Origin of the sequence: Chitinophaga rupis (assembly GCF_900109685.1) — a bacterium.
Lineage (GTDB): Bacteria > Bacteroidota > Bacteroidia > Chitinophagales > Chitinophagaceae > Chitinophaga > Chitinophaga rupis.
The window spans coordinates 115,343-157,841 of record NZ_FOBB01000004.1; the positions used below are offsets into that span (position 1 = coordinate 115,343).

At 47.6% G+C, this 42,499-nt stretch carries 34 protein-coding genes (1 of these 34 only partly in view); 21 read left to right on the forward strand and 13 right to left on the reverse strand.

Translation table 11 applies throughout. From position 1 onward, the window contains the following. The 6 genes from BMZ54_RS17320 to BMZ54_RS17345 form a co-directional block, all read right to left on the reverse strand. Positions 1–1,817: the 5' portion of an efflux RND transporter permease subunit gene (locus BMZ54_RS17320; RefSeq protein WP_089914510.1), read on the reverse strand. 1,348 nt of this gene lie to the left of the window's left edge; 1,817 of the gene's 3,165 nt are visible here — the first part of the coding sequence; the start codon lies at positions 1,815–1,817; its stop codon lies off the left edge, out of view. 75 nt (positions 1,818–1,892) lie between these two features. Next, positions 1,893–3,074 carry an efflux RND transporter periplasmic adaptor subunit gene (locus BMZ54_RS17325; protein ID WP_143081043.1) on the reverse strand — a complete coding sequence of 394 codons (1,182 nt, stop codon included), beginning with the start codon at positions 3,072–3,074 and terminating at the stop codon, positions 1,893–1,895. Between the two features lie 329 nt (positions 3,075–3,403). After that, positions 3,404–4,282 carry a helix-turn-helix domain-containing protein gene (locus BMZ54_RS17330; RefSeq protein WP_089914514.1) on the reverse strand — a complete coding sequence of 293 codons (879 nt, stop codon included), beginning with the start codon at positions 4,280–4,282 and terminating at the stop codon, positions 3,404–3,406. A gap of 198 nt (positions 4,283–4,480) precedes the next feature. Continuing rightward, positions 4,481–4,912 (reverse strand): MarR family winged helix-turn-helix transcriptional regulator, encoded by a 432-nt coding sequence (locus BMZ54_RS17335; RefSeq protein ID WP_162277581.1) that lies wholly within the window; start codon positions 4,910–4,912, stop codon positions 4,481–4,483. A 447-nt stretch (positions 4,913–5,359) separates the two neighbouring features. Then, complete coding sequence (locus BMZ54_RS17340) at positions 5,360–7,735, reverse strand: ABC transporter permease (RefSeq protein WP_089914520.1); 2,376 nt, start codon at positions 7,733–7,735, stop codon at positions 5,360–5,362. A 205-nt stretch (positions 7,736–7,940) separates the two neighbouring features. Further along, on the reverse strand, positions 7,941–10,049 hold the full coding sequence (locus BMZ54_RS17345) for an endonuclease MutS2 (protein WP_089914523.1): 2,109 nt from the start codon (positions 10,047–10,049) through the stop codon (positions 7,941–7,943). A 155-nt stretch (positions 10,050–10,204) separates the two neighbouring features. On the opposite strand from BMZ54_RS17345, the gene msrA reads away from it, so the two are divergent. Both msrA and BMZ54_RS17355 read left to right on the forward strand, forming a co-directional pair. After that, on the forward strand, positions 10,205–10,855 hold the full coding sequence (gene msrA / locus BMZ54_RS17350) for a peptide-methionine (S)-S-oxide reductase MsrA (protein WP_089914526.1): 651 nt from the start codon (positions 10,205–10,207) through the stop codon (positions 10,853–10,855). Between the two features lie 214 nt (positions 10,856–11,069). After that, positions 11,070–11,378 carry a hypothetical protein gene (locus tag BMZ54_RS17355; RefSeq protein WP_089914529.1) on the forward strand — a complete coding sequence of 103 codons (309 nt, stop codon included), beginning with the start codon at positions 11,070–11,072 and terminating at the stop codon, positions 11,376–11,378. Here the strand turns inward: BMZ54_RS17355 and ygiD are convergent. Next, positions 11,375–12,256 (reverse strand): 4,5-DOPA-extradiol-dioxygenase, encoded by an 882-nt coding sequence (gene ygiD / locus BMZ54_RS17360; RefSeq protein ID WP_238386605.1) that lies wholly within the window; start codon positions 12,254–12,256, stop codon positions 11,375–11,377. The genes BMZ54_RS17355 and ygiD overlap by 4 nt on opposite strands. 89 nt (positions 12,257–12,345) lie before the next feature. After that, the gene (locus BMZ54_RS17365; RefSeq protein WP_089914532.1) at positions 12,346–14,781 is read right to left on the reverse strand and encodes an ABC transporter permease; all 2,436 of its coding nucleotides are present in this window, start codon (positions 14,779–14,781) and stop codon (positions 12,346–12,348) included. A 174-nt stretch (positions 14,782–14,955) separates the two neighbouring features. On the opposite strand from BMZ54_RS17365, the gene BMZ54_RS17370 reads away from it, so the two are divergent. The 3 genes from BMZ54_RS17370 to ligD all read left to right on the forward strand — a co-directional run bounded on the left by BMZ54_RS17370 (position 14,956) and on the right by ligD (position 19,751). Then, positions 14,956–16,014 (forward strand): saccharopine dehydrogenase family protein, encoded by a 1,059-nt coding sequence (locus tag BMZ54_RS17370; RefSeq protein ID WP_089914534.1) that lies wholly within the window; start codon positions 14,956–14,958, stop codon positions 16,012–16,014. Positions 16,015–16,428: 414 nt separating this feature from the next. Beyond that, positions 16,429–17,529, forward strand: coding sequence for a Gfo/Idh/MocA family protein (locus tag BMZ54_RS17375; protein WP_089914536.1), 1,101 nt, complete (start codon positions 16,429–16,431; stop codon positions 17,527–17,529). 107 nt (positions 17,530–17,636) lie between these two features. Continuing rightward, the gene (gene ligD, locus BMZ54_RS17385; RefSeq protein ID WP_238386606.1) at positions 17,637–19,751 is read left to right on the forward strand and encodes a DNA ligase D; all 2,115 of its coding nucleotides are present in this window, start codon (positions 17,637–17,639) and stop codon (positions 19,749–19,751) included. Positions 19,752–19,754: 3 nt separating this feature from the next. Here the strand turns inward: ligD and BMZ54_RS17390 are convergent, their stop codons facing one another. Further along, the gene (locus BMZ54_RS17390) at positions 19,755–19,985 is read right to left on the reverse strand and encodes a hypothetical protein (RefSeq protein WP_089914545.1); all 231 of its coding nucleotides are present in this window, start codon (positions 19,983–19,985) and stop codon (positions 19,755–19,757) included. Between the two features lie 202 nt (positions 19,986–20,187). Here BMZ54_RS17390 and BMZ54_RS17395 point away from each other — a divergent pair, with 202 nt between their 5' ends. The 4 genes from BMZ54_RS17395 (at position 20,188) to BMZ54_RS17410 (ending at position 23,639) form a co-directional block, all read left to right on the forward strand. Beyond that, positions 20,188–20,592 carry a hypothetical protein gene (locus BMZ54_RS17395; RefSeq protein WP_143081044.1) on the forward strand — a complete coding sequence of 135 codons (405 nt, stop codon included), beginning with the start codon at positions 20,188–20,190 and terminating at the stop codon, positions 20,590–20,592. Between the two features lie 151 nt (positions 20,593–20,743). Beyond that, positions 20,744–21,286, forward strand: coding sequence for a P-loop NTPase family protein (locus BMZ54_RS17400; protein ID WP_089914552.1), 543 nt, complete (start codon positions 20,744–20,746; stop codon positions 21,284–21,286). 37 nt (positions 21,287–21,323) lie between these two features. Continuing rightward, positions 21,324–22,304, forward strand: a complete 981-nt coding sequence (locus BMZ54_RS17405) for an SDR family oxidoreductase (RefSeq protein WP_089914555.1) — start codon at positions 21,324–21,326, stop codon at positions 22,302–22,304. 12 nt (positions 22,305–22,316) lie between these two features. Continuing rightward, positions 22,317–23,639: a M23 family metallopeptidase gene (locus BMZ54_RS17410; RefSeq protein ID WP_089914559.1), complete on the forward strand. Its 1,323-nt coding sequence runs from the start codon at positions 22,317–22,319 to the stop codon at positions 23,637–23,639. A 13-nt stretch (positions 23,640–23,652) separates the two neighbouring features. Here BMZ54_RS17410 and BMZ54_RS17415 read toward each other — a convergent pair whose 3' ends face one another. Continuing rightward, positions 23,653–25,659, reverse strand: a complete 2,007-nt coding sequence (locus tag BMZ54_RS17415) for an FAD-dependent oxidoreductase (RefSeq protein ID WP_089914562.1) — start codon at positions 25,657–25,659, stop codon at positions 23,653–23,655. A 150-nt stretch (positions 25,660–25,809) separates the two neighbouring features. After that, the gene (locus tag BMZ54_RS17420; protein WP_089914566.1) at positions 25,810–26,337 is read right to left on the reverse strand and encodes a DinB family protein; all 528 of its coding nucleotides are present in this window, start codon (positions 26,335–26,337) and stop codon (positions 25,810–25,812) included. A 330-nt stretch (positions 26,338–26,667) separates the two neighbouring features. On the opposite strand from BMZ54_RS17420, the gene BMZ54_RS17425 reads away from it, so the two are divergent. The 7 genes from BMZ54_RS17425 (at position 26,668) to BMZ54_RS17455 (ending at position 37,039) form a co-directional block, all read left to right on the forward strand. Continuing rightward, entirely contained in the window at positions 26,668–27,597 is a 930-nt protein-coding gene (locus tag BMZ54_RS17425; RefSeq protein WP_089914569.1) for a hypothetical protein, read from the forward strand. After that, positions 27,587–29,140 (forward strand): vanadium-dependent haloperoxidase, encoded by a 1,554-nt coding sequence (locus BMZ54_RS17430; RefSeq protein WP_089914572.1) that lies wholly within the window; start codon positions 27,587–27,589, stop codon positions 29,138–29,140. Before BMZ54_RS17425 ends, BMZ54_RS17430 begins: the two co-directional genes overlap by 11 nt. A 176-nt stretch (positions 29,141–29,316) precedes the next feature. Beyond that, a complete protein-coding gene (locus BMZ54_RS17435; protein ID WP_089914575.1) occupies positions 29,317–30,213 on the forward strand; it encodes a helix-turn-helix domain-containing protein in 897 nt (298 codons plus the stop codon). Between the two features lie 89 nt (positions 30,214–30,302). Continuing rightward, entirely contained in the window at positions 30,303–31,004 is a 702-nt protein-coding gene (locus BMZ54_RS17440; protein WP_089914577.1) for an SDR family NAD(P)-dependent oxidoreductase, read from the forward strand. 100 nt (positions 31,005–31,104) lie between these two features. Next, entirely contained in the window at positions 31,105–32,256 is a 1,152-nt protein-coding gene (locus BMZ54_RS17445; RefSeq protein ID WP_089914580.1) for an efflux RND transporter periplasmic adaptor subunit, read from the forward strand. 101 nt (positions 32,257–32,357) lie between these two features. Continuing rightward, on the forward strand, positions 32,358–35,546 hold the full coding sequence (locus tag BMZ54_RS17450) for an efflux RND transporter permease subunit (protein WP_089914583.1): 3,189 nt from the start codon (positions 32,358–32,360) through the stop codon (positions 35,544–35,546). A gap of 65 nt (positions 35,547–35,611) precedes the next feature. Beyond that, a complete protein-coding gene (locus BMZ54_RS17455; protein WP_089914586.1) occupies positions 35,612–37,039 on the forward strand; it encodes an efflux transporter outer membrane subunit in 1,428 nt (475 codons plus the stop codon). 88 nt (positions 37,040–37,127) lie between these two features. On the opposite strand, the gene BMZ54_RS17460 is transcribed toward BMZ54_RS17455, so the two are convergent. Then, entirely contained in the window at positions 37,128–37,856 is a 729-nt protein-coding gene (locus tag BMZ54_RS17460) for a hypothetical protein (RefSeq protein ID WP_143081045.1), read from the reverse strand. Between the two features lie 373 nt (positions 37,857–38,229). Between BMZ54_RS17460 and BMZ54_RS17465 the strand changes: the two genes are divergently transcribed. Next, entirely contained in the window at positions 38,230–38,883 is a 654-nt protein-coding gene (locus tag BMZ54_RS17465; protein ID WP_202909278.1) for a tetratricopeptide repeat protein, read from the forward strand. 89 nt (positions 38,884–38,972) lie between these two features. After that, on the forward strand, positions 38,973–39,416 hold the full coding sequence (locus BMZ54_RS17470; RefSeq protein WP_089914594.1) for a hypothetical protein: 444 nt from the start codon (positions 38,973–38,975) through the stop codon (positions 39,414–39,416). On the opposite strand, the gene BMZ54_RS17475 is transcribed toward BMZ54_RS17470, so the two are convergent. After that, on the reverse strand, positions 39,382–39,888 hold the full coding sequence (locus BMZ54_RS17475) for a hypothetical protein (protein WP_143081046.1): 507 nt from the start codon (positions 39,886–39,888) through the stop codon (positions 39,382–39,384). The genes BMZ54_RS17470 and BMZ54_RS17475 overlap by 35 nt on opposite strands. 119 nt (positions 39,889–40,007) lie before the next feature. Here BMZ54_RS17475 and BMZ54_RS17480 point away from each other — a divergent pair, with 119 nt between their 5' ends. The 3 genes from BMZ54_RS17480 to BMZ54_RS17490 all read left to right on the forward strand — a co-directional run bounded on the left by BMZ54_RS17480 (position 40,008) and on the right by BMZ54_RS17490 (position 42,300). After that, positions 40,008–40,418 (forward strand): SMI1/KNR4 family protein, encoded by a 411-nt coding sequence (locus BMZ54_RS17480; RefSeq protein ID WP_089914600.1) that lies wholly within the window; start codon positions 40,008–40,010, stop codon positions 40,416–40,418. 189 nt (positions 40,419–40,607) lie between these two features. Next, positions 40,608–41,417, forward strand: coding sequence for an endonuclease/exonuclease/phosphatase family protein (locus BMZ54_RS17485; protein WP_089914602.1), 810 nt, complete (start codon positions 40,608–40,610; stop codon positions 41,415–41,417). A gap of 244 nt (positions 41,418–41,661) precedes the next feature. Continuing rightward, on the forward strand, positions 41,662–42,300 hold the full coding sequence (locus BMZ54_RS17490; protein WP_143081047.1) for a hypothetical protein: 639 nt from the start codon (positions 41,662–41,664) through the stop codon (positions 42,298–42,300). The last annotated feature ends 199 nt before the right edge of the window (positions 42,301–42,499 follow it).

Here is a 42,499-nt window from a genome sequence, read left to right on the forward strand (position 1 = left end):
CGTACTGCCGGGTTTTGACGAAGCATCTGGTCCAACGTTTCTGTAGACTTATGCGTTCTGTCCATTGAGCTGCCCGGAGGCGTATTTAAAGCATATAATACAAAGCTCTGGTCTTCCGTAGGAATAAATCCTGTAGGTGCTCTGCGGGCCAGTATAAAGGCGCCGAGCGTTATAATAACCAGGAGGGTTATGGCAATCCATTTACGGCGGATCAGAAAGCCGATGCCCTTGATATACCGGTGTGTCATTGAGTTAAACCCGGCGTTAAAGGCATTAAAGAACCGGCTTCCAAAGCCAGTTTTCTTGCCATGCTCACCTTCTCCGGTCTTTAAGAACAATGCACACAAAGCGGGGCTCAGGGTCAAAGCGTTGATAGCCGAGATCATGATCGCAATGGCCAGTGTAAAGGCAAACTGCCGGTAGAATACACCTGCAGGGCCCTGCATGAAACCAACAGGTATGAACACCGCCATCATTACAAGGGTAATAGATATGATAGCGCCGGATATTTCATCCATTGATTTCAAGGTAGCCTTTCTTGCCGGCCAGTGTGTTTGCTCCATTTTGGCATGCACGGCTTCCACCACCACGATCGCATCATCCACCACAATACCAATGGCCAGCACCAGAGCGAACAGGGTAAGCAGGTTAATACTAAACCCAAACAGCTGCAGGAAGAAGAACGTACCTATAATGGCCACCGGCACTGCTATGGCGGGGATCAGGGTAGAACGGAAATCCTGCAGGAACACAAACACTACCAGGAACACCAGGATAAATGCGATCACAAGCGTTTCACGCACCTGGTCAATAGAGGCATCCAGGAAATCCTTGGCGTTGTACATAACTTCCGTTTTCACGCCCTTGGGCAGTGAAGCGCTGAACGGTACCAGCAGCTTCTCTATCTGGTCAATGATCTCGCTGGCGTTAGAGCCGGCTGTTTGAATGATCGCAAAGCCTGCAGCGGGTTTTCCGTCCAGCAGGTTGTTAGCGCCGTAATTCAGCGAACCGAATTCTATACGCGCCAGATCTTTCAGGCGAAGCATGGATCCATCACTGTTCGCCTTTATCACAATATTCTCATAGTCCTCGTTCAGGTTCAGCTTTCCTTTGTATTTTAATACAAATTCAAAGGTTTCCTTGCTGCTTTCACCCAAACGGCCCGGAGCCGATTCTATGTTCTGATCCCTGATCGCGTTCAATACATCCTGCGGAGAAAGATTATTCGCTGCAAGACGATCGGGTTTTAACCATACACGCATGGAGTAATCCTTGGCGCCAAAGATCTGCGCCTGTGCTACACCCGGTACACGCTGGATCTGGGGGATAAGATTGATCTTGATATAGTTTTGCAGGAACTTTTCATCGTACTCTTTGGGATCTTCACTATACAAACCCATGAACATGATGAAACCGTTCTGCACTTTTTGTGTGCTGAGGCCTGCTGTTACTACTTCCGTAGGTAACTGGCTGGTGGCTTTGGATACCCGGTTCTGCACGTTTACAGCAGCAATATCGGGATTGGTTCCCTGTTTGAAAAAGACCGTTAACACCATACTACCGTCGTTACTGGAGTTGGAGGTCATGTAGGTCATATTCTCCACCCCGTTCACTGCTTCCTCTATCGGGTTAGCCACAGAGCGGGCCACTACTTCGGCGTTGGCGCCGGGGTAGGAAGCCGTAACCGTTACGCTGGGCGGGGCGATATCGGGAAACAAGGTAACAGGCAGGGCAAAATAAGAGATAATGCCCAGCAATAGTAGAATTATGGACACTACCGTAGAAAGTACCGGCCTTAATATGAATCTTCTTAACATGATAAGTTCACTTTTTGATTGTAAGTAAAATCGATTTTTGCATGGTATACTTTACATTAAAGTATAGCCTGCCACTTACAACGGTTTTGACTTGAGCACACTATCTGCTGATACCGGCTGAGGCGTAATTACTGCGCCATCCTTTAAAGTACCGGTTCCGGATATAACTATTTTCTCACCTGCTTTCAGCCCGTCGCTTACAAAATAGTAGTTGGCTGTTTTTCCGGCAATGGTAATAGGCTTGCTCGCTACTTTATTGCTATCGGCCACGGTGTATACAAACACTTTGTCCTGTATTTCAAAGGTGGCTTCCTGCGGTATAGTAATGGCAGCAGGAACTTCCTGTGTTAATCTTACTTTACCTGTGTTACCGGTACGCAAGATGCCTGCGGCATTGGGAAACGTGGCACGGAAACTAATAGCGCCGGTGGTTTTATTGAACTGGCCTTCTATGGTTTCTATTTTCCCTTTTTCGGTAAATGAAGTATTGTCTGCCAGGATCAGCTCTACAGGGGGCGCTTGCTTTAATTTCTCTTCAATCGTCTTACCTGGAAAGTTGTTTTTAAATGCAATGAAATCGGGCTCACTCATAGAGAAGTAGGCGTAAATTTCACGTACGTCGGAAAGCACGGTGAGTGGCTGTGCATCATTGTTGCCTACAAGGGCGCCTATTTTATAAGGTATCCGGCCAATGTAACCGCTTACCGGTGCATTCACCAGGGTATAGCCTACATTGATACGGGCGCTGCCTACTGCTGCTTTAGCCTGGGCTACAGCTGCTTTTGCCGCTTCATAATTTGCTTTGGCTGTTTTCAGCTGCACGTCAGAAACAACGTTGTTGGCCACCAGTGGAGCCAGGCGGTCCATTTCAACCTGCGCCCTATCCATATTGGCCTGGGCTGCAAGTACATTTGAATTTGCGCTGTTCAGCTGCTCGGCATATACCTGCGGATTTATTTTAAACAAAGGCTGGCCTGCTTTTACATAGGCGCCTTCATCTACAAATATTTTTTCCAGATAACCAGATACCTGCGGGCGCACATCTACATTCACCTTTCCTTCCAGCGAAGCGGGAAATTCCAGGTAAGTAGTAGCCGGCGCTGATGTAATTGCCATAACCGGCAATTGAGGAGGCGGTGGCGGCGGTGGAGCTGCCTGGTTTGAAGCACAGCTATATAATACTACAGCCAGCATCAGAATGCCGGAGAGGTAGGCGAGTGGCTTGCGTGTGATCATTTTTTTCAATAATAGTTCCATTTGTTATAGTGTTATATATTGTAAAGACGTTCGAATTCCAGTAAACGGGACAAAAAAAGCCTGTTTTACTTTTCAGCAATTAAAAGGTTGTTTGTTTTAGTGACAGCTTCGGGTAGTAGTTTTAACAGAATTGGCCAGCAGTAAGCTCTGACATGGTTTCACCCGCCGGCGTATCCTTATACGGATCAGCAAGTTGTTTTGTTACTGTTGTTAAAAAATAATTTAACAAAACAGGGCGGCGGGTATGTTTACGATCATTTTCATATGCTTATAAAATCAATACAAAAGTAATACAAGGCTTTAGGTTTCCTGCTTAACAAATCGCGGTATTAATTGTACTTTTCCCGGATACTCCGCTGAAACATAACCGGTGTTTGCCCGGTGTGTTTTTTAAAGAAACGGTTAAAGTACGCATCATCCTCAAAGTTAAGCTGCCAGGCTATTTCCTTAACAGAATGATCTCCCCAGAACAGCAGGCGTTTGGCTTCCATGATACGTTTTTCATCTATGACCTGTTTAGCGGTTCTGCCCACCGCAGCTTTTACGGTATCGTTCAGGTGCCCCGGCGTAACGAACATCATATCTGCATAATTGGCTACCTGGGTTTTATCCCGGAAGTGCTGGTCAGACAGCTCATTGAACTGGCGTACCATGCGGCTTTGAGCCGTATCCAGCTGCATGTAGGCCACGTTGTGCTGCGGCAGCCGGCCGCAAGCCATGATCAAAGCATTCAGCAGGTTACGGATAATGCTGTCCCGCATAGGTCGCATGCTGCTGTATTCCCGGAGGATAAGACCTGCAAAGTTCATGAGCTCCTGCATCTGGGCTGCCTTTACTGGAATGGCCCGCTTATCAAAGATGCACGCCCAGCAGTTGAGCATACCCTGGCATTCCGCCATCAGGAATTCTTTATCAAAGTGGATATATACGGATTCACAGATGGAGTCCTCACTTCCATGTTGATGTACCTGGTCTGGCGCCAGCAGGATGACTGCCGGTGCGGCAACGGTATACTTTTCAAAATCTATGTACTGGGTCATTTGCCCGGATAACAGCAACGTAATAGTGAAACCTGCATGCCGGTGCGGATGTACCGCCCCTCCTGCGGGCATGTTCAGCGAACGGCCAATAGTAAACCCCGGCATTTCGGATGCTCCAGGCATTTGCGCGCTGATATCATACACGGGTATTAACACATTGTTCTTCATCAGAAAGGCGTTTTTTCAGATCAAATGCCGGTGGAGGATATAAAGGCAACGCTATGATTACTACAGTTACAGTACAACAAGTTCCATCACATAACTTCTGCCAACAAATTTAAAATATCCTTCCAGCAATTTTCTAAATAATTACAATTAATTCTTCAAGACAATTATACAAGATAAGTATTTAGCCAGCTAACCATATTATGACAAGTTGCTCAATACCTGCATCAATAACCGCTTTAATAACATCCGCTCTTCCGTGGTCAGGTTATCCACGGTTTCCCTTTCCAGCACCTCCCACATTTTCTGTTCCACTGTCTCCACGGCAGCTACCCCTTTTTCCGTAAGATACACTCTTACAGCACGTTGGTCGAATGAACAGCGCTCCTTTTTGAGGAATCCGTTCTTTTCCAGCCGCTCTACCGTACGGGTTACCGTAACGGCAGACACGCACATGCCGCAGGTAAGCTCATTAAGGGTAATGCCCTGCTGCTGGTAGATCTGCTGCAACAACAGCTCCTGCCCTGCATGCAGGTTTAGGGACGACAGCAGCTCATTAGCCCTGTTACGGTGCGCTTTACCGATCCTTGAGATCAGGTAACTCACAGTTTCTGACACCGGTATCTTATTCATGGGGCCAAAAGTAAAAATAATTAGCCAGCTAAACAAGTGGGGGTGATATAGATATCTTTTATAGGGTATAGAGGGGCGACGGCGGAGCCGTCCATGGTCCATAGCCGATGGTCCATTGCCTACTGCATATTGTAAGTGTCCGTGGTTGGTACAGGTTGCTGGTTGACGGCTGACGGCTGCCGCCATCAGCGTCTACGGTCCACTACCTACCGTGAGCCGTCGGTTGATCACGGTCCATGGCGTACTACGCCTGTAAGGACTGCGGGTTTATAATAATAAGCATTTCCCTTTACAGGGTGGTACAAGGGGATATTAATTCAGTGTTATATTATATGTGGCCATTGAAATACAGCGATACGTACCAGGCTGTGGTCCGTGGAATAACCACCATACGCAGTAGGCAGTGGACTATGGACTGTGGTCCGTGGTTGGTTGAGTAGGCGGTGCCTACTCAACCTTCAAACTCTTCACCGGATCGGCCAGAGCCGCCTTAACAGATTGAAAGCTGACGGTAATTAAAGTAATGGTGAGCGCCAGCAGGGCGGCAATAATAAATACCCATGGCCCTATGGTAATACGGTACTCGTATTTTTCCAGCCAGCCCTGTAAAAAGTACAGCGCCACCGGCGTGGCAATACAGCAGCTAATACCTACCAGCCATATAAAGTCCTTGGATAATAACAGCCATACCTGGGTTACAGAAGCGCCCAGCACTTTACGTACCCCTATTTCCTTGGTTCGCTGTTCTGCCATATAAGCAGCCAGCCCAAACAATCCCAGGCAGGAGATCACAATAGCCAGCACTGCCAGGATGCCGGACAGCTTGCCCATAAGCATCTCCTGCTGGAACATATTGTTGTACTGTTCATTGGCAAAATCATATTTATAGGGAAAAGCAGGACTGTACTTGTTAAATATCTTAGTGAGCTGGTCCACAGCGGTATGGGGATTTACACCGGCGGCCAGCCGGTACATCATATAATCGTTAGGCGTACTGCTGGGCATAAACATAGTAGGATCTGCCGCTGTAAAGGGCGACGCCATTAAAGCATCCTTTACCACGCCAATAATCCTGCGCTTTTTATCATTAAAGGTGATCAGCTGGTTCAGGGGCGCGGTTAAGCGCAGCCTTTTTACCGCGGCCTCATTTAGCAGCACATCCAGCGAATCAGAAGGATAATAACCGGTAAAATCCCGCCCGCTTTTCAGCTGCATGCCCATGGTCTTAAAATAGTCGGCAGCTACTTCTATCATGCCCATTTCTACCGTCTCCCCGGCATTTTTACCCGGCCAGCTGTCCAGGTCAGAGTGCCACCCTATCCAGGTAGCCGGGCTGGAGGCGCTGGTAACCGATTGCACGACCCTGCTTCTCAGCAGCTCATCCTTCAATGCTGTATAATTTAGCGACAGGTCTTCATTTACATTCGTGACCATCAGCTGGTCCACCTCGTAACCTGCCGGCCGGTCTTTGGCATATTGTACCTGCCGGTATACCACAATAGTGCTGATAATAAGCGCCACAGAACAGCTGAACTGCACTATTACCAGTACTTTCCGGGAAAACACCGCAGACCTGCCGGACTGCACCCCCCCTTTTAATGTTTTAACGGTGTTAAAGGAAGAAAGGTGAAAAGCCGGGCGGCTGGCAGCCAGCAAGCCAATTAATATCCCGCCCCCGGTTACCAGCAACCAGAAAATAAAGCTGCTGTAAGGTATGCGGATGGTGCTGGCGGTTAATGCATTAAAAGCGGGTAATGCCAGCAGTACTAACAGCAACGCCAATACGAATGCAAAAAAAGTAAGCAGGAAAGATTCTGTAAGGAACTGCAGGATGAGGGCATTTCTATGTGAGCCAATAGCTTTGCGGATGCCTACTTCCTTTCCCCTTTTGGCGGAGCGTGCCGTGGTAAGGTTTATAAAGTTGATACAGGCTATCAGTAATACCAAACCTCCGATAACACTGAAAATGCGCACATATTCAATGAAACCGCCGGCTACTTTCCCGTTCTTATACTTGCTGTATAAATGCTGGTCCTGGAAAGGCGTCAGGATCACATCGGAGTTCCTGGCATTAGGATTATCCTCGCTTTTTTCAATGTCTTTTATTTTGGCGGCCACCTTTGCCAGGTTTACACCGGGCCGCAGCTTTACAAACTGCTGAAAGCTGTTTTCCGTAAAGTTACCGGTACGCGCAGCCTTTACATAATCCAGGGTTTGCTCATAATAGCTGAAAGGCACCACGTATTTAAACTGAAAGGTGCTATTGGCCGGCAGGTCTTTGAGAATGCCGGTCACCTTCAGATCATGCTGGTTATCTATGCGCACTATTTTGCCTACGGCATTTTGATTGCCGAATAATGCTTTGGCGGTAGATTCTGTGAGCACGATGGAAAAAGGATCTTTCAACACGCCGTTAGCCGTACCTTCCAGCAGGGGGAATTTAAATATTTTCAGGAAGTCGCTGCCGGCTACGGCGCCCCGCAGGTACATCTTCTGCTCCCCGGCCATTAGCCCATGAGGGCCCATCCAGTCTGTTTCTGACAGGTATTCAATTTCAGGGATAGTATTGCGGAGCACATCGGCCAGCTTCAGGGAAGTAGTGTTGAAGGTAAGTATGTCGCCATTGCTGTTAAAATTGCGCTGTACCTGGTAAATGCGCTCATGGTCGGGCAGAAATTTATCGTAAGTGTATTCTTTATATACCCATAATGCTATCAGCAGTGTAACGGCCATGCCCATGGCCAGGCCCAGGATATTAATTGCACTGTACCCCTTATTATTGACCAGCTGCCGCCACGCAATTTTAAGATAGTTGGAGATCATGGGTAGATTGTTTTATCCGGGCAGGACGCTAAGAAGGTGCCAGATAACAAGGTGTTTAAGAATCAGTTGGTTAGATATTTGAGTCCCGAGCCAACTGTCCGGTTTTGATACAGGGGATGTCCGTTTATAAAATAAGCTATTAGCTGCTAGCTATTGGCTGTTAGCCTGGCTAAATGCTAATAGCTAATAGCTAACAGCTCATAAATCATGCTTCTTCCTTTGCCTTTTCCTTCACCACCACCAGGTCCGACATTTTTACGTTCATGGGTAAATTGCCGATCTTCACGATCACCCGCTTGTCGCGGATCTCCAGCACCTTACCTACCTGGTTATTGGTAATGATCTTTACCTGGTCGCCTACCTTACACTGCCCGCCTATTTCCTGGAACCTGTCATTGATCTTTTTCTCCTGTTTTTCGTTGATCTGTTTTTCGCGTTTGCGGAACAGCAGGGCCTCTGCCTGTTTCAGCACTTTCTGCTTATCATCGGTACGCTTCCACTCCACTACTATCTGCTTCATTTTGCGTTCCATATCTTTCAGGTACTGCAGCTCATCTTCGCGGATCTTATTCTGCAGCTTTAACACGGCCTGCTCCTGCTTCTGGCGTTCTTTGTCGGACAGGATCTCGTATTCCTTTTTCAGGCGTTCGTTCTCCTTGAGCAGCTTTTGCAGGTCTTTTTCTTTTTGCTCTACTTTTTGCAGGTCCTGCTCTGCTTTGTTCAGCAGCTTGTCCAGGCGGAAGTGGCCTTCATCCACCAGCTTGCGGGCGCGGTTTATGAGCCCGGGATCCAGGCCTATACGCTGCGCAATGGAAAAGGTGTAGGAGCTGCCGGGCTTACCCACCATCAGCTTGTACATGGGCAGCAGGTTTTGCTCGTCAAACCCCATGGCGCCGTTAATAATGCCCTTTACCTTGTTGGCCATTATTTTCAGGTTCAGGTAGTGTGTGGTTACAATACCAAAGGAGTGCTTGCGCGCCAGCTCTTCCATGATCACTTCCGCAAAAGCCCCGCCCAGGTTGGGATCAGAGCCGCTGCCCAGTTCATCTATAAAAAACAGCGTTTTGCCGTTAGCGTTCTCCATGAAGTACTTCATGTTCTTCAGGTGGGAGCTGTAGGTGCTCAGCTCAAATTCCAGCGACTGTGTATCGCCGATGTGGATCATGAGCTGCCGGAAAATACCCAGCTGTGAGGTGGGGTGCACCGGCACCAGCAAACCCGCCTGCAGCATGAGCTGTATAAGGCCTACTGTTTTCAGCGTTACTGTTTTACCACCGGCGTTAGGGCCGCTGATCACCAGTATGTGCTGATCCTTATCCAGGGTAACGTTAATGGGTATGGTAGGCTTGCTGTTCTTACGGTTGTATAATAACAGCAGCGGGTGGTACGCATCTACCAGGTGCACCTGCGAGTGGGCGGTGATCATGGGAAAGTTACCATCCATATCCAGCGCCAGGCGGGCTTTGGCACGTATAAAATCGTACAGGCCCAGTATATCGTGGTAATTGGTGAGCAAAGGTGCATACTGGCTTAAGGCAGCGGTGAGGTTGCGCAATATGCGGTATACTTCCTTCTCCTCTTCCCTTTCCAGGGAAAACACCTCGTTATTGATCTCAATGGTTTCTTCCGGCTCAATGAAGGAGGTTTTGCGGGTATCGGATTCCCCATGCAAAATGCCTTTTACCATGCGTTTGTGCTCTGCAAAAACAGCCACCACGCGGCGGGTGTTCAGGAAAGCTTCTTCAATATCTGCCAGGTAGCCCTGTTTGTTCAGCTTTTGCAGAATGCGGTCAAACACGCGGCGCAGCTCCGTACGTTTACGGAATAACGACATGCGGATCTTGGCCAGTTCCGGGGTGGCGTTATCGCGCACCTGCCCGGCCTCATCCAGCACCTCATCTATCAGCGCCGTTATCTTTTTCTCATAATGGGTGTGGGCAATTACTTCGTACATACCAGCGTACTGGATCCGGCGGTCGTGGTCAAAAAAGCGGAAAATACCGTGCATGATCTCTGCCAGCTTGCGGATCTGCATCAGCTGCTCTTCCTTTAACACCGCACCTTGTATGCCCAGTAAACGCAGTTCTGTTTTCAGGTTCAGCACCGGATCGTTCGGGAAGTATTCCTGTAATAATAAAAGCTGTTTGTACTCGTGCGCCTGTTGCAGGGCCGAACGCACATAATCAATATGTGTATGCAGCCGTAATTCCTCTGCCATTTGTTTGCCCAGCTCCGTTTTGCAATGCTCCTTTAATAAAGCCTGTATTTTGTCGAACTCCAATTGCACCAGGGCCGAATCGGGAAAATATCTCATGTAAAATCGTTCGTCTTTTTATTGTCAGATGGAACAACCTGGCTCTTTGCCGGTTTGTTCCATCCCGTTGTATCTAAAAGAATGTTAAAGTTACTTAACTTGGCCGTTCTAAGCATCGCTATTGTTGTAATTTACGTATCTGGAGTAAAATTTTTATGTTACGATATGCCTTGTTAAGTGGTTTGCTGGCCGTTACGATGGCTGCCTGCGCCCAAAATGGACCCACCGGTACGGAAAAAGTTCCCGATGATATGGACACATCCAATATTTCCCAGGTAGAAAAAGCCACTTTTGGCGGCGGTTGTTTCTGGTGTACGGAAGCGCAGTTCCAATACCTGGATGGCGTAGTGAAGGTAGAATCCGGTTATGCCGGGGGCACGGTGGCCAACCCTACCTATGAAGAAGTATGCACCGGCACCACCGGCCATGCAGAGGTGATACAGGTTACCTACGACCCCTCTAAAGTGAGCTATGAGGAGCTGTTACAGGCTTTCTGGCAAAGCCATGACCCTACCCAGCTGAACCGGCAGGGGAATGATGTAGGTACGCAGTACCGCTCCGTTATTTTTTATCATAATGAAGATCAGCACAAAAAAGCGGAGTATTACAAACAAAAGCTGCAGGAATCCGGCGCTTATGATAAGCCGGTGGTAACAGAAATTGCGCCCTTAACTAATTTCTATGCGGCTGAAGATTATCATCAGAACTATTATAATCAAAACGGTTCACAGCCTTATTGTACGTATGTGATAAAACCTAAGCTGGAGAAATTCAAGAAAGCATTTAAGGATAAGCTGAAACATTGATCCCGCATAAAAAAAATTTAAGGCCGTTACGTTTATGCGTAGCGGCTTTTTTTTGCCGCCATCCCGCCGCCCTCACTCCCATTTAGATACAATTTAAAAAAATACATCAAGAGTTACCGAATGTTAAAAACAGTGTCAATAAAACAATAAAATAGTAACTTGACGGGGTAATTAGCTGTTACCACTTACCACGTTTTAAAAAACTGAACAATCTATGCTTGAGCAGTCTACCACTACTACTGGGAGCATCTACAGCGCCATTGAAGAAAAGACCATCGATCTTTGTCTGCGGAAGGGTATGATAGAAGGCATAAAGTATTACTGGAAGGAAAAAAATCAGCAAACAGGCATCAGACAATCCTTACGCCTGGCCAAAGAAGATGTGGAAACCTTATTACGCACCCGTGGCCTGCGCGATGCTGTAAAACAACCTAAGAACAAAACATGGCTGGTGATGGTGGGCATCATCCTGCTGAGTATTGCTGTGGCTATTTACTTTTATTTCAGGGCCCAGATACATTAACCCATCCTCACAGAAGTCATTGTAAAAGACCCCATTACTACCTTGTCATTAAAGAACACAGGCTGATCTTTTGCGCCCTGCAGGCCCAGTGTGTACAACAGCGGGTAATAGTGATCCGGTGTGGGAATGGCCAGCTTGGCGGACTTGCTTAACTGTTCATAATGGATCAGCGCCTGGTGGTTACCTTCTATTATATTTTTCTTAAACAATTCATTCATTTCAACAGACCAGTCAAAGGCAAACTCCGGGGTATCCATTTTATCCCAGGCTGCCATGCGCAGGTTATGCACCATGTTACCGCTGCCCATGATCAATACGCCTTTTTTGCGTAAGGCGGCCAGCTCTTTTGCCAGCTCATAATGGTAAGCCGGTGGCTGGTGGTAGTCTATGCTTAACTGCAGCACGGGTATGTTGGCGTTAGGGTACATGTGCCGTACAATGGTCCAGGTACCGTGGTCCAGGCCCCAGTCGTGATCCAGTCCTACATGCGTTTTAGTGATCAGCTGCTGTGTAGCTGCGGCCAGCTCCGGGCTGCCCGGGGCCGGGTATTGCACGGCGTGCAGCTCCGGTGGAAAACCGCCAAAATCATGAATGGTTTTGGGATGTTCCATGGCTGTAATATGGGTACCTCTTGTGAGCCAGTGTGCGGATATTACCAGCACGGCGGCCGGCGTGGGGATCTCTTTCCCCATTTGCGCCCAGCGCTGGCTAAAGGCATTATCTTCAATACCGTTCATGGGGGAACCATGCCCTACAAATAACACCGGCATGGTAGTATCCTGTTCGTTCAGCCCGTCAGTAAAGTTCCTGAACGATTGTAATGAGATCATAGCTGCTGCTCCTCCTATTAATTTCCCTATAAAATCTTTTCTTTTCAAAGGGATAATGTTATGGTTTTTTACCCTGCAAAGGTACGCCTAAAACGCGGGGGTAATGTACCAGCTAACCTGGAGGTAAGCAGGGCAGCTTACTCTGCCCGCAGACTCTTGACCGGGTTGGCTACCGCTGCTTTAACGGCCTTCATGCTTACAGTAACCAGGGCTATGAGCATGGCAATCAGGCCGGCCAGCAAAAAGGTCCACCAGCTGAGGTGAATGCGGTAGGCAAAATCCTGTAACCACCGTTCCATAGCCAGCCAGGCCACGGGAAAAGCTATCAGGGCAGCTATCAATACCAGCTGCAGGAAGTCTTTGGACAGCATGGCCACTATGCCCTGTGAGCTGGCGCCTAGCACCTTGCGGATGCCTATTTCCTTTACCCGCTGCTCTGCGGCATAGGTAGCCAATCCAAACAGGCCCAGGCAGGCGATCAGAATGGCCAGCACTGCTGCCAGCAGGAAGATGGTTTCCCGTATCCTATCCTCCCGGTAAAACAGCTCCCATTGTTTATCCAGGAAATGGTATTCAAATAAATGTTCGGGGTCTATGCTCCGGAAAATGGCATTCATTTTTGCCATGGTAGCTTCCATATTCCCCGCAGCAATGCGGGCGGTAAAATAGTCGGGGCCGTGAATGGGATTGGTGGTAAAGCCCAGCACCATGGGGGCTAAGGGCGTGTGTAAGGATTGAAAGTTAAAATCTTTTACAATGCCTACCACTTTTACCTGCAAACGCACCTCTTCCGGAGCCTCGCCAAAATTAACCGTAGGTATATCCAGCAGCTGCTCCCCGGGTGTGGTGATGCCCAGCTCCCTGGCGGCGGTTTCATTTATAATTACGGACAGGGAATCACCTTTGCCTTCCCTGAAATTACGCCCCTGCAGCAGCTTTATCTGGTAGGTAGTAAGGAAGCTTTCATCCACTCCTAAGTAGTACATATCATTTCCTTCGGTTACTGCGGTATGCTCATTCCTTACTTTTATTTTAGGCAGGCTTTTCCACTCGCCCGGCACGCGTGAGCTTACGGATACGGCCTGCACCTGCGGCAGCCGGGCAAATTCATTTTTAATAACGGCTGAGCTGCGACCTATTTTGCGGCTGTTAATATCCACTACCAGCAGCTGCGTTTTGTTAAAGCCCATGTCTTTGGTGCTTACATATTTCATTTGCTGGTACACTACCATGGTAGCAATGATCATAATAATGGACAGGGCAAACTGGAACACTACCAGTCCGCGGCGCAGCGGTATGCTGCCTTTTGCAGCGGGCAGCTTGCTTTTTAGCAGCAATACCGGCCTTAAACGCGACTGGAAAAAAGCTGGGTACACACCGGATAGCAGCGCTGCAGTAATGGCCGCGCCTATAACGCCTATCCATATACGGTGATCCGTACTACTGTCCAGTGCCAGCTGTTTTTCTGTAAAGGTATTAAAAGCGGGCAGGCAGGCTTTTACCAATACCAGGGCCAGGGTCAGCCCTACTAGTGTAACCAGCAATGCTTCTGCCATAAACTGCCCGGCCAGGTTGTAACGGGAGGCGCCGGTTACTTTACGTACGCCAATTTCCTTAGCCCGGTTGGTAAAGCGTGCCGTGGTAAGATTTATATAATTGATACAGGCTATCAGCAATACAAATAATGCAATGATGGAAAACACGTACATATAGGCCAGGCTGCCGGTTTTACCCAGGTTGCCTTCAATATTATCAGAGTAAAAATGAATGTTCTTTAAAGGCTGCAATGTAAGATGCAGCCCGCTTTTATTATCCGCCTGCCGGTTAGCGGCCACCAGCTGGTTCAGCTTAGCTTCCACGGCTTGCGGGTGTGCTTTGTTATCCAGCAGCACAAACGAAACAAATTCATTGGCGTTCCAGTTAGCCTGGGCCTTTTTGCCTTTGTCGCCGCCTACTAAGGTGGCTTCTGAAAATACGTAATCAAAAGAGAACTGTGTATTTACCGGCAGGTCTTTTAATACGCCCGTTATTAGATAAGGTAAGCTATCTACCCGGTTGGCGCGGATGGTTTTGCCCAATACATCCGTAGTGCCAAACAGTTTCCGGGCGCCGGTTTCCGTAACCACTACGGTATGCGGTGCATTTAAAGCGGTAGCAGGATTGCCCTGTAATAACGGGAAGTCAAACACCTGCAGAAAGGCGGCGCTGGCGGTCATAAAATCGCCGTAGATCACGCGCACATTATCCGGCGATGCCATGTTCACCCGCCCCCAGTAGCTGAAGCGCGCTACTTTTTGTATTTCCGGGAATTGAGCAACCGCGCTTTCAGATACCGGGTAACCCACATAGGCTACCTGGTTAGCTTTACCTTCCGGGCTGGTGCTGCTTTCCACGATGCGGTAAATGTTATTGCTGTGTGTGAAGAAGCGGTCAAACGTAAGCTCATCAAAAATATACAGGGATACCAGCAAAAAGCTGGTGAGGCCAATGGTTAAGCCGGCTACATTGATGAAGGAAAAAGTTTTGTGCTTCATCAGGTTACGCCAGGCTGTTTTAAAATGGTTACGGATCATAGGGCAAGTATGTTCGCAAAGGCCTGCTAAGAAGGTGCCATATTAACAGCCCATTCTGCTTCAATGCATTACATCTGTAAGCATGATAGGAACTGTTCACTTTTGAACAACTACTGTTCATTTTTATGGCCATAAACTACTTAAGTAATAGTCATATTTTCGTACATTGGCTGGATGGAATCCAATACTTTCCTACTGTATGGCGCCTACGGCTATACCGGTGAATTAATTGCACGTTATGCTACACAATATGGGCTATCACCAATCCTGGCCGGCCGCCGTGCCGCTGCATTAGCCCCCTTAGCTGCCCAGCTGGGTTTGCCATATGTGGCCATTGACCTGGATGATACACCTGCCCTGTTGGCTGCGCTGCGCCAGGTAAAGGTAGTGGTGAATGCTGCCGGTCCCTATAATTTTACTGCTAAACAAATGGTGGAAGCCTGCCTGCAAACCGGCACCCATTATGTGGATCTGAATGGCGACCTGGATATTTTTGAAATGATCCGCCGCTATGATGCTACAGCTAAACAGGCAGGTATTATGTTATTACCCGGTGCTGGTTTTGATGTGGTGCCCACCGATTGCCTGGCATTGTTCCTGAAGAACAGGTTACCCGATGCGGTGGACCTGAAGCTGGCATTTACTATCCGCGGCAGCGGCCTGTCACACGGCACTGCTGTGAACACGGTTCAAAAGCTGGGAGAACCGGGCGCTGCACGCCTTAACGGCCATATAGTAAGTGAGCCGGTGGGTAAAAAAGCAATGTGGGTAAGCTTTGGCGGCAAACCTATATTTGTGCTTAGCCTGCCCTGGGGCGATGTGGCTACAGCCGGCTACAGCACCGGCATTCCTAACATACGCGCCTATACTAATATGCCAATGATAGCCTATTGGTTATTAAAAGTACAGGTCCTCTTTAACTGGCTGTTACGCAGCCCCATTGTACGCAGCATTATTAAACGTAAAATAGACCGCGGCCCTGCCGGCCCGGGAGATGTAATGCGCACCCAGGCCACCAGTTATATGTGGGGCCAGGCTACCAACGCCAACGGGCAAACGGTTACTGCGCGCCAGCGCACACCAGAGGCTTATGACCTTACCGCTTATGCCTCCTTACTCATTACGCAGAAAATATTACAGGGAAATTTTACCGCGGGGTATCAGACACCGGCTATGGCTTATGGGGAGAACCTGGTGATGGAGCTGCCCAGGGTACAGCGGGAAGTGTTGTAATAGATGTGGGGAGTGGGTTAGCCCGTGTAGATGTGCGGATGTGTAATGCAGATATGCAGATGGATCTGACCTGGATAAGATCAGAGATTGACATGGACCGGACATGGGATTAACCTGGGAGCGGCATGAGAGCAGCACGGAAGTATCATGAGGTAAAAGCGTACTTAAAGCGTAGTAAAAGCATTTGTAACACGGGAATGCGCGTATGTGTGCAGGTGAAGGGCGCATTATTAATGCGCAGATGGATGAACGCGGAGCTTGTCATTTGCGCATTGCATATTTGCAAATATGCCCATTAAAAACCAGTTGCCGGTGCCCGTAAAATCCATTATCTTCATAATGTAGCAATGCCATTATAGATAACAACTGAACCGTGTAGTTGTTTAACCTTAACCACGTAAAATTCTGACCGCAATGACCTCCACCTCCCGCAGAGATGTATTGAAAACACTGGCTGTAGGCAGCAGCGTGCTCCTGCTTTCCCCTAATGTACTGTTATCTGTCACCCGCCGTAAAAAAGAAAAGCTGGGCGTAGCCCTGGTAGGCCTGGGATATTACAGCACCGATCTGCTGGCCCCTGCCCTGCAGCAAACCAGGAACTGTTACCTGGCAGGTATTGTAACCGGTACCCCTACCAAAGCAGAAGCCTGGAAAAAGAAATACAACATACCCGACAAGAACATTTACAATTACCAAACCTTTGACCAGATAGCCAATAACACGGATATAGATGTGGTATATGTGGTGCTACCTCCTTCTATGCACAAAGAATATGTGATACGCGCAGCCAATGCCGGCAAACACGTGTGGTGCGAAAAGCCCATGGCCATTACGGAAAAGGAATGCCAGGAAATGATCACCGCCTGCCGTAAAAATAAACGCTCGCTGGCGATAGGCTACCGCCTGCAGCACGAGCCCAATACACAGGAATACCACCGCATAATAAAAGAGCAATTGCTGGGCAAGGTAAAAGAAGTGAACTGCGCTGCCGGTTACCGCGACGACCGCACCAACCACTGGAAACAGATCAAAGCCATGGGCGGCGGCGTTATGTACGATATGGGCGTGTATGCCATACAGGGCGCACGCCTGGGCAGTGGTATGGAACCCATCGCCGTAGTATCTGCACAAACCTCCACCACAAGGCCGGAGATCTATAAGAACGGGCTGGATGAAACCGCCATTGCCACACTGGAATTTCCCGGTGGTGTGCTGGCCCATATTAAAACCAGCTTTGGTGAAAATGTGAACTTCATGAACATTACCTGCGAAAAAGGGGATATTAAACTGGCGCCCTACTCCGGCTATAACGGTGTAAGAGGCAGCAGCCCCCTGGGCGAAATAAACCACCCTTATGAAGTGCCCTGGCAGCAAGCCAAACAAATGGATGATGATGCACAATCCATTATGCAGAAAAAGGCCATGCAGGTACCCGGTGAAGAAGGCCTGCGGGATATTCGTATTGTGGAGGCCATTTACCGCTCGGCCAGTAGTGGTAAAAGGGTGATGATATAGCTATACTAGATGTCGTGATCCAGTTTAGCCTAAAAACTATAGGGGTATTCAGCCGCTATTGCAAAACCCGGCACGTATTTTAGGCTCCTTTTTATAAAAAGGAACACATGCCGCGTAGTACAACTGCCGCTGCCAGGCCCGTCAGCAAAAGCAAAGCAAAAAAGGCAACTAAAAAGCCCATAAAAACTAAAGCGCCCGTAAAACGGAAGCCGTCAACAATACCCGCAGCTCCCAAAAGCGCGCCTAAAAAGCCGTTCCCTGCCAATATAACTCCCATGCTGGCTACGCTGGCTGATCAGCCTTTTGACGATGCCGGCTGGGTATACGAGATTAAGTGGGATGGTTACCGCGCCCTGGCCCTTATGCACAAAAGCATGATGGAGCTGCGCTCCCGCAACAATAAATCTTTTAATGAACAATTCTACCCGGTGTATGAAGCCATCCAGGAATGGGGCATACAAGCCGTGGTGGATGGGGAAATTATTGTGATAGATGATAATGGCAAGGCGGATTTTAGCCTGCTGCAGGGCTGGCGCAGCGAGGCAGACGGCGCCCTGATCTATTATGTGTTTGACCTGCTGTGGCTGAATGGCCACGACCTTACCGGCCTGCCGCTTACTGAACGCAGGGCTTTACTGGAACAGCTGGTACCCACCAATGACATTATACGCCTGAGCGAAAGCTTTGCCACTTCCGGTACAGAATTTTTTGAGATAGTGAAGAAAATGGGACTGGAAGGCATTATTGCAAAAAGGGCGGATAGCCTGTACTTTCCCAACCAGCGCAGCAAAGACTGGCTGAAGATAAAGACCAGCCAGCGGCACGAAGTAGTGATCGGCGGCTACACCCGCAACAAAGACTCCCGCAAACCTTTCAGCGCCTTACTGGTAGGGCTGTACGAAAATGGTAGGCTGCAGTATACCGGTAAAATAGGTACCGGCTTTAATGATAAGCTGCAAAAACAATTGCTGCAGCAGTTCAAACCTTTGGAAATAGCGAAATGCCCGTTCACCACGGTCCCGGATGTTAACAAACCCTCCCGCTTCCGGCCCAACCCACCGGAGGCGAAGGCCTTCTGGTTAAAGCCCCAGCTGGTGTGCGAGGTAAGCTTTCGTGAAATGACATCTGACGGTGTAATGCGCCACCCTTCTTTTGAAGGGATGCGTACGGATAAGGATGCCATCCAGGTAGTGGAAGAGCAGGAAATACCGGCCAAAGCCAGGGTAAAAACAAAAGCCACAGCCACCGGCCAAAAGCTGCTAACGCCCGCTGGTAAAGCTGTGCGCAAAACCATGCTGAACCCTACGGATAAAACCCAGGTGCGGCCGGTGGGCGGGCATGCGCTTAAATTCACTAACCTGGATAAGCTGTTCTGGCCAAAGGAAAAGATCACCAAACGGGATATGCTGAATTATTACTACCAGGTAGCGCCGTATATGCTGCCCTATATGAAAGACCGGCCACAATCCTTAAACCGGCACCCGAACGGTATTACCGGCAAAAGTTTTTACCAGAAAGATGTTACCGGTAAAGTGCCGGACTGGATTGCCACCTTTCCCTATCACAGCGATGCAGATGGCCGTGATAAAAATTTCCTGGTATGCACGGATGAAGCCAGCCTGTTATACATTGCCTCTTTAGGCTGTATTGAAATGAACCCCTGGAGCAGCCGCATACAAACGCCCGATAACCCGGACTGGTGCCTGATAGATCTGGACCCGGACAAAACCACTTTTAACCAGGTAATTGAAGCGGCGCAGGTAACAAAAGAAATACTGGATGCAGCGGATGTGCCCAGCTATTGCAAAACCTCCGGCTCTACAGGTCTGCATATTTATATACCCTTAGGCGCTAAATATACGTATGAACAATCCAAGGAATTTGCCCGGGTAATTGCGAAGCTGGTGCAAAAAACTATTCCTGGTTTTACTACCATTGAAAGGGCCACGGCCAACCGTAACCGCAAAATGTATATAGACTTTTTGCAGAACCGCCCGCAGGCTACCCTGGCGGCCCCTTATGCCTTGCGGCCTAAGCCCGGCGCCACCGTATCTATGCCGCTGCATTGGGAGGAAGTAAAAAAGGGTTTGCAAATGAAAGACTTTACCATTCATAATGCAATGGACCGCCTGAAGCAGGAAGGCGACCTGTTTAAACCGGTTTTAGGTAAAGGCATTAATATGGAGAAGGCATTAAAAAAAATGCAAAGCCTATATGCGTGACCGTTATACATTCATGCTCACGATCCTTGCAAATCCTACATCGCTTATAATATGCGGTCCGTACGGCCTGTCCATTAAATGGAACTTCACCGTTCTTCCTATATTCTCTTTGGCTTCATCCAACTGATCGAAATAAATTAAGGCTGAAAGTAATTCATCGCCCCGCTTGAATTGCACATGCGGTAATTCAGATACCGGGTGCAGTACGATAGTACCTGTTAACGTTTTTTCCACTTAATACACATTTTCAATGATAGCATGATCGCTCTCACCCACGATTTGTCCCCCTAACATTCAATACAGCTGGAAACTAATGTTTTTCCGCATTATTTCCATCACTATTTTGTACAGGCGGCTGAAATGTCAGGCTGGCACAGGCTGCTTCCCCATTAAATATCAAAGGATAAACCTATACTTGCAGCATAATTGTATGTATATGATAGAAGGTACGGATGTGCGTATTGGCAACCTGGTATGGTATTACGATTATAATATGACAGAGACGGTATTTCGCGTGGAAGGCATACTGGACGGGTATATACACAACACGTTGCTGCCCAGGAATAAATTGCCGTTTAAGGATGTGCACCCCATTAAGCTGGAAACAGATCACCTGCTGGATTTTAATTTTTTGCAGGAAGATGGCCCGCATCATAATATTTACGCGTATAAATATAACCGGCAGGATAGTATTTATGTGCGGGATGATGGTTATTCGTTTCAACCGGTTGCATATTCAGCGGGCAGCGGGTTTGTAGCTTATGGGCGGCCGCTGGCGCATGTGCATCAGTTACAGAATCTGTTCTATGATATTACCCGGGAAGATATTTTTATTGAATAAAAACGTGCAGACCTTTTTGATAAGTACTGTAATAATTATGACCTTATACGGATCATTAACGATGCACGCAGCAGATACCCGCAGTTGTTTGATCAGTACCCTGCACAGCTTCAAGGAACACCAAAGCCCTGATCGTAAATAACAGAAAAATATGAAGATCCACATTTTCGGCGCTTCCGGAAGTGGCGTAACTACATTGGGAAATGCGCTTTCAGCAGCATTGCAGCTCCCTTATTTTGATACTGATGCTTATTTCTGGGAACCCACCACTCCCCCTTTTACACTTAAAAGAGCGCCCGGTTTAAGGAATGCCGCTATCCGTGCCGACCTGGATAAACACAACAGCTGGGTGCTGGGCGGATCCGCGGTTAACTGGGGCAAGGATGTTTTTCCGCCGTTTGACCTGATCGTGTTCCTTTGGTTGCCACCCGCCATCCGTATGGAAAGGTTGAAGGCCCGGGAACTGGAACGTTATGGGGAGGTTATTTTTACAGATGCGCAAAGGCATCAACAATACCAGGCATTTATGGCCTGGGCAGCAGACTATGATAACTGTACCGGTATTGCCGGCCGTACCATACAGGTGCATGAGCAATGGCTGCAACAGCAAACCGGCCGCGTGCTGCAAATACGCGGCGATCTGACGGTAGCAGAACGCCTGGCCGTCGTGATGGAGGCCATACCCCAAACGTAGTGGCACTGTTGTTGAGCAACAACCGGAAAATGTCTTTATGAACAGGGATATAACCGGAAAAACAATTGTGATCACCGGCGCTTCCAGCGGCGCTGGCAGGGCTGCTGCGGTGGAGCTGGCTGCCAGCAGGCCCTCACTGGTACTGGCTGGCAGAAATACCGTTTCGCTGGAAGAAGTGGCTGAAGAATGCAGGGAATTTGGTGCAGATGTACTGGTGGTACCTACAGATGTAACCGATGCTGCTGCCATGAAAAAGCTGGCCGCTACAGCCCATGACTGGGGTTTAGGTATAGATGTATGGATCAATAACGCCGGTGTGCTGGCAGCAGGTGATTTTGATGAAACACCCCTGGAAGTGCATAACCAGGTAGTAGCCACCAACCTGCTGGGTTATATGAGCGGCGTACATGCTGTACTGCCTTATTTTAAGCAGCAGCGCCATGGTATTATCATCAACAACATTTCCATTGGCGGCTATTTGCCGGTGCCTTATGGCGCCGGGTACACCGCCAGCAAATTCGGACTGCGCGGCTTTTCAGAGGCGCTTAAAGGCGAGCTTAGCCCGTGGCCGGAGATCTATGTTTGCGACCTCTTTCCCCATTTCCTGAATACGCCGGGCATACTGCATGCAGGTAATTATACCGGTAAGGTATTAAAGCCTGCGCCGCCGGTGCAAGACCCGGTTAAAGTGGCCAGGTCGATTGCTGCACTTATCAGAGATCCAAAGTCTGCTAGCTATACCCTTCCTTCGCTGATATTTAAAGCGGCACATACCGTATTCCCCGGATTGACCACAAAAATCACCGGTATGGTAATACGTAAATACTTTAGCTTAGCAGAACCCATTGCCCGCACAAACGGCAACCTCTTTAATACGGTGGATTATGGTATGAGCACCAAGGGCGTTTTTCCGGCAGCCGGCACTATCAATAAAGCAAGGCGCAAAGCTACGGCAATGGGTTTCCTGGCAGGTTTTGCCATCGGCATTTATTTGTTGTCAAAAGGGAGCTCAAAATAAAAGCGGTTTAAAATGATTGCATATCACGGCAGGACAACAGGCATTTTATATACCTGCTTTGTCCTTTTTTTTGCTGCTGCCTGCTCTACCTCAAAAAGAGGATTATTTACAAAGCAAACAGCCCATGAGCAATATGCCAGCCGCCTTACCGATGCAGGGCTTGCCAGCAGCGCCCTGGGCAGCTTATGGTTTGCCGCAGCGGAAAAGGCCCTGGCACGCCCGCTAAGCATTACCTTACCTTATAAGGAAACCGGCTATTTTGCAGCAGAGAAACCGGATGCAGCAGGTTACCTGTTCCCGGCCCGCCGGGGTGATGTGCTAAAGATTGCCATAACCGGGAAACCAACCAGCAGCTTCAAAATTTTTGCAGACCTGTGGCAGCCGGCAGCCGCTAATGAGAAACCTGTTCTGCTGGCGGCAGCAGATACCACTTCCTGGACCCTGCAACATGAAGTAAAGGCTGATGGCCGTTTTTTACTGCGCCTGCAACCTGAATTATTACGCAGCGGTGAATATACCGTTACTATTACTACTGCGCCCTCCCTGGCTTTCCCGGTGCCGGGCAGCACACAGCCGCGTATTGGCAGCTTCTGGGGCGCTAACCGGGATGGCGGCAGCCGCAGCCACGAAGGCATTGATATTTTCGGCAAATTCAGAACACCGGTTATATCAGCAGCCGATGGCTTTATCAGCAGCACCCGTGAAAACAAGCTGGGAGGCCGGGTCATCTTCCTGAACCCGGATGGAAAACCTTACAGCTTGTACTATGCCCATCTTGATTCAGTGCTGGTACGCGAAGGACAAAAAGTAAAGCTGGGCGATACTATTGGTTTAATGGGTAATACCGGTAATGCCCGCAATACGGCTACCCATCTGCATTTTGGCATTTATACCAATGGAGGCGCCATAGACCCGCTTCCTTTTGTGAACAGGGACCGGCCAGCACCTGCTGAAGTAACAGCAGCTACAGTCCTGTTGCAGCACATTATCCGCAATACCGGCGCTACCTCTCTGATCGCATCTCCCGTAAAGAACGGCACACTCATAGAAAAACTACCGGCCAACCGGGTAATGCAGGTAATGGCTGCTACCGGCAGCTGGTATAAAGTAGCATTGCCTGACAGCCGGGAAGGATTTGTGGAAAGCAAAGCAGTATCCGCACAGCCCTATAAAAAGCAGCTGGCTAAAAATGCTACCCCTTTGCTGGATGCACCTGATACCGCAGCAGCGGTAAAAATCACCATTCCTGCAGGCGCTGACATAGACATTTTAGGTGATCAGGGCGCCTACCGGTTTATAACATACGGGAAGCAAAAAGGCTGGGTGCAGCTGTAACAGTCATTACATTTTACTCCGGTACAAACAGCAGCGCATCTGCCAGCAGATCGCCCTGCACACCTTCAGGTAATGCAATGCTTACGTAAAAAGGGCTGCCGCTGCTGTATTCATAAGTGCCCAGGGAGATCCATTCATTCCCATTTTCCACTAAAGACGGCGTAATGGTTTGCAGCCCGTTGGCAGCAGCAATCGTAAATGCTGCAGTTGATGCTTTATTGGCACGGGCTAAATTGTAATAGTAAATAGTATAACGCCCGTTAAATTGCATGGGCGGGTTAAAACGCACGCTGCTGGCGGCGGAGCCAGGTGCCACGGATAGCAGTATAGAGGTGGCATACTGGTTGGCAGACCTTAATCTTTGCCAGGTACCGGTAGTGCGTACATAAGCGGTATCCGCATCATCTACCTGCACTTCAGGTATGCTGCCATCTGCCAGCGGATCCTGTTTCAGCTTTTGCTGCACGGCAGTAACATCTATATCCTGGATAGCCTGCTGGTTGTTAATAGCCTGCACAGCGGCAACAGCGGCCGACTGTCCCAGCACCATAAACACAGGCTCCATGCGTATGGAGCCATAGGCAATATGTGTAGCGGACAAACAAACCGGCACCAGTAAATTCCTACACTCTGCTGCTTTGGGTACTATTGAACGGTAGCTGATAGCATATGGGTTCAGCACACCTACCTGTACATCCCCTTCATTTTTTACCATACCGTTCACCACTATACGCTGGCAGTTATGGGAATCCATAGAGTAAGCGCCCAGGCCAATACCGTCCGTTGCCTTCACGCGCCCCTCGCAGTTAGCCTGCGTCATTACATAGGCGCTTACCATACGGCGCGCTTCGCGTATGTACAGCTGAAAGGTCCAGTTACTATTGTCTGAATATTCATCTTTAGGGTAACCCCATTTTAACATCAGCGGGCGAATGTTGGCCTTTACCCGTGGGTCATGGCCCAGGAAGTACAGCCATCCTTTTGTATAGTCCTCATGCATTTTAAAGATCTGCCGCCGGGTCATATAATCTGCTTCCGCATAATCATAGTTCATGCCGATCATATCTGTAGAAAAAGGACCGTTGTTATTGATGTCTGTTTTATTATTTGGCATAACATCAAACTTTAAACCGCCCATAAGGCTGGTCCAGGGCGTTTTGGCCATGGAACGCAATGCCAGCTCATAACGCGTGGAATCATAGTTATCCGGGCGGGTAATGGGAATCATATTGGCGGCTACGTTGGTAAGGCAAATACGGAAGTTGTAGGCCTGCACCTTTGCATCGCCACTGCCGGGTGCTGCCAGCGATGCAGGGCTAATACCCCATAACAGGCCGCTTTCCGGCTGGCCGGGTGTTCTGTAGGGATCTATGCTGTCTGCAAACTGGTGTTTATCGCGCAGCTGTACGCCGTTGTAGGTTTCCTGGTACTGGGTATTGGCTTCGCGGCCCACGGTATAGCTTACACCGGCTTTGGCCATCAGGTCGCCTTCATAGCTGCAGTCAATAAATATTTTTGCGGTGATGGTCCTTATTGAATCGTTATTGCAGTCAACTTTAATAAGGTTAATGGATTGTATGTTGCCCTGCTGTACGGTGGCCTGAGTAAGATAATAGCGGTACAGCACGGGTACGGCGGCGTTTTGAATATAGCTGTTAATAAGCGCTTCCGCTACATGCGGCTCAAAGATCCATTGCTCAAATTTCCCGTAATGCTGGCCAATACGCCGGTAAAAATTCCGTCCCAGGCCGGTGATAGCGTATTTATTGCCAATGTCTGTCATGCCCAGGCCGCCGGTGGTCATGCCGCCCAGGTGACTACCGGGATCGATCAGCAGTACTGTTTTACCCATTTTTTTGGCGGTATAGGCAGCTATTACCCCGGCGGCGGTACCACCATAAATGCAAATATCATAGCTGTTTGCCTGCTGTGCAGCCAGCGGCTGGGGGGGTATTAAAAAAAGGAGGGTGACAAGCAGTAAGCAGCCTGCTTTTGTAGGGGTCCATTTTCGTGTGATCATTACTGTTAGTTTAAATTTGAGGTGATCCCTAAAATAGGAATGAGGGTGCGGGCAGGCGTATCGGGTTATAGGTATAGTACTTTATTTAAGGTACGGTTTTTAACTGCGGTACCGGTTCAGCTGACTAAATAGTGTAATGGGCAAAACGGCTTATACTAAATACTTTTCCCTGATAAAATTGCAATGATGCTGGTTATGCCCCACTGCCATCCAGCCTAAGCTGCGGGCGGAGTAAATTATTTTCTTGTCCGGGAAGTCTTTAAAATCCAGCATTGCCGGTGTCATGCTGCTGAACAGGCTTATAGTAGCATCGCGGATGGTGATCAGCTCATCCCGTATATCTGCCAGGGTACGGTTAGCCGCATTAAAATCTTTAGGATAGGTATCCCCTGCGGGCGGCACTTCCAGGTCAACATCTATTTGCCGGGAGTAGCAAAAAGCTTTGTAGGCGTAGTAGCGTTCATCATCGGCCAGGTGAATAAAAACCTGCTTTACCGTCCATTTGTCTTCCGCGTATCTAAAATCTTCTTTTGACACCGGAATGGAGCTGATCAGGTCAAGCATCTGCTGTTTATTATGCTGCAAAGCTGCTATCAGGTCATCGCCGGGCGCCAGGTTAAAAAAGTAAGGATACCAGGCAGGTGCATCATCTGCATTTGGACGGCCGATCTTTAACATATGGGTTTAATGAATTGTGCTTTACCGGATAAATTTAGTACATACCTCTTTACTATTAAAGTGTTATACAGGAATAGATGTAAATAATACTCTTTTTGCTTTTTCGGGAAAAAACCTATATTCGCCTCAACGAACAATGAAGAGATTACAGTGATGTAATTATCAACCAATTAGCTTAAATCGTATAGAAGAATTTCCTGTACTTATTATAATTACTATATATAAGCACAATACAGTGATCATTTTTGCCTGATGATGTTGTCCAAAATCTAATCCGCCAATACCGGAATGATACCTTATAGAAATAATTCGCTGACATAAATTAATACTATGAAATTTTTTACGACGGTGTGCGTATGCATCTTCATGGTTTGCCGTCTGCAGGCGCAAACAGACATGGATGCTATTATGCTGAATAAAAATGTACTGTGCGTGGGTGGCATGTACAGCCATAACAGCTGGAAGAACTACTGGGAAGGCACCTTTAAAAGGGACAATGAGAACCTGGGTACCGTAAGCACACAAATGATTGGCATAATGGGCAACTATGGTATTACCAGTAAATTAAATGTGCTGTTTAACCTGCCCTATGTGCAAACCAAAGCTACCAACGGCACCCTGAAAGGCCTGAAGGGAGTGCAGGACCTTGGACTTTCCGTGAAATATAAGATCCATACTTTCTCCATTGGGAAAAAGAGCAGGTTAGCTGCTTTTGCCATCGGCAATTTCTCCTTTCCGGTCACCAATTATGTAGCTGACTTTTTGCCCATGTCCATTGGGCTTCACAGCAAGAACCTCACTTTCAGGGGCATGCTTGATTACCAGCTTGGTAAATTCTTCACCACCGCATCCGGATACTATACTTTAAGAAGCAATATCAGGATAGACCGCACCGCTTATTATGATACGGAAATGCATCTTACCAACGAGGTGGATATGCCCAATGTGGCCGGCTTTAATGCAAGAGCAGGTTACAGAAGCCGTACCTGGATAGCAGAAGCGGTTTTGGATAATATGAATACGCTGGGCGGTTTTGATATCAGGAAGAATGATATGCCGTTCCCAAGCAATAAGATGAACGCCACTATGACCGGCGTTAATTTCAAATATTCATTTGCCAGGGCCCTTCGCGGCCTTGAGCTAACAGCCGGTGCAAAGTATACGGTTGCAGGCAGGAATGTGGGCCAGGCCACTATAGTGAATGGCGGCGTTTTTTACCTGATGGACTTTTCAAAAAAACATGCAACTTATGAAAACTAATCTTAGCTATAAATTACTGATGGTAACAGTGCTTAGTGCGCTGGTATACTGGTCGTGCTCAAAGGACCTGAATGACCGCTCTGACAGCTATCCTGCACTAACACCCACCAGCATTGACCTGGATGCCGGTACATGGAAACCTGTGCTGCTGACCACACCCGGCGAATTTGCCGTTGCAGCGCCAGTGGCCACCAACACCCCCGCCTATATAGCGGAGCTGAATGAAATAAAAGGTTTGCAGCGCAACCTTAGCGACAACGATAAAAAGATCATTCAATACTGGAGCGCCGGTGCGGTATTAAGGTGGAACGAAATATTACGTGAGCTGGTAGCAAAATATAACTTACCTCCTTATCAGAATCCGGATAACACGTATCCTGCACCCAGTGCAGCTAATCCGTTTGCCTATCCTTATTTTCCGTTTGCCAATCCGCCCTATGCAGCGCGGGCCTATGCCTATGTAAGCGCGGCCCAGTATGATGCGCTGGTAGCAACCTGGCATTATAAGAAATTATACAACCGTGCAGCGCCGTATAAAGTGGATTCACTGGTACAGGCCCTGGTTCCCAGGTCGGACCTGCCCTCTTACCCCAGTGAAGATGCTGCAGTTGCCGGAGCCGCTGTAGAAATGCTGAAATTATTATTCCCCGGCGAGGTGGCTTACATTCAGCAAAAAGCCGATGAGCAGGAACGGTACCGGATTATGGCAGGGGCTAATGTACGCAGCGAAATTGAGGCCGGTGAAGCGTTGGGAAAGCTGGTAGCGCAAAAATTCTCTGCCAGGGGAAGAGCTGACCGGGCAGGGCAGGCCATAGGCAATCCTGACATCTGGAAAAAATTTGAAACCGATACAGAAGCAAAGGGAGAGGTTTGCTGGTTTAGCCTCGAATCTCCCAAAAGGCCGCCCATGCTGCCTTTATTTTCAAAAGTAAAGGGCTTTTTATGCGACTCAATGGATATTATTAATATGCGCCCGGCGCCGCCGCCCTCTACCTCTTCACAGCAATTCAAAGAGGAAACAGAAGAAGTGTTATACTACAGCCAGCATCCTACCCGCGACCGTTTGCGCATTGTGCATTTCTGGGCCGATGGCGCCGGCACCTACACTCCTGCCGGCCACTGGGATGCCATTGCAGCCGATGAATTTGTAAAAGAGCATTACAGCGAGGTAAGATGGGCCAGGAACTATGCGCTGATCAATATGGCATTAATGGATGCTGCTATTGCCTGCTGGGATGCTAAGTATTTTTATTTTAATCCCAGGCCTTCGCAGTCGGATCCGAATATTAAAACATTAACGGGCGTACCTAATTTCCCTTCCTATACATCCGGCCACTCAACGTTCAGCGCTGCGGCGGCCACTGTGTTAACGCACCTGCTGCCTGACCGGGGATCCAAATTCAATGACATGGCTACAGAAGCTTCTATGTCGCGCTTATACGGCGCTATCCATTATCGGAGTGATTGTACCATGGGACTGGAAAGCGGTAGAAAAGTGGGTGAGCGTGCTGTGTTAAGGGCGCAAACGGATGGGGCGGAGTAAGCTGAAAGCGTAAAGCAGAAAGCAGAAAGCTGAGGACCGTATGTTCATGGCTTTTTGCTTTATTCTTTCTGCTTTTGGCTTTATGCTTTTTGCTTTCCGCTTTCTGCTTTACGCTTTGTGCTTTACGCTTTGTGCTTTCTGCTCTTTATATTTGCTGCTGTTTCCCGTATTACAATATGAACGAACAGGAACGCATACCGGCGGGTATCAGCACTATTGAAGGAATATCTGTTTTCAATGAAAAGAGTATTAATATGGAGGAGTATGCCCCCATGATCAATAAACCTTTCCGTGCAGAAACAGGCGGCTTCTTTCTTGTTACCAGCGGCGCTATGCGGCTGCAATGCAATCTTGAAACCCTTACCTGCACCCGGGGCTGCATTTACTTCATTATCCAGGGGTTTATTTATACCATTGAAGACATCTCTGAAGATTGCACTTTTGCCGGTATTACCATGGACACTGATTTTCTTATGAAAAGCGGTATCCACGTTACCGGTAGTGAACTGTTCCAGATGACCGCCTCCGGCATCAACCACCAGTACAGCATTAATGACAGTGAGGTGGAAATGATCACCACTATGCTGGATATATTAACCGCCAAGCTTACCAATAGCGATCCCCTTTATTTTCAGAAAGAGGTGATCCAGCATCAGCTCATGGCGTTACTTTATGAAACCGGGTCTATTTTCAGGAAGTACAACGATTTTCAATCCATAAAGCTTAACCGCAAAGAAGATCTTACCGCCAGGTTCCTGGACCTTTTACGGCTGCATGTTAAAAGTGAACGCAGCCTCCAGTTCTATGCCAACCGCCTGTCTGTAACAACCGGCCATCTTACAAAGGTTATTAAACAGGTGATCGGCAAACCGGCTGGTGAGCTGATAGATACGGCCGTGATAACGGAGGCCCAGATACTGCTCAGCAACCCCGCAGTGAGTGTGGCGCAGGCAGCAGAAGAGCTGCAGTTCAGCGACCAATCCTTTTTTGGGAAATACTTTAAAAAACACACCGGCCTCTCTCCCTCCACTTATAAGCAGACCGTTAAAAATGGAAAAAATAATCTGTTTTGACCAATTTTGGCTATAATCAGACCTTTTACACCCCTCTTTTTTTATCCAATTTTGCATCGTCAGTTTCGTATTCAACTGATCTGTGAGAAATGGGTAACAGCTTATCAGGTAAAATTGCGCTTGTTGTTGATGGAACCAGTTATGTGGGTAAAGGCATTGTGCAGGCTTTTCTTGAAGAAAATGCAACGGTAGTGGTACCGGCTTCCAGTGTAAGTGATATTGCCGGCTTAAAAGCCGCGCTGCAAAGCGTTCCGCAGGATAAACTGGTTACCTTTCTCACAGATATAGCCGACTATGCGAAGGTGAAGGATTATGCGGATATGCTCTATAACCAGTTTAAACGTATAGACCTGGCAGTTACCTATATAAATGCCAGCCGCAATACCCGCTCTTTCCTGCAAACTGATATTGAAGAATGGCAAACAATGGGCAACAGCCTTACCGCTTATTTTGCAGCCAGCAGGGCGCTGTTCACCTTAATGCAGGACCCCGGCAGCATGTATGTTACCATGAGCAATGCAGCGCACCTTGCACGTAAGCCGCACACCAGCCTGCACCACCTTTCCAGCCTGTTCCAGATGGAAATTGCAGGCCTGTTTGCGCGGGAAAAGCACAAGATCAAAACCAGGTACCATCATGTGTATATTGAAAATGTTATTGCTCCCGTAATGGTAGGGCAATTCATTATAAAACTGTACTGTGGCCAGGCAGCAGCGCCGGAGAAAATATTTCAATGCTGCATTACTAAAACTTTTCATAACGAAATAATACAGGCTATACTGAAGGATTAAGCTATGTCATAAACACAGCTGCCATACTATACTCCGCTATGGAGCGGCTATACTATTGCCTGTGAGGTAGCGTAACACTAAATATTTAATTATACGAATAATGAAAAAAACAACAGCTGTAAGTACAGGAACTGCAGGATTGGTCTTATGTCTTTTAATACCAGCATTAATGATCCAGGGATGCAAGGGAACGGCAGAAGGGCAAAACGCCGCCGGCGCCCCGCCGCAAAAGCTGCCCGTTATTACCATACAACCCGCACAAGCCAGGGTAACAACCGTGTATAGCAGCACCCTGGAAGGCGTAGTGAATGTTGAAGTAAGGCCCCAGGTATCCGGAAGCCTGCTGAAAATCTATGTAGATGAAGGCGCCCTGGTGCGGGCCGGCCAGCCGCTGTTCTTTATAGATGACCGTGTATACCGGCAGCAGTTGAACACTGCCCTTGGCACCTTACATAATGCAGAAGCCAACATGGAATCTGCCCGCATAAATGTTACAAAAACGGAAACCCTGGTACAGAACAAGGTAAGCTCTAATATAAACCTTGAAACAGCCAAAGCAGCTTTTGCTGCTGCCAAAGCGGTGGTAGAACAGGCACAGGCTGCGGTAGAAAACGCACGCATAAACATAGGTTATTGCACCATTACAGCCCCGGTGAGCGGTTATATAGGACGCATTCCGTTTAAGCTGGGCAGCCTGGTATCCCCTACCGGTACCACGCCGCTTACATTATTATCAGACACGCATAACGTGAACGCCTACTTCAGTATGGGTGAGCGCGATTTTGTGAACTTTGAAAAGCAGCACCCCGGCAATAATACGGCGCAAATGCTGGATCATGTTCCAGCGGTGTCCCTGCAATTGCCGGATGGCAGCCTGTATGCTGAGAAAGGAAAAATAACCGCTGTAGAAGGCCAGTTTGATAAAGGAACCGGCTCTATTACTTTAAGGGCCACTTTTCCCAATAACAAGTCCATACTGCGTTCCGGCAATACCGGTAAAATACTGATAGATCAGCAGTTTGATAACGTGCTGTTATTACCCATTGCATCTACCATGGAAATACAGGATAAAATATATGCCTTTACAGTAGATAACGGCAATAAGGTGAAACAGGTGCCCTTACAGTCATCCGGCAAAACCGGTACGGACTACATTATTACGGGCGGCCTGCAACCCGGCGCCAGGGTGGTAAGCCAGGGCTTTGAACGCCTGCAGAACGGAATGACCATTACGCCGGAACCGGCAAAATAAATTCCTGACAAACAAACCAGGCGATCTTCTAAACCGTTGAGTGGCGTTTGCATATGCTGTTTTTAACACAGCGCATTGCAACATAAAACATGTGATCCATTATGCTTAAAAAATTCATAACAAGACCCGTTCTTGCAACAGTGATATCCCTGATATTGGTAATACTGGGTATTGTGGGTATGACCTCGCTTCCCATTACACAGTTCCCGGATATTGCACCGCCCTGTATAACGGTAAGCACCGTATACCCCGGCGCCAGCAGTGATGTAATAGCCCGCTCTGTAGCGCCCCCGCTGGAAGATGCCATCAATGGCGTGGAAGACATGACCTACATGACCTCTACTTCCAGTAACGATGGTACCCTTACCATTAATGTATATTTTAAGCTGGGGGTGAACCCTGACCAGGCCGCGGTGAATGTACAGAACCGCGTATCCCAGGCTACCAGCCAGCTGCCCGCAGAAGTGATCCAGTACGGTATCACCACCTTAAAACAGCAGAACAGCACCATTATGTTCCTGGCTATAACAGCTACAGATCCATCATACGATGAAACCTTTCTGCAGAACTATGCCAAAATAAATATAGTGCCTGAAATAAAACGTGTGAATGGTGTGGGTCAGGCAAACGTATTTGGCAATAAGGATTATTCTATGCGCGTTTGGCTGAAGCCGCAGATAATGGCCGCTTACGGCATTACGCCGCAGGAAGTGGCCGCCGCCATACAGGACCAGAACCTGGAAGCCGCACCGGGCCGGTTTGGGCAAAGCACGCCGGAGGCCATGGAATATGCTATTAAATACAAGGGCAAACTCTCTACCCCGGAAAGCTATGAGAACATTATTGTACGCGCCAACACAGACGGCTCTGTACTAAGGCTGAAAGATGTAGCGCGGGTAGAGCTGGGTGCATTCAACTACACCATCAACGCTACCTTCAATAAAAATAAAACAGTAGTAGCCGGCATTTATCAAACAGCAGGTTCCAATGCAAATGAAATAGAGACACAGCTGCAGGCAAAAATGAAGGAGCTCTCAAAATCCTTTCCGCCGGGTATTACGTATGAAATACCTTACAGCTCCAAGAAATCGCTGGATGAATCCATTAACCAGGTGATACACACACTTATTGAAGCTTTTGTGCTGGTGTTTATTGTGGTGTTCATCTTTTTGCAGGATTTCCGGTCTACCCTTATTCCTGCCATTGCGGTGCCGGTATCTATTATAGGTACATTCTTCTTTATGAAGATCTTTGGCTTCTCCATTAACATACTTACGTTGTTTGCGCTGGTACTGGCCATTGGTATTGTGGTGGATGATGCCATTGTAGTGGTGGAGGCCGTGCATGCCAAAATGGAAAAGCGGAAGCTGCCTGCCAGGGCGGCTACGGTATCGGCTATGAGCGAGATCACCGGCGCCATTGTATCCATTACACTGGTGATGTCGGCGGTGTTCTTACCCGTAGGTTTTATGGATGGGCCAACGGGCGTATTCTACCGGCAGTTTGCATTAACGCTGGCTATTGCCATCCTGATCTCTGCGGTGAATGCGCTTACCTTAAGCCCTGCGCTTTGTGCCTTGTTCCTGAAGGATGCGCATAGCCATGCTACCGGTGAAAAAGGTGAACATCCCCAACAGAAGACCAGCTTTGGCAAACGCTTCTTTGCAGGGTTTAATGCAGGCTTTAATAAGCTCACCACCCGTTACGGCCTCTCCGTGCTTTTCTTAATAAAAAAGAAATGGGTGGGCTTTACAGCGCTGGCCGGCGTTTTTGCCCTGCTGGTGTTTTTGGCCAAAACAACGCCTACCGGTTTTATACCGGATGAAGACCAGGGCTTTTTGATCGTATCCGTTTCACTGCCGCCCGGCGCTTCACTGGAACGTACAAACGAAGCCATGATAAAAGGGCGGGATATGATCTCCTCATTCCCCTTTGTAAAGAATACCGTGTCTGTTTCCGGTCTTAACATTTTAACGAACAGCGCCAGCTCTTCGGCCGGTTTAATGCTGGTACAGCTGAAAGACCTGGAAGAACGGGGAAAAACAAAAGATATAAACCAGATCCTGGGAATGCTGCAAGGCACGCTCATGGATGTGAAAGGCGCCTCCTTTTATGTGCTGGCATTACCTACGGTACAGGGCTTTGGTACCACTACCGGTATTGATATGGTACTGCAGGACCGCACCGCAGGCAGCATAGATAAATTTAATCAGGTGACCCAGGGATTTCTTGGGGAACTAATGAAACAGCCGGAAATAGCCCTTGCATTTACCACCTTTAACACCGGGTACCCGCAGTATGAGATGGAAATAGATGAAATGAAGACCAAACAGCTAGGCGTTAATGTAAAGGACCTGGTAACGGTAATGCAAGGGTTTTACGGCAGTATGCAGGCATCGGACTTTAACCGCTTTGGCAAGTACTACCGCGTAGTGCTGCAATCCGCAGCAGAAGACCGTGCGGACCTTTCTTCACTGGATGGTATTTCAGTGTCGAACCGCGATGGACAAATGGTGCCGGTAAAAACACTGATCAACATGAAACGGGTGTACGGTACAGAAACGGTTGACCACTTTAACATGTTCAACGCTATCAGTGCAACGGTAATGCCTAAACCGGGATTTAGTACCGGCCAGGCCATTACCGCTATTGAGCGCGTGAAGGCCACCAATTTACCAACAGGCTATACTACTAACTGGAAAGGGCTTACCCGGGAAGAACAATCTGCAGGCAGTAAAACCATTTTCATATTTGCGTTATGCCTGGTGTTTGTGTACCTGCTGCTAAGCGCGCAGTATGAAAGCTACCTGCTGCCGTTTTCCGTTATGCTCTCCATCCCTACCGGGTTATTGGGCGTATTTATAGGAATAAAGATCGGCGGTATAGAGAACAACATTTATGTACAGGTAGCCCTGATCATGCTCATAGGCCTGCTGGCAAAGAATGCCATCCTTATTGTGGAGTATGCAGTACAGCGCCGGCGTGCCGGTAAATCGCTGGTAGCTGCAGCCGTAGACGGCGCCAAGGCAAGGCTGCGCCCTATTATTATGACCTCCCTTGCCTTTATTGCAGGCCTTATACCGCTGCTGCGCGCCGTAGGCCCCTCTGCCCTTGGTAACCACTCCATAGGCTGGGCAGCTGTTGTAGGCATGTTAAGCGGGGTGCTGCTGGGCATATTCATTATACCCGTATTGTTTGTAGTGTTCCAATACCTGCAGGAGCTGGTAAAGCGCCCCTCAAAACACGAGGCGTACGATGAATACGGACAAGCCATACCCGGGCATATTTAAAAAACATTTTTACCTGGTGGCGGTACAGCCGCCATCAGCTTTTGATCTCATAAACAGTGGCAGATATGTATAAGTATAAACGGTCCGTTCTTTTTCTTTGTGCAATGGTGATCACCGCTGCAGTTAATTCCTGCGTAACGCAGAAGTACAAGGCCCCGGCACTGGACCTGCCGGCTGCTTTCCGCACAGACAGCGCCGGCAATGTGTCTGATTCCGGCATAGCTACTATCTCTTACCATGCCTTTTTCACCGACCCGGTGCTGCTGCAATTAATAGACAGCGGTATAACGCACAACTATAACCTGCAGGTGGCCATCAAACAAATTGATTATGCCGCGCAGGCCTTTAAACAGGCTAAATGGAACAATGCCCCCACGGTTAACCTTACCGTAGGGCAGGCCTCTATTTCCCGGCCTTCAGACAACAGCCTGAATGGGCTTACTGCCAGCCAGTTCCTGGGCCAGAGCTATATAGCAGATTATACCACCGGTTTAAACATCTCCTGGGAAGCAGATATATGGGGTAAGATAAAAAGCCGGAAAGATGCTGCACTGGCTGACTACCTTGGATCACAGGAAGCGGCAAAAGCAGTACAAACAAAGCTGGTATCTGATATTGCACAAGGATATTATAATCTGCTGATGCTGGATACGCAACTGGAAGTAACCCGTAAAAGCATTGCTTTATACGACAGCTCTATTGCCGTAACCACCATGCTGCGGGACGCCGGTAATGTAACCACGCTGGCCATACAGCAGCTGGAAGCATCGCGTGAGCAGGCTGCATCCATGCTGCCGCAGCTGGAGCAGCAATTATTGGCGCAGGAAAATGCACTGTCAGTACTTACCGGTAAAAACCCCGGTAAAATAGGCCGCACAGGAGGCATCTCATCCTTATCATTACACGAAACATTATCAGCCGGCATTCCCGCAAACATGGTAAGCCGCCGGCCGGATATACGCCAGTCTGAAATGACGTTGATGCAAGCACATGCTATGATGAACGTATCCCGCGCCAGCATGTACCCTTCTTTAACCATTACCGGCCAGGGTGGCCTGAATGCTTTTGATGCAGGTAACTGGTTTAAGATACCCGGTTCCCTTTTTGCTACCGGCGCAGGTTCACTGGTGCAACCTTTATTACAGAATAAACGCTTAAAAACACAATACGAACAATCAAAGATAAGCCGCGAACAGGCGGAGCTGCAGTTCAAACAATCGGTATTAACAGCGCTGGGCGAGGTATCCAATTCCCTTTCACAGATTGTTAAGCTAAAGGAACAGGAGCAGCATACCAGCCGGCAGGTGCTGGTATTAGAACAGGCGGTAAAAAATTCCAGCCTGCTGTATGATACCGGCGATGCCAGCTACCTGGAAGTATTGACGGCACAGAATAATAAGCTGCAGGCCGACCTTAGCCTGGCTGGTTTGCAACGGCAGCGTTTGAGCGCGGAAGTAATATTATACCAGGCTTTGGGTGGAGGCTGGCAATAGGTTATAGTGTTATGTTACAGTATGTAACAGTTGTAGGTTTTAAACCGGCCGGGGCATTCCTACCCTGGCCTTTTTATTTTGTTATGGTTTAATGATACTTTTTGCTGCCATCTGCCCGCCGCAGAAAATGCATTCTGTAAAAGCCCTTGTAGGCAATACCGAAAGTACCTTCGTAATATCCATTGCCAAGCCGGCTATTGGTTTTTGAGAAACCTGTGGTGGCATATCCCGTACTTATAAAAACCGAAAAAAATTGAAATTCACTTATTCTGAAATATTTATTGAGCGTTACACCTGCTATCAGCCCATTTGCAGTTTGTATATCGTACGACCGGTGCAGGTCTTTTTCATTAATAACTTCAAATACACTGCTCGTCCACCCAATGTAGGGCTCCACCGAAATATTGTGCTTAAGATCTATTGAGTAGCCAACATAATAATCCAGCTTAATGGGATTAAGTTCTGCCGAGGGGGTTAAAGTATCGCTTCCGAAAGCAAGATCTGTTTTAGGTCTTATGGTCCAGGGTTTAAATCTAAAGCCTATGGTAAAATTCTTATACGCCACCGCAAGCGCCAGTGATCCGCCGAAATGATTGCCAAGCCACTGTTTGGTCTTATTATTGTAAGCGTATCCTGAAACGCCTATTTCGGCCCGTATCCCAAATCCGGAAACCTTTGTACAGGCAAACGCGGGGTATGGTTCGTAAAAAGAATACCCGGTAACGGTGTCGGTACCGCATGTTATCTCACGGCTGTATTGCTGTCCATAACAACAGGCCGTACTGAGAACGGCCAGGAGCAACAGGCATCTTTTCATTCTAGCGCGTTGGGGTGTATAATTATCCATTGGCTAAATTTATAAACTGTTCAGGCTTTTACCAACTGGATATGTATATGAAGTTACAGGCAGCCAAATGACTGGTAGCTACTTACTTTATTTGCCAGATCAGGCAGATAAACATAAAATATTTTCAATACATTTAGGCTGATTAAATGTATCCCTTACCAAAACATCATTGACTTTCATGAAAGTTATAAGAAGTCTTTGGGGATTAGTTGTCCTGGCTTTATTCTCATGCCAACCAGGTGATGCCCAGGTCTCTGACAGTATAATTTTTAAAGATAGCCTCGGGCACATCCTAAGCCAAGCTGACCTTGCAGCTACTACGGGCCAGGTAAATTATGAAATTATGAATAACCACCCTATTAACACAGCAGCTAAACAATTGCATGAAGAAGCAAGAGTATTGGGACAATCAGGCCAATATGATGAATCCATCAGGAAACTTGAAGCGGCAATGGATCTTGAACCCACATGGGCATACCCGGTTTATGACCTGGCCTTTACCTACCTGTTGAAAGGTGATTCCGCTAAGGCATTACAATTCTATCAAAAAACGGATGAGCTGCAACCCAAAGGCTTCTTTACTACCAAGACAGCATTATATACCCTGGAAGGTGAAAAAGCAGGTAAATTCCCCAGTGGTTTGTATATGGCGTATATGCAGATCGAATGGACACAAGATGCAAATGAAAAATTTCAGATCGCAAGAACTATTACAGACCATGTGCCTGACTTTGCGCCTGCATGGAAAGAGCTGGCAAACTTACTGGATGATAATACACAGCGGCTGAACGTGATAGACACCGGACTTTCCAAAGCGCCTGATGCTGAAACACAAGGCGTTTTGCTCATTAACAAGGCTATTATCCTGGATGACAGTGGTAAAAAGGAAGAGGCTAAGAAAATCCTGGGCGATTTAATTTTCTCTGCCGCAACAACCACAGCTAATGTGGAGCTGGCAAAATTTGCATTAAAGTCAATAGCGGAGAATAAGCAATAGCCGTATTTAATTTACGGCTACCAGACTATTGTTATTTTGTTTCAGCTTAGGACTGGCGCGAAATCAATTAACAAAAAGCAAACACTTATATGTTTGGGGAGAAAACAGACTTTATCTTCATAGCATCCGCATTCAGTCTTTTTGCGGTGCTATTCTTTGGATACTTTTTCTTATATGCCTATGGCAAGTATTTCGGCAAAGAGGTAAATGCAGTAATAATAGCTACGCCCGGCTCCGCAGGACGTAAAAATAACAAGGCTGTAGTTGCCGTAGACAGCGAAGCGTATGATTATTGTTTATCCAGGGGCGAGTACAACAGCGGTAAGTTCCAGGTAGGAACAACCATAAAAGTAAGAGTGGTGCCTATAATAGGCACAATTGTAACTAATACTGATTATCCCGAATTGCCGGTAGCCATTATTTATTGGTGTTTGGTATTGGCTTTAGGGAAACATTTTTTAAAAAGTAGCAATGAAGCAATCAAAGGTTACTCATTGATCACTCACACAAAGCTGCTGCGAATTTTTTTGTAGTATAGGCTTTCAGTAATTTCCCTGCGGCCGCCAGTGTTTGAGTAACCCTGCTATCGGGCTGTATGATCTTTTGATCCTCCATGTAGCGAATGGCTGCGCCATCTTTTGCGTATATACGATATTCGCTTTGGGTTACTTCTCCCCCGGCAGAGCCGCCAATAAGCTTTTCATAGGAAAAGATAAAGTTACCGGATTGGTAATAGTATTCTTTTTTCCAGCTGCCATCCCCGATACTCCCGGATTCTATGATCTTTACAATCTCTTTGCCCTTAAAGAAGTATTGTACAATGCCATCCTCCACGCAGCCGTCGGACTCATACTTGAATTGCTCCTGTTTCAGCGATAGGGTATTGATCTCTTTGAATGCAGCACGAATAGCTGAAATATCCGTTTCAGTATTTTTCTGTTGAGCATGAAGGCTCAGAACAGGCAAAGCAATTGTCAATAACAGGGTAATTATAATCCGATTCATTGAGCTGGAAGTTTCTGTAGTAAACATATTAAATTTTAATAACAAAAAAGAGCCGGGCAATATTCTCTTTGGTAGAGTTATATCCAGGAAGTATATTTAATTACCTGATAAAAAACAATATGGAACCAAAATTTGAAAAATTTTTCACAGATTTTTTCAAGCCGGAAGGTGCTGATGATGCCCTAATCGACGGAATAAGTAAGCGATTAGATTTTAAGTTGCCCGGCGATTATTTAGATGTAATGAGGACTTTTAACGGGGGCGATGGCGAAATTGGCAAAAACAGCTACCTGGTATTGTTCCCCATCAATGAGCTTATTGAAACAAATAGTGATTACGAACTACTAATGAAGCAAATCCCCGGTTTCTTTCTATTTGGAAAGGACGCAGCGGATACCGGTTATGCTTTTCGAAAGACGGATCTATCCTATCATTCTTTCGGCCTAATGTCAAACTTCAAGACGGATTTTATTACCTATATCAGTAATGATTTCGAAGGATTTCTAAACTTTCTTTATATGCATGCATGAGTGTACCCGATTAACTTCAACAGGTTTCATTTATCAGGATAGGTATAACTGTTGCTTGTCTCCCCGGTTGCTGATACTTCTATGGCGCTGCTTTAAATCCTAAATCAAATTAAATAATCAATAATTCCGTGGAACTGCTGTATTATTTTTGCCACGGGTAAAAGTAAAAGAGATCGGCCAGTTTATATAATGAAGTACATTGTTTTCGCACTGTTTTGTTTTTATTGCCTTGGAGTCACTGCTCAGACAACGGTTAAGATCTTGTCATGGAACTTAAAAGATTTTGGAAGATCAAAGGATGGTCCGGAGATAAATTTTATTGCAAATACGGTAAAAGCATATGATCTGATTGCCATCCAGGAAGTTGTAGCTGGCTTTAGCGGCTCCCAGGCCGTAGCCCGTTTAGTTGATGCGCTTAACAGGAGCGGTGGCAAATGGGACTATGCAGTGAGTGAGATCACTTCCGGAAGTTCTTTACATAAAGCCGAGCGGTATGCATTTATATGGAAAGCGAAAAAAGTTACAAGGGTTGGCCGTCCATGGCTTGAGCAAAAATATGGACTTCTCATCGAACGGGAGCCATTCTATGGCCGGTTTAAAATTGCCGGCAGAACATTCACACTTGTGAACTTTCATGCAATACCCAAATCCAGGCAGCCGGAGACTGAGATCAAGTATTTTAAATTCTTGCCAGGGTCCTATCCGGATGACAATCTGATCTTTTGCGGTGACTTTAATGTTCCAGCATCTCATACCGTATTTAATCCCTTGAAAAAGATGGGCTATACCGCTATGCTTAAGGGACAGAAAACGTCACTCAGGCAGCAATGTATCAATGGAGATTGTCTGGCCTCTGAGTTTGATAACTTTTACTTTAATCCCTCAACGATCAAGTTACTTAGTGGTGGTGTGATCCATTTTTACAGGGATTTTATAGACTTAAAGGTAGCGAGGAAACTTTCTGATCACGTTCCGGTCTTTGTTGTCTATGAGCTTTAATATTCATGTACCATAATTATCCGTTTGCGCGCGCCGGGAGGGTTCTTAAGGTTTGCAAAACGGGTTTTACTTTCAGACGGACAATAATGCCTGTTCATTTTTTTTAAAGCTGCGGTGAATGATGGATGGCTTTTGCAGTTTTAGGCACCTGCATACAGGTGATACATGCTTTGGTATACAAGGAAAAGAATAAATTAAATATTGAATGACGGAAAACATACAGGACTCTGGTACACGAACATCTATGAATGAATTAAAGGAACAATACGGTGAACAACACTGGTGGAGCTGGTTTGAAGAAACTGCATCACTGAATGATGAACCGGTATATATTGGATATATAACGGGGCCATTGCAGATTGATGGTGATCTCATCCTCGATGAAGATCCCTGGGCGATCATCATTGACGGAAATGTGGAAGTTAAAGGAACCATTATTTGTAAAACACCCGAAGAGCGCGTGAGTACGCTCATGATTTTGGGAAAATTACAGGCGCGTAATCTCTTCTTCTCAGGCGGTGCGCGTGTGGCAATTGAAGACGATGCCACCCTGTACGGCTTTGTTGTAGGTACCTGGGGTGATGGAGGAGCGAGCCTCAATGTGACTGGAACCCTCACTGCACGCGGTGTATTGCTCGATGCCCATACACCGGCCAAAGCAACAAAACAAATCGATGCCCTGATTATGTGTGGCGAGGGTTGGCCAGCAAAACCCGATTTCCTCGACGGTGACCAACCAGAACTTTTTGATCCTGGTGTACTCGACAGAGGCGGCCCCTTTGTTGACTTAAACCTTGTTCGCAATGCGGCGCAGGCCGGGGCGCCCGTATTCGATCAGGCTGCAGAACAGGCAAGGAGAAAGGCTAAAGGCTTACTTATATAATGGATAAATTAAAGCTTATTAATGCTGTGACACAAAAGCTCATCGAATAAATGATCAGCCACAATTTGTACTTAAAGCGGAAATTGATATTCATTCATGGCAGTGCAGCGCACCAAAGTAGGCATAAGCCTTTATGACTTCGCTTTGTGAACCGGATTGGATTCGAACCAATGGCCTTCCCGGCTTATAGCCGGGATGC

Bases quoted from the DNA above. Each gene is read 5' to 3' on its own strand.
- BMZ54_RS17325 (WP_143081043.1), bottom strand. From the start codon at position 3,074: ATGGAACTATTATTGAAAAAAATGATCACACGCAAGCCACTCGCCTAC.
- BMZ54_RS17330 (WP_089914514.1), bottom strand. From the start codon at position 4,282: ATGAAGAACAATGTGTTAATACCCGTGTATGATATCAGCGCGCAAATG.
- BMZ54_RS17335 (WP_162277581.1), bottom strand. From the start codon at position 4,912: ATGAATAAGATACCGGTGTCAGAAACTGTGAGTTACCTGATCTCAAGG.
- BMZ54_RS17340 (WP_089914520.1), bottom strand. From the start codon at position 7,735: ATGATCTCCAACTATCTTAAAATTGCGTGGCGGCAGCTGGTCAATAAT.
- BMZ54_RS17345 (WP_089914523.1), bottom strand. From the start codon at position 10,049: ATGAGATATTTTCCCGATTCGGCCCTGGTGCAATTGGAGTTCGACAAA.
- msrA (WP_089914526.1), top strand. From the start codon at position 10,205: ATGTTACGATATGCCTTGTTAAGTGGTTTGCTGGCCGTTACGATGGCT.
- BMZ54_RS17355 (WP_089914529.1), top strand. From the start codon at position 11,070: ATGCTTGAGCAGTCTACCACTACTACTGGGAGCATCTACAGCGCCATT.
- BMZ54_RS17365 (WP_089914532.1), bottom strand. From the start codon at position 14,781: ATGATCCGTAACCATTTTAAAACAGCCTGGCGTAACCTGATGAAGCAC.
- BMZ54_RS17370 (WP_089914534.1), top strand. From the start codon at position 14,956: ATGGAATCCAATACTTTCCTACTGTATGGCGCCTACGGCTATACCGGT.
- BMZ54_RS17375 (WP_089914536.1), top strand. From the start codon at position 16,429: ATGACCTCCACCTCCCGCAGAGATGTATTGAAAACACTGGCTGTAGGC.
- ligD (WP_238386606.1), top strand. From the start codon at position 17,637: ATGCCGCGTAGTACAACTGCCGCTGCCAGGCCCGTCAGCAAAAGCAAA.
- BMZ54_RS17395 (WP_143081044.1), top strand. From the start codon at position 20,188: ATGATAGAAGGTACGGATGTGCGTATTGGCAACCTGGTATGGTATTAC.
- BMZ54_RS17400 (WP_089914552.1), top strand. From the start codon at position 20,744: ATGAAGATCCACATTTTCGGCGCTTCCGGAAGTGGCGTAACTACATTG.
- BMZ54_RS17405 (WP_089914555.1), top strand. From the start codon at position 21,324: ATGAACAGGGATATAACCGGAAAAACAATTGTGATCACCGGCGCTTCC.
- BMZ54_RS17410 (WP_089914559.1), top strand. From the start codon at position 22,317: ATGATTGCATATCACGGCAGGACAACAGGCATTTTATATACCTGCTTT.
- BMZ54_RS17415 (WP_089914562.1), bottom strand. From the start codon at position 25,659: ATGATCACACGAAAATGGACCCCTACAAAAGCAGGCTGCTTACTGCTT.
- BMZ54_RS17420 (WP_089914566.1), bottom strand. From the start codon at position 26,337: ATGTTAAAGATCGGCCGTCCAAATGCAGATGATGCACCTGCCTGGTAT.
- BMZ54_RS17425 (WP_089914569.1), top strand. From the start codon at position 26,668: ATGAAATTTTTTACGACGGTGTGCGTATGCATCTTCATGGTTTGCCGT.
- BMZ54_RS17430 (WP_089914572.1), top strand. From the start codon at position 27,587: ATGAAAACTAATCTTAGCTATAAATTACTGATGGTAACAGTGCTTAGT.
- BMZ54_RS17435 (WP_089914575.1), top strand. From the start codon at position 29,317: ATGAACGAACAGGAACGCATACCGGCGGGTATCAGCACTATTGAAGGA.
- BMZ54_RS17440 (WP_089914577.1), top strand. From the start codon at position 30,303: ATGGGTAACAGCTTATCAGGTAAAATTGCGCTTGTTGTTGATGGAACC.
- BMZ54_RS17445 (WP_089914580.1), top strand. From the start codon at position 31,105: ATGAAAAAAACAACAGCTGTAAGTACAGGAACTGCAGGATTGGTCTTA.
- BMZ54_RS17450 (WP_089914583.1), top strand. From the start codon at position 32,358: ATGCTTAAAAAATTCATAACAAGACCCGTTCTTGCAACAGTGATATCC.
- BMZ54_RS17455 (WP_089914586.1), top strand. From the start codon at position 35,612: ATGTATAAGTATAAACGGTCCGTTCTTTTTCTTTGTGCAATGGTGATC.
- BMZ54_RS17460 (WP_143081045.1), bottom strand. From the start codon at position 37,856: ATGAAAAGATGCCTGTTGCTCCTGGCCGTTCTCAGTACGGCCTGTTGT.
- BMZ54_RS17465 (WP_202909278.1), top strand. From the start codon at position 38,230: ATGAATAACCACCCTATTAACACAGCAGCTAAACAATTGCATGAAGAA.
- BMZ54_RS17470 (WP_089914594.1), top strand. From the start codon at position 38,973: ATGTTTGGGGAGAAAACAGACTTTATCTTCATAGCATCCGCATTCAGT.
- BMZ54_RS17475 (WP_143081046.1), bottom strand. From the start codon at position 39,888: ATGAATCGGATTATAATTACCCTGTTATTGACAATTGCTTTGCCTGTT.
- BMZ54_RS17480 (WP_089914600.1), top strand. From the start codon at position 40,008: ATGGAACCAAAATTTGAAAAATTTTTCACAGATTTTTTCAAGCCGGAA.
- BMZ54_RS17485 (WP_089914602.1), top strand. From the start codon at position 40,608: ATGAAGTACATTGTTTTCGCACTGTTTTGTTTTTATTGCCTTGGAGTC.
- BMZ54_RS17490 (WP_143081047.1), top strand. From the start codon at position 41,662: ATGAATGAATTAAAGGAACAATACGGTGAACAACACTGGTGGAGCTGG.